48 protein-coding genes are annotated in these 56,779 nt (G+C 65.5%); 22 read left to right on the forward strand and 26 right to left on the reverse strand.

What is annotated here, in order from left to right:
* Positions 1-46: 46 nt before the first annotated feature.
* Positions 47-1,228: an integrase core domain-containing protein gene (locus AC0L3K_RS26605; RefSeq protein ID WP_473367171.1), complete on the reverse strand. Its 1,182-nt coding sequence runs from the start codon at positions 1,226-1,228 to the stop codon at positions 47-49.
* A gap of 148 nt (positions 1,229-1,376) precedes the next feature.
* Positions 1,377-2,906 (reverse strand): glycosyltransferase family 39 protein, encoded by a 1,530-nt coding sequence (locus AC0L3K_RS26610; RefSeq protein ID WP_473367201.1) that lies wholly within the window; start codon positions 2,904-2,906, stop codon positions 1,377-1,379.
* 334 nt (positions 2,907-3,240) lie between these two features.
* Between AC0L3K_RS26610 and AC0L3K_RS26615 the strand changes: the two genes are divergently transcribed.
* From AC0L3K_RS26615 to AC0L3K_RS26630, 4 genes are all read left to right on the forward strand, one after another.
* Positions 3,241-4,974, forward strand: a complete 1,734-nt coding sequence (locus AC0L3K_RS26615) for an adenylate/guanylate cyclase domain-containing protein (RefSeq protein WP_473367172.1) — start codon at positions 3,241-3,243, stop codon at positions 4,972-4,974.
* A 328-nt stretch (positions 4,975-5,302) separates the two neighbouring features.
* On the forward strand, positions 5,303-6,502 hold the full coding sequence (gene sorA, locus AC0L3K_RS26620) for a SorA family sulfite dehydrogenase catalytic subunit (protein WP_219683040.1): 1,200 nt from the start codon (positions 5,303-5,305) through the stop codon (positions 6,500-6,502).
* A gap of 11 nt (positions 6,503-6,513) precedes the next feature.
* Entirely contained in the window at positions 6,514-6,822 is a 309-nt protein-coding gene (gene sorB / locus AC0L3K_RS26625; RefSeq protein ID WP_007596518.1) for a SorB family sulfite dehydrogenase c-type cytochrome subunit, read from the forward strand.
* A 208-nt stretch (positions 6,823-7,030) separates the two neighbouring features.
* Entirely contained in the window at positions 7,031-7,231 is a 201-nt protein-coding gene (locus tag AC0L3K_RS26630; protein WP_007596519.1) for a cold-shock protein, read from the forward strand.
* A 170-nt stretch (positions 7,232-7,401) separates the two neighbouring features.
* Here the strand turns inward: AC0L3K_RS26630 and AC0L3K_RS26635 are convergent, their stop codons facing one another.
* Entirely contained in the window at positions 7,402-7,863 is a 462-nt protein-coding gene (locus AC0L3K_RS26635; RefSeq protein ID WP_007596520.1) for an Lrp/AsnC ligand binding domain-containing protein, read from the reverse strand.
* Between the two features lie 114 nt (positions 7,864-7,977).
* Between AC0L3K_RS26635 and putA the strand changes: the two genes are divergently transcribed.
* The 3 genes from putA to AC0L3K_RS26650 all read left to right on the forward strand — a co-directional run bounded on the left by putA (position 7,978) and on the right by AC0L3K_RS26650 (position 13,096).
* Positions 7,978-10,977 (forward strand): bifunctional proline dehydrogenase/L-glutamate gamma-semialdehyde dehydrogenase PutA, encoded by a 3,000-nt coding sequence (putA, locus tag AC0L3K_RS26640; protein WP_473367173.1) that lies wholly within the window; start codon positions 7,978-7,980, stop codon positions 10,975-10,977.
* Positions 10,978-11,091: 114 nt separating this feature from the next.
* Positions 11,092-12,297 carry a CaiB/BaiF CoA transferase family protein gene (locus AC0L3K_RS26645; RefSeq protein ID WP_473367174.1) on the forward strand — a complete coding sequence of 402 codons (1,206 nt, stop codon included), beginning with the start codon at positions 11,092-11,094 and terminating at the stop codon, positions 12,295-12,297.
* Between the two features lie 151 nt (positions 12,298-12,448).
* Entirely contained in the window at positions 12,449-13,096 is a 648-nt protein-coding gene (locus AC0L3K_RS26650) for a glutathione S-transferase family protein (RefSeq protein ID WP_473367175.1), read from the forward strand.
* A gap of 9 nt (positions 13,097-13,105) precedes the next feature.
* On the opposite strand, the gene AC0L3K_RS26655 is transcribed toward AC0L3K_RS26650, so the two are convergent.
* The 3 genes from AC0L3K_RS26655 to AC0L3K_RS26665 all read right to left on the reverse strand — a co-directional run bounded on the left by AC0L3K_RS26655 (position 13,106) and on the right by AC0L3K_RS26665 (position 15,915).
* A complete protein-coding gene (locus tag AC0L3K_RS26655) occupies positions 13,106-13,270 on the reverse strand; it encodes a hypothetical protein (RefSeq protein WP_219683035.1) in 165 nt (54 codons plus the stop codon).
* Positions 13,271-13,295: 25 nt separating this feature from the next.
* Positions 13,296-14,843 carry a hypothetical protein gene (locus tag AC0L3K_RS26660; RefSeq protein ID WP_473367176.1) on the reverse strand — a complete coding sequence of 516 codons (1,548 nt, stop codon included), beginning with the start codon at positions 14,841-14,843 and terminating at the stop codon, positions 13,296-13,298.
* A gap of 94 nt (positions 14,844-14,937) precedes the next feature.
* The gene (locus tag AC0L3K_RS26665) at positions 14,938-15,915 is read right to left on the reverse strand and encodes a hypothetical protein (protein WP_473367202.1); all 978 of its coding nucleotides are present in this window, start codon (positions 15,913-15,915) and stop codon (positions 14,938-14,940) included.
* 288 nt (positions 15,916-16,203) lie between these two features.
* Here AC0L3K_RS26665 and AC0L3K_RS26670 point away from each other — a divergent pair, with 288 nt between their 5' ends.
* Together AC0L3K_RS26670 and AC0L3K_RS26675 are read left to right on the forward strand one after the other, a co-directional pair.
* Positions 16,204-16,575, forward strand: coding sequence for a Crp/Fnr family transcriptional regulator (locus AC0L3K_RS26670; protein ID WP_027520234.1), 372 nt, complete (start codon positions 16,204-16,206; stop codon positions 16,573-16,575).
* Positions 16,572-17,384 (forward strand): MBL fold metallo-hydrolase, encoded by an 813-nt coding sequence (locus AC0L3K_RS26675; protein ID WP_007596531.1) that lies wholly within the window; start codon positions 16,572-16,574, stop codon positions 17,382-17,384. The genes AC0L3K_RS26670 and AC0L3K_RS26675 overlap by 4 nt, the downstream gene beginning before the upstream one ends.
* A gap of 155 nt (positions 17,385-17,539) precedes the next feature.
* Here AC0L3K_RS26675 and AC0L3K_RS26680 read toward each other — a convergent pair whose 3' ends face one another.
* The 3 genes from AC0L3K_RS26680 to AC0L3K_RS26690 all read right to left on the reverse strand — a co-directional run bounded on the left by AC0L3K_RS26680 (position 17,540) and on the right by AC0L3K_RS26690 (position 19,675).
* On the reverse strand, positions 17,540-18,037 hold the full coding sequence (locus AC0L3K_RS26680) for a TPM domain-containing protein (protein WP_473367177.1): 498 nt from the start codon (positions 18,035-18,037) through the stop codon (positions 17,540-17,542).
* 3 nt (positions 18,038-18,040) lie between these two features.
* Positions 18,041-18,934 carry a TPM domain-containing protein gene (locus tag AC0L3K_RS26685; protein ID WP_473367178.1) on the reverse strand — a complete coding sequence of 298 codons (894 nt, stop codon included), beginning with the start codon at positions 18,932-18,934 and terminating at the stop codon, positions 18,041-18,043.
* Between the two features lie 132 nt (positions 18,935-19,066).
* Positions 19,067-19,675, reverse strand: coding sequence for a LemA family protein (locus tag AC0L3K_RS26690; protein WP_007596535.1), 609 nt, complete (start codon positions 19,673-19,675; stop codon positions 19,067-19,069).
* Positions 19,676-19,858: 183 nt separating this feature from the next.
* Here AC0L3K_RS26690 and AC0L3K_RS26695 point away from each other — a divergent pair, with 183 nt between their 5' ends.
* The 3 genes from AC0L3K_RS26695 to AC0L3K_RS26705 are packed head-to-tail and all read left to right on the forward strand — an operon-like array spanning position 19,859 to position 23,079.
* Entirely contained in the window at positions 19,859-20,713 is an 855-nt protein-coding gene (locus tag AC0L3K_RS26695) for an enoyl-CoA hydratase (protein ID WP_473367179.1), read from the forward strand.
* A 5-nt stretch (positions 20,714-20,718) separates the two neighbouring features.
* On the forward strand, positions 20,719-21,867 hold the full coding sequence (locus AC0L3K_RS26700) for an acyl-CoA dehydrogenase family protein (protein ID WP_473367180.1): 1,149 nt from the start codon (positions 20,719-20,721) through the stop codon (positions 21,865-21,867).
* 15 nt (positions 21,868-21,882) lie between these two features.
* Positions 21,883-23,079, forward strand: a complete 1,197-nt coding sequence (locus AC0L3K_RS26705) for an acyl-CoA dehydrogenase family protein (RefSeq protein WP_473367181.1) — start codon at positions 21,883-21,885, stop codon at positions 23,077-23,079.
* 205 nt (positions 23,080-23,284) lie between these two features.
* Here the strand turns inward: AC0L3K_RS26705 and AC0L3K_RS26710 are convergent, their stop codons facing one another.
* From AC0L3K_RS26710 to AC0L3K_RS26720, 3 genes are all read right to left on the reverse strand, one after another.
* Positions 23,285-25,609 (reverse strand): xanthine dehydrogenase family protein molybdopterin-binding subunit, encoded by a 2,325-nt coding sequence (locus tag AC0L3K_RS26710; RefSeq protein ID WP_473367182.1) that lies wholly within the window; start codon positions 25,607-25,609, stop codon positions 23,285-23,287.
* 231 nt (positions 25,610-25,840) lie between these two features.
* Complete coding sequence (locus AC0L3K_RS26715; protein WP_473367183.1) at positions 25,841-26,716, reverse strand: dihydrodipicolinate synthase family protein; 876 nt, start codon at positions 26,714-26,716, stop codon at positions 25,841-25,843.
* A gap of 64 nt (positions 26,717-26,780) precedes the next feature.
* Complete coding sequence (locus AC0L3K_RS26720) at positions 26,781-27,746, reverse strand: VOC family protein (RefSeq protein WP_473367184.1); 966 nt, start codon at positions 27,744-27,746, stop codon at positions 26,781-26,783.
* Between the two features lie 199 nt (positions 27,747-27,945).
* Here AC0L3K_RS26720 and AC0L3K_RS26725 point away from each other — a divergent pair, with 199 nt between their 5' ends.
* Positions 27,946-28,812 carry a S1C family serine protease gene (locus AC0L3K_RS26725; RefSeq protein ID WP_007596547.1) on the forward strand — a complete coding sequence of 289 codons (867 nt, stop codon included), beginning with the start codon at positions 27,946-27,948 and terminating at the stop codon, positions 28,810-28,812.
* Positions 28,809-29,180, forward strand: a complete 372-nt coding sequence (locus tag AC0L3K_RS26730; protein WP_007596549.1) for a response regulator transcription factor — start codon at positions 28,809-28,811, stop codon at positions 29,178-29,180. Before AC0L3K_RS26725 ends, AC0L3K_RS26730 begins: the two co-directional genes overlap by 4 nt.
* On the opposite strand, the gene AC0L3K_RS26735 is transcribed toward AC0L3K_RS26730, so the two are convergent.
* The 4 genes from AC0L3K_RS26735 to AC0L3K_RS26750 form a co-directional block, all read right to left on the reverse strand.
* The gene (locus tag AC0L3K_RS26735) at positions 29,177-30,250 is read right to left on the reverse strand and encodes a sensor histidine kinase (protein WP_473367185.1); all 1,074 of its coding nucleotides are present in this window, start codon (positions 30,248-30,250) and stop codon (positions 29,177-29,179) included. The genes AC0L3K_RS26730 and AC0L3K_RS26735 overlap by 4 nt on opposite strands.
* Positions 30,237-30,929 (reverse strand): response regulator transcription factor, encoded by a 693-nt coding sequence (locus AC0L3K_RS26740; protein ID WP_007596553.1) that lies wholly within the window; start codon positions 30,927-30,929, stop codon positions 30,237-30,239. The genes AC0L3K_RS26735 and AC0L3K_RS26740 overlap by 14 nt, the downstream gene beginning before the upstream one ends.
* Positions 30,930-31,026: 97 nt before the next feature.
* Positions 31,027-31,530, reverse strand: coding sequence for a hypothetical protein (locus AC0L3K_RS26745; protein ID WP_007596555.1), 504 nt, complete (start codon positions 31,528-31,530; stop codon positions 31,027-31,029).
* Positions 31,531-31,830: 300 nt separating this feature from the next.
* On the reverse strand, positions 31,831-34,167 hold the full coding sequence (locus tag AC0L3K_RS26750) for a Tex family protein (protein WP_354169407.1): 2,337 nt from the start codon (positions 34,165-34,167) through the stop codon (positions 31,831-31,833).
* Between the two features lie 399 nt (positions 34,168-34,566).
* On the opposite strand from AC0L3K_RS26750, the gene atzD reads away from it, so the two are divergent.
* Entirely contained in the window at positions 34,567-35,679 is a 1,113-nt protein-coding gene (gene atzD, locus AC0L3K_RS26755) for a cyanuric acid amidohydrolase (RefSeq protein ID WP_473367186.1), read from the forward strand.
* Positions 35,680-35,804: 125 nt separating this feature from the next.
* Entirely contained in the window at positions 35,805-37,274 is a 1,470-nt protein-coding gene (locus AC0L3K_RS26760; RefSeq protein ID WP_473367187.1) for an amidase, read from the forward strand.
* A 38-nt stretch (positions 37,275-37,312) separates the two neighbouring features.
* On the opposite strand, the gene AC0L3K_RS26765 is transcribed toward AC0L3K_RS26760, so the two are convergent.
* The gene (locus AC0L3K_RS26765) at positions 37,313-37,633 is read right to left on the reverse strand and encodes a hypothetical protein (protein WP_354169402.1); all 321 of its coding nucleotides are present in this window, start codon (positions 37,631-37,633) and stop codon (positions 37,313-37,315) included.
* A gap of 150 nt (positions 37,634-37,783) precedes the next feature.
* Between AC0L3K_RS26765 and AC0L3K_RS26770 the strand changes: the two genes are divergently transcribed.
* Together AC0L3K_RS26770 and AC0L3K_RS26775 are read left to right on the forward strand one after the other, a co-directional pair.
* On the forward strand, positions 37,784-38,692 hold the full coding sequence (locus AC0L3K_RS26770) for a PaaI family thioesterase (RefSeq protein ID WP_473367188.1): 909 nt from the start codon (positions 37,784-37,786) through the stop codon (positions 38,690-38,692).
* A 68-nt stretch (positions 38,693-38,760) separates the two neighbouring features.
* Entirely contained in the window at positions 38,761-39,126 is a 366-nt protein-coding gene (locus AC0L3K_RS26775; protein ID WP_354169398.1) for a hypothetical protein, read from the forward strand.
* Here AC0L3K_RS26775 and poxB read toward each other — a convergent pair.
* The 3 genes from poxB to AC0L3K_RS26790 form a co-directional block, all read right to left on the reverse strand.
* Positions 39,123-40,859, reverse strand: coding sequence for a ubiquinone-dependent pyruvate dehydrogenase (gene poxB / locus AC0L3K_RS26780; protein WP_007596566.1), 1,737 nt, complete (start codon positions 40,857-40,859; stop codon positions 39,123-39,125). The genes AC0L3K_RS26775 and poxB overlap by 4 nt on opposite strands.
* A gap of 80 nt (positions 40,860-40,939) precedes the next feature.
* A complete protein-coding gene (locus AC0L3K_RS26785) occupies positions 40,940-41,572 on the reverse strand; it encodes a 2-dehydro-3-deoxy-6-phosphogalactonate aldolase (protein WP_354202721.1) in 633 nt (210 codons plus the stop codon).
* Positions 41,573-41,585: 13 nt separating this feature from the next.
* A complete protein-coding gene (locus AC0L3K_RS26790; RefSeq protein ID WP_219683016.1) occupies positions 41,586-42,500 on the reverse strand; it encodes a 2-dehydro-3-deoxygalactonokinase in 915 nt (304 codons plus the stop codon).
* 239 nt (positions 42,501-42,739) lie between these two features.
* Here AC0L3K_RS26790 and AC0L3K_RS26795 point away from each other — a divergent pair, with 239 nt between their 5' ends.
* Both AC0L3K_RS26795 and AC0L3K_RS26800 read left to right on the forward strand, forming a co-directional pair.
* A complete protein-coding gene (locus AC0L3K_RS26795) occupies positions 42,740-43,837 on the forward strand; it encodes an LLM class flavin-dependent oxidoreductase (RefSeq protein WP_007596571.1) in 1,098 nt (365 codons plus the stop codon).
* Positions 43,838-43,894: 57 nt separating this feature from the next.
* Positions 43,895-44,464, forward strand: a complete 570-nt coding sequence (locus AC0L3K_RS26800) for a flavin reductase family protein (protein ID WP_473367189.1) — start codon at positions 43,895-43,897, stop codon at positions 44,462-44,464.
* Positions 44,465-44,675: 211 nt separating this feature from the next.
* Here AC0L3K_RS26800 and AC0L3K_RS26805 read toward each other — a convergent pair whose 3' ends face one another.
* The 4 genes from AC0L3K_RS26805 to AC0L3K_RS26820 form a co-directional block, all read right to left on the reverse strand.
* Positions 44,676-46,541, reverse strand: coding sequence for a sigma-54-dependent Fis family transcriptional regulator (locus AC0L3K_RS26805; protein WP_473367190.1), 1,866 nt, complete (start codon positions 46,539-46,541; stop codon positions 44,676-44,678).
* 108 nt (positions 46,542-46,649) lie between these two features.
* Positions 46,650-49,955: a carboxyl transferase domain-containing protein gene (locus AC0L3K_RS26810; RefSeq protein WP_473367191.1), complete on the reverse strand. Its 3,306-nt coding sequence runs from the start codon at positions 49,953-49,955 to the stop codon at positions 46,650-46,652.
* Between the two features lie 127 nt (positions 49,956-50,082).
* Complete coding sequence (locus AC0L3K_RS26815) at positions 50,083-50,766, reverse strand: aspartate/glutamate racemase family protein (RefSeq protein ID WP_473367192.1); 684 nt, start codon at positions 50,764-50,766, stop codon at positions 50,083-50,085.
* Positions 50,767-50,777: 11 nt separating this feature from the next.
* Positions 50,778-52,460, reverse strand: coding sequence for a methyl-accepting chemotaxis protein (locus AC0L3K_RS26820; RefSeq protein WP_473367193.1), 1,683 nt, complete (start codon positions 52,458-52,460; stop codon positions 50,778-50,780).
* 296 nt (positions 52,461-52,756) lie between these two features.
* Here AC0L3K_RS26820 and AC0L3K_RS26825 point away from each other — a divergent pair, with 296 nt between their 5' ends.
* Positions 52,757-53,257, forward strand: coding sequence for a hypothetical protein (locus tag AC0L3K_RS26825; protein ID WP_354169378.1), 501 nt, complete (start codon positions 52,757-52,759; stop codon positions 53,255-53,257).
* Positions 53,258-53,269: 12 nt separating this feature from the next.
* Entirely contained in the window at positions 53,270-53,743 is a 474-nt protein-coding gene (locus tag AC0L3K_RS26830) for a hypothetical protein (RefSeq protein ID WP_473367194.1), read from the forward strand.
* Positions 53,744-53,804: 61 nt separating this feature from the next.
* On the opposite strand, the gene AC0L3K_RS26835 is transcribed toward AC0L3K_RS26830, so the two are convergent.
* Positions 53,805-54,734, reverse strand: coding sequence for a CobW family GTP-binding protein (locus tag AC0L3K_RS26835; RefSeq protein WP_473367195.1), 930 nt, complete (start codon positions 54,732-54,734; stop codon positions 53,805-53,807).
* 3 nt (positions 54,735-54,737) lie between these two features.
* Positions 54,738-56,228, reverse strand: coding sequence for an amidohydrolase family protein (locus AC0L3K_RS26840; protein ID WP_473367196.1), 1,491 nt, complete (start codon positions 56,226-56,228; stop codon positions 54,738-54,740).
* Between the last annotated feature and the right edge of the window lie 551 nt (positions 56,229-56,779).

Below are 56,779 nucleotides of genomic sequence, written 5' to 3' on the forward strand. Positions count from 1 at the left end.
TCCGGCCGCGTTTGTGGCCCCGCCGGGCCCCCCCCCCCCTCCCCCCCTAAACCAGCGGCCGGTTTTTTGGGTGGTGTTTGGGGGGGGGGGGGGGGGCGGCGCGCCCCCCGCCCCGCAGCTTGCGTGTTTTCTGGTCGATGATGCCGATCGGCACGTCGAAGAAGCGCACTTGCCAGGATCCGTCCTCGGTCTCCTCGACGGCAACGGCTTCGCCAACGAGAGCGCTGCAAATGTGGATGAGCTCGCCTCGCCATTTGATCTCGCCATTGGAGCGAACCTGGCGCACCGCGGCTTCGGCCGGGTAGTCGGGCTCTGGAAGCCGCCTTGGCATCGCACGAGGCGAGGGCTGATAGACGCTGGCGGGTGGGAGCTGGCCAAGCGACTCATGGGGCCGTTCTTCGTTGTAGTCGCGCACGAATGCCGCAAAGCGACGGGCCTGCGCGATCTGGTTTGGCGGCGGTGGCTGCATGGCTTCCAGAAGCGTGAGGTGGAAACGCTCGTGCCGGCCGTTCTGTTGCGGATGGCCGGGGTCAATCCGTTCATGGCGAATGCCAAGCTTGATCCACCATATCGACAGCGCGGTCAGACCGGTGATCCCGGTCGAGGCGAACGGCGAGCCGTTGTCGGAGCGGATGATCTCCGGCAAGCCGTACTCGCGAAACGCCCGTTCCAGCGGCGCTTGGCACTCGGCATATTGCGTACTGCCCGTCGCCGCCAGGCTGATCAAATAGCGGCTGAAGCCATCGGTCGCCGTGAACGGTTCGACGCGAGAGCCGTCGCCCAACCGGATCCAGCCCTTGTGATCGAGCGCCCAGACATGGTTGGCATGCTGAGGAACGGTCAGTTGCCTCATGCGCGGCGGCGCACGTCGCCGAACCCTGCGGTCGCCGACCAGTCCCGCCCGTTTGAGAATCTCCCCGGCCGTCGAGGCCGATGGCCAATCCACATCCCCTTGACGAGCCTCAAGCTTGCTCACGATCTTGCGCGGCCCCCAGCTCGGCCGCTCAAGCCGCAGCCCCACAATCGCATCCACGATGTGCCGTGGCGTCGCGCGCCCATGCACCCGCGCGGCATGGGAGCGATCCCCAAGCCCTCCAGGTCCTTCCAGCCGGTAGCGCTCCAACCATTTGTAACCGGTCTTGCGACTAATCTCGTAACGCTCGCAAAGCTCCGTCATCGTCCACAAGCCGGTTCGCTGTTCCGAAATGAAGTTAACCCGTTGGTCCATTGCGCAGCTCTCTCTCCAAGGCATCGGCTGATCCTCCCAGCCGACAGAGAACTGTCACCCATCCATCTGGTCTACTGTGTTACCTATCTATCCGGTCTGGACACGCGCCACCTTCTCCCGCAAGGGGAGAAGGAAGAAGGCCGCTTCGCTAGGCGAGCGTACGCCGCTCGAATTCTCCCGCCAGCACGCGCCACTGGAAGAGCGGCGAGTCCTTTGGTGGTGAAAGCTCCGGAGTCCAGCCTGAAAGTTTCTCCACCACGTAATTGTCCATCACGAGACCGCGCCAGCGGCGTTCGACTTGACCGAGTTGCTCGCGCTTGGCTGGAATCGAATCCCACAGCGGCGAGCGGTTGTCCGGCTCGCGCCCGACATAGATGCCGGCGTGGTCTCTGATCCGGTCCAGGCCGGGATCGCGAAAATCCTGGAAGCGGCCGCGTTCGTTGATCTCGATCACGGGCACGCGGCCCCTGAACAGCCAGCGCATCATGGCGTAGGTGCGGTAGTCCGTGGTGGCGATCCAAGTCGCGCCGGTCTCGTCCAATGCGGCCTGGGCGCGCGCGGCGACCTGCTCGTAGCCCGATTCGGCACCGACGGGATCGATCTTGCCGAGCAAATTCCAGGGCGCGGCGACGTAATAGAGGAACACGATGACGACAAAGGCGATGCCGGAGACCACCGCCGTGTTGACCCAGAACAGCGCCGACCTGATCATCCGCGCCGATCTTCCTTCGCGCGACAGCATGGTGAGATTAATAGCGGCAGCGGCGAAACCGACCGGCCACATGAACATCGGCCAGGTGTCACCGACGCGGAGGGTCAGGGATTTCGAGAGGAAATAGAGAAACGGCACCAGGACCGCGGTCGACAGCAAAATCGCGACCGGCTCGCGCGTGCGATAGCCGCGCCACGCCGTCATCACCACCCCCGTCAGCACCACCGGCAGCATGACGAAGCCGACCAATCCGAATTGCAGGCCGATGTAGTCGCCGAAGGTGCGGAGCGAGATGCCGTAGCTGGTGGTGGCGCGCACGCCCTGGAAGCGGATCGCGGCCCAGTCGTGCTGCACGTTCCAGATCAGGACGGGCGAGAATACGGCGACTGCGATCAGGACCGCGAGATACGGATAGGGGCTGCGCAGCCAGCGCCAGCGCCAATCCGGCACCAGCAGAAAGGCGGCAACGGCCGGCGCGAACATGATCACGGTAAATTTCGACAGCATCGCCAGGCCGGCGAACAGGCCGGCCGCGAGCCACCAGCGGCCATCGCCGCCCTGCGCAAGCCGCACCAGGGACCACATCATCGCCACCGCAAACGGGATCATGGCGACGTCGGGCGCGACCTTGGCCATCAGCAGGCCGTAATAGAGCGCAGCCTCCAGCATCAGCACCGCGAGCACGACGGCGCGCATGTCCTGGGTGAGGCGGCGGACGATATCGGCGAGCAGGAGCTGCGTCACCAGCATGGCGACGATGCCGCCGAAGCGCACACCGAGCGTGGTGTCGCCGAAGATCGCGGTGCCGAACCGGATCAGCCAGGCGATGCCGGGGGGATGATCCAGGAAGCTGAGCGCCGTCTCGTGCGACCAGGTCCAGTAATAGGCCTCGTCCGTGCGCAGCTCGATGGCCGAGGCGTAGACGATGCGCAGCAGCGTCATCGCCGCGATGATCGCCGCGGCCATGACGAGCGGCCGGCGCGCCGCGCCGGCGGGGGGCTTCGTGATGTCAGGAGCTGTCGTCACGGCGGCGCTTTTCGCCAACCTGGGAGGGGGAGTCAATGTTGGGGGTGGATCGGCCTGTTGCGCTGTCGCGATCCCAGCCCCGACGCGGAAACCGTAGGGTGGGCAAAGCGCAACGTGCCCACCATAAGTGCCGATTGGTGGGCACGGCGCCAAGGCGCCTTTGCCCACCCTACGATTTCGTCACCCTACCGCGGATGTGATCCCGCAAGCTGTCCACCCCCGGAATTAAACGCGGCGCTGGCTGTTCTCCTTCATGAACTGATACAACAGAATCATGGCCGCAACCGCATCCTCACGATTTTCCGAGCTTTCCCGCGCCGTCAGCTTGCGCCAGGTGCGGCTGGTTTGCGGCGTGATCCTGTTCGCCTATGTCATCAGCCATTTCCTCAACCATGCGCTCGGCAACATCTCGGTCGATGCCATGGAGATCGGGGTCTACTACCACACGCTGTTCTGGCAGTTCCTGCCGGTTGCGATCACGTTCTACACGGCGGCGCTCACGCATATGGGGCTCGGCATCTACGCGTTGTATCAGCGCCGGCAGTTCCGCTGGCGGACGGTCGAGCCGCTGCAGCTCGTGCTGGGCTTGAGCATCCCCGCGCTGGTCATGGCGCATGTGATCGGGGTGCGGCTCGGCCAGACGCTTTACGGACACCAAAAACTCTATCCGCAGGAACTCTATCTGTTCTTCGTCGCGTCGAACCGTATCTGGACCATGACGGTCCTGCTTCTCATCGCCTGGGTGCACGGCTGCATCGGCATCTATTTCTGGCTTCGCCTCAAACCGTTCTTCACGCGCGCGGCCCCCTATCTGCTCGCGGCTGCTGTGCTGATCCCGACGCTGTCGCTGCTGGGTGTCTACCAAGGTGGCCGCAGCGTCGAGGTCGAGGCCGACGACGGGGAATGGCAGACGCACAATCTCACGCGCAGCCAGGTCGGCACGACGGCCGAGGCAGCGACGCTCGACCGCATCACCGGTGGCCTCACCGCCGGTTATCTCGGACTGCTCGCTTTGGCGCTGCTGGCGCGCGGCGTGCGCGCCCTGCGCGAACGGCGCGGCGGCATGATCGCGCTGTCCTACGGCAACGGCAAGACAGTGCGGGTGCCAAAAGGCCTCTCCGTGCTGGAAGCGAGCCTGCGCCACAATGTGCCGCATGCCAGCGTCTGCGGCGGCCGCGCCCGCTGCTCGACCTGCCGCATCCGCATCATCGGCGATCATGGCGCCCTGCCCGAGCCGTCGCAGCGCGAGGCGTTCGTGCTCACCCGTGTCGGCACCAGTGACCCCTCGATCAGACTCGCCTGCCAGCTGCGGCCGACGTCGGATCTCTCCTTCTTCCAGCTCTTCACCGCGCATACCCTGTCGGCGAACACACAGGCCTCGACGCCCGCCAGAATCGGCCAGGAGCGCTATCTCGTCAGTCTGTTCGTGGACATGCGCGGCTCGACGCAGCTGGCCGAGAAGCGGCTGCCGTTCGACACCGTGTTCATCGTCAACCGCTTTCTCGGCGCCGTCTCGCAGGCCGTGATCGAGAATGGCGGCCAGCCGAACCAATTCGTGGGCGACGGCATGCTGGCACTGTTCGGACTGAGCGCCGATCCGCAAGAGGCTTGCCGGCAGGCGCTGAAGGCCGCCGCCGGCATCGCCAGGCAAATCGACGAGCTCAACGAGCTCCTGAGCCATGATCTGCGCCAGCCGATCCGCTTCGGCATCGGCATCCACGGCGGCGAAGTCATCATCGGCGACATCGGCTATCGCGATCACATCGTCTTCACAGCGCTGGGCGATGCCGTCAACGTCGCAGCCCGCCTCCAGGACATGACCAAGACGCTGGCCTGCGAAGCGATCGTCTCAGAGGAAGTCCGCCGCACCGCCGGCCTTGCCGACGATGCGCTGCCGCAGCAGGAGGTCGCGATCCGCGGCCGCGACGAACCCATGGCCGTGCGCGTCGTCGCGGACGCCAGGGAGCTGTCGGCGCTCGTTGACCACGGCGAACGCGTCGCGGCGTGAGGCAGCCACGAAGGCGGTGCTCTCCCTCTCCCGCTTGCGGGAGAGGGTTGGGGAGAGGGTGTCTCCGCAATCGAGAATCCCCCAGAGGAGAGAACCCTCACCCGCGCCTTCGGCGCGACCTCTCCCGCAAGCGGGCGAGGTGCACCGAGCCTGCGTCGAGATCGAGTTATCCAACGAAAAACATCGCGGCGTAACACCGGCTTGCTGCAACGCAACGGCATGGGCCTGCTGCGAAAGCACGAATTGACTTCAACTGAGTCGTTGCGACACATGAGCGCGAGATTGCGGTGATGACCGCGATCAACGAAAAGCTCCGGGAGGAGACCACATGTTCGATCGACGCGACCTGCTCAAAGGAGCGGGCCTTGCCGCTGTTGCGACTGCACTGAACCCGGCCAAGGCGCTGGCACTCGACACTGTCACCCTGCCCTTCGCCAATGGCGAACGGCCCTTGGTGAAATATCCGCAGAAGCGGCCGATGATCGGCCTGACCAGCCGCCCGCCGCAGCTCGAGACGCCGTTCGCGGTCTTCAACGACGGCCCGATCACGCCGAATAACGCATTCTTCGTGCGCTATCACCTTTCCGACCTGCCCTACAATCTCGACCCCGACAAGTTCACGCTCGAGGTCAAGGGCAAGGTCGACAAGCCGCTCAAGCTGTCGCTGAAGGACATCCGGAAGATGAAGGCGACCGAGATCGTCGCCGTCAACCAGTGCTCCGGCAACAGCCGCGGCTTCCTGGATCCGCGCGTCGCCGGCGGCCAGCTCGCCAACGGGGCGATGGGCAATGCGCGATGGCGCGGCGTGCCGCTGAAGGCCGTGCTGGCGATGGCGGGCGTGCAGAGCGGCGCCAAGCAGGTCACCTTCAACGGCATGGACGGTCCGGTCAGCGACAAGACGCCCGATTTCGTCAAGGCGCTCGATATCGATCACGCCAACGACGGCGAGGTGATGCTGGCCTATGGCATGAACGGCGAGGACCTGCCGTTCCTCAACGGCTTTCCGCTGCGCCTGATCGTGCCCGGCTATTTCGGCACCTACTGGGTCAAGCACGTCAACGAGATCACCGTCGTCGACAATGTCTATGACGGCTTCTGGATGAAGTCGGCCTATCGCATTCCGGACACCCCGAACAATGCGGTCGAGCCGGGCACCGCGCCGAAGGCGACGATCCCGATCAACCGCTTCACGATCCGTTCCTTCATCACCAGCGTCCCCGACGGCGCCAAGCTGAAAGCAGGCGGCACGACGCTGCGCGGCATCGCCTTCGACGGCGGCAAGGGTATCAAGGAGGTCGCGGTCTCCACCGACGGTGGCAAGACCTGGACCAACGCCAAGCTCGGCAAGGACCTTGGCAAATACTCGTTCCGTGAATGGACGCTGCCGGTGAAGCTCGCGGCGGGCTCTCACGAGCTCAAGGTGCGCGCCACCGGCAATGGCGGCGAAACCCAGCCGGATACGCCGCGCTGGAATCCGGCGGGTTACTTGCGCAACGTCGTCGAAACCGTCCGCGTCACCGTGGCTTGAGGGGAATGATCATGCAGCGCACCGTTTTCCTCGCCATCACGCTCGCCCTCGCCGCCGTGGTGGGTTCGGCACTTGCGGCACCGGTCAATTACAAGACCCCCGATGAGGTCGCGGCGTTCAAGCCCGGCCCCAATCTCGAAGTCGTGCAGGGCAATTGCAGCGCCTGCCACTCCGCCGACTACATCAACACGCAGCCGCCGATGAAGGACAAGAAAGCTTTCTGGCAGGCCGAGGTGACCAAGATGATCAAGGTCTATGGCGCCCCGATCGACGATGCCGATGTCGGCAAGATCGTCGATTATCTGGCCGCGACTTATTGACGGATGGCGCGCGGCGCGCGGACCAAGTGACCGCGAAACGGGCAAATCCGGCAAAAACGCTGCGAAGTTGAGCGGAATTCGGCGAAATGCCGATGTGGTTTGAGCTACCAAGCCAGCCACATTCCGCGTATCGTATTAGGACCGAACCGGCCGGTTGGCGGGGACTGGCGGTTCGAGATCTCGGAGGAAGACCCGCGGAGAAGTCGTGATGGCTAAAGGTACGGTCAAGTGGTTCAACCCGACGAAGGGTTATGGATTTATCCAGCCTGCGTCGGGCGGCAAGGATGTGTTCGTGCATATCTCGGCAGTGCAGAAAGCCGGTCTGTCGTCCCTGAACGAAGGACAGACGGTGGAATATGAAGAGATCGCAAACCGAGGCAAAAGCTCCGCAGAGAACCTCAAAGTATAAGCCCGCCGGCCTTTGCTAACTCCCGGATCGATCCGGGAGCCGGGCCAAGAAATTTCAGAAGACGGTCAGTGCATTCGACGACAGGCGTTGCGATTGCACACGGAGAACTATTTGTCCCGCGAAGACCGCCCGTTCGACGCCACAGCAATGACAATCGCGACGGCACTTCGTTAGTCCACCGGCAACGGTGCGTCGCGCTTGATCTCTTCCATCACCGCATAGGTTCGCGTTTCGCGCACGCCGGGCATCGACAGCAAGGTCTCGCCGAGGAAGCGCCGATACGCGGTCATGTCTGCCAGCCGCGCCTTCACAAGATAGTCGAAGCCGCCGGCAACCATGTGACACTCCAGCACCTCGGGCGCGAGCTTCACCGCGCGGGCAAAACGCTCGAAATTGTCGGGCGTGGTCTTATCGAGCAGCACTTCGACGAACACCAGGAGCCCGAGGCCGAGCCGGTGCGGGTTGAGCCGCGCGCCATAGCCCTCGATAAAGCCCTCTCGCTGCAAACGCTTCAGCCGTTCGCCGATCGAGGTGGGCGATAGCCCGATGCGTTCCGCGAGCTCGACATTGGCGATTCGCCCGTCCTGCTGCAAAATCGAGAGGATTTTCCGGTCGGTTCGATCTAATTCCATACTTTATGAGGCCAAATGGCTATGAGGCTTAATTTCCTAAGCCAAATCAGCTAAATTGTCTATCGAGCTAAGGTATTGCGGGCATTATCCTGGATTGAAGCCACAGGACACGCCATGCCGAACATTCCGCCTCTCTTCTCCGCCGCCTACGCGCCCGATGATGCCGATATCGCCGCGCGCCTTTTGCCGTCTGCGCATCTCGGCCCGCCGCAGGAGGCGAGGATCGATCGCACCGCGACACGGCTGATCGAAGCCATCCGCAAGCGCGACGACCGGCTCGGTGGAGTCGAGGACATGCTGCGGGAGTTCGCGCTCTCGACCAAGGAGGGGCTTGCTTTGATGGTGCTGGCCGAGGCGCTGCTGCGCGTGCCGGACGCGCGCACTGCCGACCAGTTCATCGAGGACAAGCTCGGCGAGGGCGACTTCATCCACCACGAGACCAAGTCCACGGCCTTCCTGGTCAATGCCTCGGCCTGGGCCTTGGGCCTCTCGGCGCGGGTGATCCAGCCCGGCGAGACGCCCGACGGCACCATCGGCCGACTGGTGAAGCGGCTGGGCGCACCGGCCGTGCGCACCGCCACGCGCCAGGCGATGCGGCTGATGGGCAATCATTTCGTGCTGGGGGAGACGATCGAGCAGGCCCTGGAGCGGGCCCGGCCGCGCTCCGGCGAGAGGGCGCGCTATTCCTTCGACATGCTCGGCGAAGGCGCCCGCACGGCCACTGACGCCAAGCGCTATTTCGAGGCCTATGCGAGCGCGATTCTGACCATCGGCAAGGCGGCGGGTCGCCATCCCCTGCCCGATCGGCCCGGCATCTCCGTCAAGCTCTCGGCGCTGCATCCGCGCTTCGAGGCGATCAGCCGCGACCGCGTGATGGCCGAGCTGGTGCCGCAACTGCTGGACCTCGCACAGCGAGCCAAGGCCCATCACCTCAATTTCACCGTCGATGCCGAGGAAGCCGATCGTCTGGAGTTGTCCCTCGACGTGATCGCGGCAACGCTCGCCGATCCCTCGCTTGCCGGTTGGGACGGATTTGGCCTCGCGATCCAGGCCTATCAGAAGCGCGCCGGCGACGTGATCGACTATGTCGATGCGCTCGCCTGCGCGCATGACCGCAAGCTGATGGTGCGGCTGGTCAAGGGCGCCTATTGGGACACCGAGATCAAGCGCGCACAGGAGCGCGGGCTCGCCGGCTATCCCGTGTTCACCCGCAAGGCGATGACGGATCTGAACTACGTTGCCTGCGCTCAAAAGCTCTTGAGTCTGCGGCCACGCATCTTCCCGCAATTCGCCACCCACAACGCGCTGAGCGTCGCGACGGTGCTGGAGCTTGCCGGCGCCAACGGCGGCTTCGAATTCCAACGCCTGCATGGCATGGGCGAGGCACTCTACGAGCAGCTCGCCAAGGACCGCCCCGAGATCGCCTACCGCACCTACGCCCCGGTCGGCAGCCATCGCGACCTGCTCGCTTATCTGGTGCGGCGACTGTTGGAGAACGGTGCCAACTCCTCCTTCGTGGCGCAGGCGGCTGACTACCGCGTGCCTGTTACGGCGCTGTTGCAACGTCCGGCGGATGCCATCGTCCGGCCGCAGCAGGCGGCCCATCCGAAAATTCCGCTGCCACGCGATCTGTTCGCGCCGGAGCGGCGGAATTCGCGCGGCGTCGAATTCGGCGCGCGCGCCGCGCTCGACCGGTTGCTGACGGATGTCAAAGCCGAGACGATCGACCTCAAGCCGATCGCGAACGCAACGCCGGATCACGCCAATGCGGCAGTGGCTGCAGCGCGCGCCGGCTTTGCCGCCTGGAGCCGGACACCCGCAGCCACGCGCGCGGCGGCGCTGGAGCAGGCCGCGCATCTTCTGGAGAACCGCGCGCCCCATTTCATCGCGCTGCTGCAACGCGAGGGCGGCAAGACGCTCGACGATGCGCTGTCGGAGCTGCGCGAGGCCGCCGATTTCTGCCGCTATTACGCCGCGCAGGGCCGCAAGCTGTTCGGCAACGATGTGGCGATGCCGGGGCCGACCGGCGAGAGCAACGCGCTGGCCATGCGCGGCCGTGGCGTCTTCGTGGCGATCTCGCCATGGAATTTTCCGTTGGCGATCTTCCTCGGCCAGGTCACGGCGACGCTGATGGCCGGCAACAGCGTGGTGGCCAAGCCCGCAGAGCAGACCCCGCGCATTGCGGTCGAGGCGGTGCGGCTGCTGCACGAGGCCGGCATCCCCGCAAGCGCGCTGCATCTCGTCGCCGGCGACGGCCGCGTCGGCGCCGCGCTGACGGCGCACCCCGGTATCGCCGGAATCGTCTTCACCGGCTCGACCGAGGTCGCGCGCAGCATCAATCGGGCGCTGGCGGCCAAGGACGGGCCGATCGTGCCGCTGATCGCGGAGACCGGCGGCATCAACACCATGATCGCGGATGCGACTGCGTTGCCCGAGCAGGTCGCAGACGATGTCGTCACCTCGGCGTTTCGTTCCGCCGGCCAGCGCTGCTCGGCGCTGCGGCTGCTGTTCGTGCAGGAGGACGTCGCCGACCGCATGATCGAGATGATCGCGGGCGCGGCGCGCGAGTTGAAGATCGGTGACGCGAGCGACGTCGCGACCCATATCGGTCCGGTGATCGATTGCGAGGCCAAGCAGCGCCTCGATGCACATATCGCACGGATGAAGAGAGAGGCACGGCTGCACTTTGCCGGCACCGCGCCGGAGGGCTGCTTCGTGGCGCCGCATATTTTCGAGCTTGGCGATGCCGGCCAGCTGACCTCGGAGGTGTTCGGCCCGATCCTCCACGTTGCGCGCTATCGTGCGGAACATCTCGAACGCGTCCTGCAAGCCATCGAGCGCACCGGCTACGGTCTGACGCTCGGCATCCATTCCCGCATCGACGACACCATCGAGGCGATCGTCGACCGCGTCCAGATCGGCAACATCTACGTCAATCGCAACATGATCGGCGCTGTCGTCGGCGTGCAGCCGTTCGGCGGCAACGGCCTGTCCGGAACCGGCCCGAAAGCCGGCGGCCCGCACTACCTCGCGCGCTTTGCGACCGAGCAGACCGTGACGATCAACACCGCAGCAGCCGGCGGCAACGCTGCCCTGCTCGCAGGGGATGAGTGAGCCGCGGCGAGGAGCGTTGCATCCCGCCGAAACATCGGTCTAATGCTGCCCCTGACGTGGCCCTCGCCAATTCCAGCGCGCGGGAAACAACACGAGCGAGGGAGCAACGCGGCGATGGAAAATGGCATTTTTGCAGGGCTCAAGGTGCTGGATTGCGCGAGTTTCATCGCAGCACCAGCCGCCGCGACCGTGCTGTCGGATTTCGGCGCCGATGTGGTCAAGATCGAACCGCCCGGCGCAGGCGATCCCTACCGCAACCTGCCCAACATTCCGGGATATCCGACCAGTGAGCACAATTTCGCCTGGCTGCTGGAGGCCCGCAACAAGAAGAGCATCGCGCTCGACCTCGCCAAGCCGGAAGCGCAGGCCGTGCTCTACAAGCTGGTGGAAGAGGCCGATGTCTTCATCACCAACATGCCGCCGCCGGTGCGCACCAAACTCGGCATCACCTACGACCACCTCGCCCATCTCAACGACCGGCTGATCTACGCCTCCTTCACCGGCTATGGCGAAAAAGGCGAAGAGGCCAACAAGCCCGGCTTCGACAGCAACGCCTATTGGGCGCGCTCCGGCCTGATGGACCTCGTCCGCGCCGACACCGACACGACGCCGGCCCGCTCGGTCGCCGGCATGGGCGACCATCCTTGCGCGATGGCATTCTACGGCGCCATCGTCACCGCGCTGTACCAGCGCGAGAAGACCGGCAAGGGCTCGCATGTCGCCTCCAATTTGATGGCGAACGGCGTGTGGGCTGCGAGCGTGCTGGCGCAGGCAAAGCTCTGCGGCGCCAAGTTTGCCGAGCGGCGGCCGCGCGAACGCGCGTTGAACGCGGTCGCCAACCACTACCAGTGCAAGGACGGCCGCTGGCTGATCCTGTCGCTGCTGAGCGAGGAGAAGCAGTTTCCGACGCTGGCCAGGTGTCTTGGCCGCGAAGACCTCATCACCGATCCGCGTTTCGCTACCAAACCCGACCGCCACGCCCGCTCCGTCGAGCTGATCAAGATCTTCGACGAGACCTTTGCAACCAGGGATCTCGCCGAATGGCGCAAGATCCTCGACGGCAACGGACTGGTGTTCGGCATCGTCGGCATTTTGGACGACATCCCGAACGACAAGCAGATGCTCGACAACGAGGTGCTGGTGCCGTTCGAGAACGACACCATGCTCACCATCTCAAGCCCGATCTGGATCGACGGCGCCAAGAAAGTGCAGCCGCGCAAGCCGCCCGGCGTCGGCGAGCACAGTGACGAGATTTTGCGTGGCGCGGGATACGACGAGGCGGCGATCAAGCGGCTGCGGTCGCAGGGGGCGGTGGGGTAAGGCGATACGCTGCCATAACCCCGTCATTGCGAGCGCAGCAAAGCAATCCAGAATCCCGCCGCGGATGCATTGCTGGATTGCTTCGCTACGCTCGCAATGACGACGTCGGGAGATCGCGGTATAACAATTGGCAAAGCAATCGCGAGGTCCCATGCCCAGCTACCGCCTGCACTACTTCCCCGAATCCGGCAACAGCTACAAGCTGGCGCTGATGCTGACGCTTTGCGGCGAGGGGTTCGAGCCGGTCTGGACCGACTTTGGCGGCGGCGTCACGCGCACGCCGGAATGGCGCAAGAGCGTGAACGAGATGGGCGAAATTCCTGTGCTCGAGATCGACGGTGTGAAGATGACGCAGACCGCGCCTCTCCTGCTCAAGCTTGCCGAGCAGTACGGGCGTTTCGGTGCCGAGACCGAGGGGGAAAAGTTCGAGCTGCTGCGCTGGCTGTTCTGGGACAACCAGAAGCTCACCGGCTACATGGCGACCTACCGCTTCATGCGCGCCTTCACGCAAAGCAACGATCCGCAAGTGCTGAAACATTTCCGCCGGCGGCTCGAGGATTTTCTCGGCATTCTCGACGGCCATCTGCAGCACAATCAATTTGCGATCGGCATCAGGCCGACCGTCGCCGATATCTCGATGATGGCCTATCTGCACTATCCGAGCGACGAGCACGGCTTCGATTTCGCGGAAAGCTATCCCGCCATCCAGGCCTGGCTTGGCCGCATGGCCGCACTGCCCGGGTGGAAGCCGGCCTACGAGCTGCTGCCCGGCAAGCGCATGACGAACTACGCGAAGTGAGGGCGCCGACTACTTCAGCGCGAGCCAGCCGAGCGTGAACAGGATTCCGCCGATGATGACGACGACCGCGACCGCCCAGGTGCTGACGCGGATGCTGCCGGTAACCTGCTTGGCCTCTTCATTCTGCGCGATCTCGCGATTGCGCTCCTTGTTGGCTTCGCTCGTATTCGTCATGGGCTCATCCAAATCGCTTGTGGGCTTAACGCGTCTTGATGAAGCACATGCCGATGCGGCGCGAGGCCGCGGCAGCCTGACAGGTCAGCCCTTTAGCACAGCTCCATGACGTAAAACTCTTGTCGGCCGATCCCGATCCTGCATTTTCCAGGGAACAATGCGCGCCCCAGCCGTCCTGATATTCGGTCCCCGCCAGCTCAGTGCTGCCGCGGGTCTGCGGCCGGCTGGCAAATCCGCGTGAGAAATCAGGACGTTTGCCCGCGGCCATCGCGGTCAGGATGTCGCGGCGGCGGATCTGGTCGCCAAGAAAATGCGGCGAGGCCGGCACGATGGTGGCATTGGAGGGCTTGTCCGCAAGCCAATCGACGCCCGGGAAGTGAAAGCCGCCGATGCCGCGGGTCTGGTGGCAGCCGGCACAGGTGACGTCGTTGAGGCGGCGCTGGAAGCCCGCGACCGAGCGGACGTTCTGCATGTCGCCGCGCGCGGCCGCTTGCTTCAACGCACCGACCACGTCGCTGTCGGAGAAGACCGGCTCGCCTTGCCCCTCTCCGTTGCCCTCCCCCTGCATCATCCCGAACTCCGGCTGCAACGGAGACGCATCGAGGCCGGCGGGCGTCGGCACCACCGCAGCCTTGGCCAGGAACTTTTCCGGGATCAGCACCGTGCCGCGATCGAAGTCGCGAAGATGATCGGGCGCGAGCAGCCAATCCCTGAAGTCGCGCCGGAGCGCGTCGTCCGTGAGGATGCGGTCACGGTCGATCTGGTTCTCCAGCGTCGATTCCTCGAACATCTTCGAGACGGCGTCGTACTTGAACACCTTGAGCAGATAGTCGGAGCGGAAATCGTGCAGCGCCGATTTCGCCGCAACCGATATCTGAACATTGGTCTCGATGCGATCGAGCATCGCATCGTAAGGGAAGAAGTCGCTGCCGATCAGCCCCTGCCAGTCGCCATTGCCGAGCCAGCGTCGCGCGACCTCGGCGCAGGTGATCGGCTTGCCGTTCCCGTCCATCTGGCGCGCGTCGCGCGCCTTCATCACCAGATTGAGCGTCATCGGCAGCCGCGTGGCTGTCCTGCCGCCATCCGGTTTTGTCTCGAAACGCGCGAGACGATAGATCAGCCTGATCTCGCCGCAGGAGTCCTCCGAGACATAGGCCCGGTCCATGCGGTTGACGATGCCGGCCAGCACGAAACGGGTGTCGCGGGATTTCAGATTGGACCGATCGAACAATTGCACGTCAAAGCCCTCGCCGACGCCGATGGTCTCGGTCGGATATGCCGCCTTCTGCCGCGCGACGTAGCGGTCGATCTCCGCTTCGATCGCGGGAGGAATCTCCTTGAGCTGCGACAACCACGAAAACATCAGATCGGTCGTCAGCGGAAAGTTCGCGTTCCGCTCCGGCCACAACAGGCGCGAGATCGTGAGTGCGTCGTGCTGGTCGAGCTCGCGCAGGAGATCGGGATCGGTGATCGCCGTGCCGCGTGCCAGCTGCGCGTTCTCCGCGGCCAACAACGATACGATGCCGCCGAAAAATACGGCGGCGGCAACGAGAATTCGCAAGGCGCGGCTCATGCCTCAGGTAACACCGCGCAGGGACGGCTATTCAAGCAAAAAGGCGCTTCACATCGTGGTGAAGCGCCTCTTCGAAAGTCGGATGATGAGCCGCTCAGCGCGCGACGATCAGCCCTTTGCTGGTGACGACCACCCAGCGGCCGTCCTGACGGCGGATCGCATCGACACGGCCAACGCCGGGGATGGGGTCGCCGGCATAGACCTCGTAGAGGCCATTGCGACCCTCGACCAGTGCGCCGCCGTTGGAGACGTCGCGCAGCACCCAGCCTTCGACCGTCGGCAGCCGGCCGATTTCGGTCTTGGGTGCGGCGGGAACTGGCGCAGCTGCCGCGGTCGCAACCTGCGCCGGTGCGATCGAGCCGGTGGTCTCACGGGCCGGCACGGCGGCTGCGGCCTGGACGGGCGCCGCGGGCGGGGTGGCACGGAGCTTGTCGACGGTCTCGGACAGCTTCGCGATTTTGGCCATCGGCTCGGCCTGCGCCTTCTCGAGCTTGTCGAGGCGGTCGTTGGTGCGGTTGAACTGGCCGAGGCCGGTCTTGGACGTGTGCTCGACGTTGGCCTTGAGCGCGACGACATCGGCATCGATCCGGGCGACCGAGGATTCCAGCGCGCTGGTGTCGGCAACCTGTGCCGGCGCGGGGCTTGCGAAGTGCATCATCCCTGCGGTCGCGAGCGCGCCGCTGATGGCGCCGACACTGGCCGCAATCGCCACCACCGCGGCCATCGCCGACAGGCGGCGCTTGCCGCCGGTCTCGCGCGGCTCGTCCGCCTTCACATGCGGCGCGAACTCCTCGCGGTCCCAGGACCGCTCCGCGGGTGCCATGACGATGAGCTTGCCGGGCTTTGGCTCGGACTTGGTTTCAGGCTTGGTCTCGGCTTTGGCTTCGAACTTCGGCGTCTCGATCCTCGATGCCTCGATTTTTGGGGGCTCGACCTTGGCCAGGTCGGGTTTGGGCGGCGTCTCGTGGTCGGGGGCAATCGAGGGGGCCTCGATCCCAGCAGCCTCGATAGCCTGCGGCACGGCCGCTGCGGCTTCGACGACGTCAGTATCCTGGGCGGCCTGCTCGGGCATTGGTTCGCTCACGGCTCAAATACTCCAGTCTCGGTTGACCTTTTGGTAACTTTCATTGCTTGCGAATTCCTTACCTGCGGACCCGCTTACCAAAATTTTAGGAATTCATCCGGGGCCGAATTGGGCCGGGAAAGTGGAACCGGTGTGGCGCTGTGCAACAAATTGTCAGCCGATGCTGCCCTGCGGTAGGCCACGCTCTCGCCGAACAGGCTGTTGCCCGCCCCTGTTACCCCGCTAACATGACTGCCTGTCAGCCAGAACGGCTGCAGAAGGCCCTTGGGGGGTGTCATGACGATCGAGAAGTGCATCAACGAGTTTGGCGTCGATGACATCATCTTCGAGGAGGGCTCGACCGGCCGCGAGCTGTACGTTGTCCTCGACGGGGAGGTCGAGATCGCCAAATTCAGCGGCGCCAGCAAGACCAGCATCATCAAACTCGGCAAGGGCGAATTCTTCGGCGAGATGGCCGTGATCGACGGCTCCGCACGTTCGGCGACCGCGATCGCGGCGGCGCCGAACACCAAGGTGATGAGGGTCAACCACGCCCGCTTCGTCTATCTCGTCAGCCAGCAGCCGGCGTTTGCGCTGATGGTAATGGACGCGCTGTCGAAGCGCCTGCGCGCCGCCAACGCGGTCAGCTACCGGGCGGCCCAATCATGAGCGACGGCAAGCCGACGGCCTTTCCGGTCCTGATGAAGAACGACACCTGCTCGCTGATCCAGGCGGCGGACGACGTCTACCAGATCCGTTTCTCCAATCGCGCCGCCAACGTCTATCTCGTGCGCGGCTCGGCGCGAACCATCCTGATCGATACCGGGCTATCCTCGAACTATGCGGCGATGGTCGAATGCCTGAACTTCGTCGGCTGCCCGCCGGAGAAGATCGACATGGTGGTGCTCAGCCACGAGCATCTCGACCACATCGGCGCAGCCTGGCACTTCAACGAGCGCCGCACCTTCGTCGCCGCCCATCGCCTCGCCGCCAACAAGATCATGCTGCGCGACGACTTCTCGATGCTGCGAAAGATGTTCAACGAGCCGAACGTGCCTGTTAATATCGACATCTGGCTCGAGGAAGGCAATCTGATCGACCTCGGCAATTTCCGTCTCAACGTGATGCACACGCCCGGCCACACCTCGGCCTGCATCACGCTGTTCGATCAGGACAAGGGGCTGTTGTTCGCCGCCGATACGCTCATGCCCGGCGGCGTGATGGGCGGCGTGTTCGGCTCCGGCAGCATCGCCGACTACATCGAGTCGCTGGAGCGGCTGAAGGGATTGAACGCGAGGATCCTGCTTTCAGGCCACGGCCGGCTATCGGACGCGCCACAGGAAGACGTGCGTATCGCCATTGCGCGGTCGCACGGCTTGCTGGAGGACACCGCACAATTGTTCGAAGCGCTGGATGCGCGCTCGAACTTCGAGCCGATCATGCAGTCGGTGCGGGATCTGAACAAGCTGGACGATTAAGGGACGTGCGGCTGCGTGTGCCTCTTTGCGAAAGAAGCACGGCGCTTCAACATCGTCATTGCGAGCACAGCGAAGCAATCCAGAGTCCCACCGCGGAGACAATCTGGATTGCTTCGCTGCGCTCGCAATGACGGAGTGTGGGCTATCAGCCGGGACTACATCACCACCGGCGCATCCGGCAGCTCGTTCGCATGCGGGCCCTGCGGCGGGAAATGCCTTGCCAGCTCGCGGGACACCGCCTCGATGCCGTCGATCACGCCGCGTTCGAATTGCCCCGAGGCGAACTCGGCTTCCATCGCGCGGCAGATGCTCTCCCAGCCCTCGGCGCCAACCTTCGCATCGATACCGCGGTCGGCGATGATCTCGACATCGCGGTCGGCGAGCAGCAGATAGATCAGGACGCCGTTGTTGTGCGCGGTGTCCCAGATGCGCAGTTGCGAGAACACGTCGAGCGCGCGCTCGCGCGCCGGCTGGTTGCGAAACAGCGGACCGCCGTCGAGCGCGCCTTCGACCACGAACCGGACCTGACCGGAATGGCTGGCTTCGCCGCGCTTGATCGCCTGCTCGATGCGGTCGAGCGCGCCCTTAGGAAACACCTGCTTGGCACGCCAATGATGCTGGAGCAGATGCCGGGTGATGCGCTTGATGCTCATGACCTACCAGCTCCCCGAGGCGCCGCCGCCGCCAAAACTGCCGCCACCGCCACTGAAGCCGCCACTCGACGACGACCCGCTGCTCCAGCCGCCGGATGACGGGCCGCTCGACCACGAGCCGCGACGCGACGACCCCGTGCCCGATCCCGCCCCAAACAGATCGGCGATAAACGTCAGGACAGCGCCGAGCACACCGACGCCCAGTCCAACGACCGCGGAGCCGATCACGAACCAGGCGAGGACACCAACGATCGCTCCCGTTATTCCCGAACCGAACAGCCGCCCGAATATGGAGCGCAGGATGCCGCCGATCACCAGCGGGCCGAACAGCAGGAAGTAAAAAAGCGGCTCGACGTCGTTCCAATCGCCGAAATTCACGCTGCGCGAGGGCGTCGGCAGCGGCTCGCCGTCGATGACGCGGATCATGCGATCGACGCCTGCCGTGATGCCGCCGGCGAAATCACCGCTCCTGAATTTCGGCGTGATGGCTTCATCGATGATGCGCCGCGACGTGACGTCGGTGAGCGCGCCCTCGAGGCCGTAACCGACCTCGATGCGCAAATGCCGGTCGTTCTTGGCCACGACGAGGATGGCGCCGTCATCGACCTTCTTGCGCCCGATCTTCCAGGCCTCCGCAACGCGGATCGCGAATTGCTCGATCGTCTCCGGATCCGTCGTCGGTACGATCAGGACTGCGACCTGGCTGCCCTTGCGCGTCTCGAAGTCCTGCAGCTTTTGCGACAACGCGGCGATGTCACCGCTGGAGAGCGTGCCGGTCTGATCGACCACGCGGCCGGTGAGTTGGGGTATCGCGACATCGGCCGAGGCGGGAAGCGCAAAGGTGAGGAGGAATGAGAATGCGACAGCGACTATCGCTCGCCACACATGGGCTGTCATCGCCCGGCTTGACCGGGCGATCCAGTATTCCAGAGACGCCAGCGGGATACGGTGAAGCCGCGGCGTACTGGATTCCCCGCCTTCGCGGGGAATGACAGTGGTGGGTGGGGTATGCATCGGAGTCGAAGGCACTTACTTCGACGGCGCGGGCGCCGGATTGAAATCGACCTTCGGCGCGGTCGAGATTTCCTTCTCGTTCCCGACCGTGAAGTTCGGCTTCTCCTTGTAGCCGAACATCATCGCGGTGACGTTGCTCGGGAACGACCGGATGGTGACGTTATAGTCCTGGACCGCCTTGATGTAGCGGTTGCGCGCCACGGTGATGCGGTTCTCGGTGCCTTCGAGCTGCGACATCAAATCCTTGAACAGCGCATCCGACTTGAGCTGCGGGTAGTTCTCGGTGACCACGAGCAGCCGCGACAGCGCGCCGGAGAGCTCGCCCTGGGCGGCCTGGAATTTCTGGAATGCGGCGGGATCGTTCAGCACCTCGGGCGTCGCCTGGATGCTGCCGACCTTGGCGCGGGCATTGGTGACGCCGAGCAGCACGTCCTTCTCCTGCTGCGCAAAACCCTTCACCGAGTTGACGAGATTGGGCACGAGATCGGCGCGGCGCTGATACTGGTTCACGACCTCGGACCAGTTGGCCTTGATCTGCTCGTCCTCGCTCTGGATCGCGTTGTAGCCGCAATTGGTGAGGCTCAACGAGGCCAGCGCCGCCAGTACGGTCAGGATCTTGCGCATCAAATTTCTCCCGGTGGAATCGGGTGCAAGCTACCAGATTGCGCGCGCGAGATGCCAGACATCTTGCGTCCGGGCCGAGGCCGCGAAATGCAGCCGATGTACGCAAGCCTCTTGCTTAATCCCGGCTGTAATAGTCAACTTGAGGGAACAATAATACCGGGTCGGGAACGCCAGGGGAACGCGATGAGTTCGTTCGAGACCATCCTCGTGGAGAGGCCGGAGCCGGCGATTGCCCGGATCGTGATGAACCGGCCCGACGCGCGCAACGCGCAGAACCTGCAAATGACCTACGATCTCAACGCCGCTTTCGATGAGGCGGTGCAGGAGGATTCGGTCAAGGTGATCATTCTCGCCGGCAACGGTCCGCACTTCTCCTCGGGCCATGATTTGCGGCCCGGCAGCAAGAATGAAGCCGGCGTGGATTTTCCGCCGATCGGGAATTGGGGCGGTTTCGCCGAAGCAAACGCTCATGGCCGCTTCGCGCGCGAGCAGGAAATCTATCTCCAGATCACGCGGCGCTGGCGCAACCTCGCCAAGCCGACCATTGCCGAGGTGCACGGCAAGTGCATCGCCGGCGGCCTGATGCTGGCCTGGGCCTGCGATCTCATCGTCGCCAGCGACGATGCGCAGTTCTGCGATCCCGTGGTCACCATGGGCGTTTGCGGCGTCGAATGGTTCGTGCACCCTTGGGAGCTCGGCCCGCGCAAGGCCAAGGAATTCCTGTTCACCGCAGACAGCTGGAGCGCGCAGGAGGCGCATCAACTCGGCATGGTCAACCGAGTCGTGCCGCGCGCAGAGCTTTCATCCGTCGTGCTCGCGCTGGCGCGCAAAATCGCGTCAAAACCGTCCTTTGCGCTGAAGCTGACCAAGGAAGCCGTGAACCGCTCGGTTGACGTGATGGGCCAGCCGGCCGCGATCGACCAGGCCTTTGCGCTGCATCAGCTCTGCCACGCGCATAATCTTCAGGAATTCGGCATGGTGGTCGATCCATCCGGCCTGCACCCCTCCGTGCGCAAGCCGCCGGCAGCCGCGGAGTAGACAGGATGGATCTCAATCTCACCGACGAGCAACGGCTGCTGCGCGAAAGCGCGGAGCGCTTCGTGGCCGAAAGCTACGATGCCGATCACCGCCGCAAGATGGCGAACGACCCGCTCGGCTTCAGCCCGGCGATGTGGACGCAATTCGCCGAACTCGGCTGGCTGGCATTACCGATCGCGGAGGAATTTGGCGGGCTTGGCGGCGGCGCGGTCGAGATCGGCATTTTGATGGACGCCTTCGGCCGCGGGCTGGTGTCGGAGCCGTATATCGCAACGGTCGTGCTTGGCGCTGCGTTGATCGAGCGATGCGGCGGCACGACGCAGAAGCAGGCCATCCTGCCGAAGATCGCGGATGGATCGTTGAAACTCGCGTTCGCGCATTCCGAGCGCGCGGCGCGGTTCGATCTTGCCAATGTTGCAACCACCGCCCACAAGACGGCGCAAGGCTGGCGCCTTGCCGGCAGCAAGATTGCCGTGCTCGACGGTCATGCCGCCGACGAGATCATCGTCTCCGCGCATATCCATGATCATCAGGGACCGTCGGGCCGCATCGGCCTTTTCCTGGTGCCGGCGACGACGCCGAGCCTCGCCATCAGCGACTACGAGCGCCTCGGCGGCGGGCGGGCCTGCAACATCGAGCTATCGGACGTGCAACTGCCGGAGGATGCCCTGCTCGGCAACGGGCATGACGCACTGGCGGCCATCGAATGGGCTGTTGACCGCGCCATGGCTGCGCTTGGCGCCGAGGCCGTCGGCATCATGCAGGTGCTGCTGGACACCACGCTGGAGTACACAAAAATCCGAAAGCAATTCGGCCGGCCTCTCTCGGCCAACCAGGTGATCCGCCACCGCCTCGCCGACATGGCGGTGCAGGTGGACGAAGCGCGCTCGATAGCGTTGCGCGCCGCGCTGAAGGTCGACGCCGATCCGGTCGAGCGCACGCGGGCCGCGTCGGGCGCGAAGGCGAAGATCGGCAAATCCGCGCGCTTCGTCGGCGAGCAGTCGATCCAGCTTCACGGCGGCATGGGCGTCACCGAGGAGCTCGAGGTCGGCGCTTATTTCAAGCGGCTGGTCGCGTTCGACACGCTGTTCGGCGGCAGCGCCCACCATTATGGCCGCCACGCCCGGCTTGGCCGCACCACCGTGCCAGCCTGACACAAGGAGCGCATCATGGACCTGTCGTTCAATGCCGAGGAGCGCGCCTTCCAGGGCGAGGTGCGCGGCTTCATTGCGAAAAATCTCACCGAGGAGATGAAGCGCGCGACCGCGCTGACGCCGTCGGTGTTCTCCGACCCCGATATCGGCATGGCTTGGCAGCGCACGCTGCACAAGCAAGGCTGGGGCGCGCCGGGCTGGCCGATCGAGCATGGCGGTCCGGATTGGACGCCGGCGCAGCGCTGGATTTTCGAGACCGAAAGTGCGCGGGCCGGGGTGCCCAATGTCAACGTGATGGGCGTGAAGATGGTCGGCCCCGTCATCATCGGTTTCGGCTCGGCGGAGCAGAAGAACTTCTACCTGCCGCGCATTCTCTCCGGCGAAGACTATTGGTGCCAGGGCTATTCCGAGCCGGGCTCCGGCTCCGATCTCTCTTCGCTGAAGACCCGCGCGGTGCGCGACGGCGACGACTACGTCATCAACGGCACCAAGATCTGGACCACGCATGCCCACCACGCCAACCGCATGTTCGCGCTGGTGCGCACCAGCGACGGCCCGCGGCAGCAGGACGGCATCAGCTTCATCCTGATCGACATGAAGACACCGGGCATCACAACGCGCCCGATCCTCACCATCGGCGGCGACCACGAGGTCAACCAGGTGTTCTTCGACGACGTGCGCGTTCCCGTGGCGAACCGCGTCGGCGAGGAAGGCAAGGGCTGGACCTACGGAAAATATCTGCTCGAGTTCGAGCGCGGCTCCGGCATCGCCTCGGCAAAATTGCGCGAGGGGCTGAAGGCGATCGCGGAGCTTGCCGAGTCCGACCTGACGGGGCGCGCCATCGACAGCCCTGACATCGCAACGCGTATCTCCGAGGTCGAGGTCGACATCGACGCGCTGGAGATGACCGAGCTGCGCGTGCTGTCGGCGTTGCAGACCGGACAGAATCCCGGTGCGGTGTCGTCGATCCTGAAGCTGCGCAACAGCGAGATCCGCCAGGCCGTGACCCGGCTCGGCGCCGACGTGATCGGCCATGACGCCCTCGCGGTCGAGCCGATGCGCCCGCTCTACAGGCTCAACCATGAGCCGCCGATGCCGGAGGAGATGCTGACGGTGGTACCGGAATATCTCAACGGCCGCGCCTACACGATCTTCGGCGGCACCTCGGAGATCCAGCGCGATATTATTGCGAAGATGATGCTGGGGCTTTAGCGCGAACTTTTTCCTCACCCTCGGTGTCGTCCCGGCGAAGGCCGGGACCCATACGCTGTGACGAAGTTGGCGTGCGTAGCTCGTAACCACCAGCGGTCGCCAAATTAGACTCGGTGGCTATGGGTCCCGGCCCCCCGTGCGCAATGGCGCACTAGGCCGGGACGACGAGTTGGATTTGTGGCGACAGCCAGCACGACAATGGCCGCTAACCGCCCACCTTCGCATCCCGGATCGCCTGCCAGATCTTCTGCGGCGTCAGCGGCGTATTCAGCTGGGTGATGCCGAGTTCGGCGAGCGCATCCATCACACCGTTGGTGACGCAGGGCGGGCCGCCGATGGCGCCGGATTCGCCGCAGCCCTTGGCGCCGAGCGGATTGGTGCGGCAGGGCGCGGAATCGTCCAGCGTCACCACGATCGGCGGAACGTCGTCGGCGCGCGGGATGCAATAGTCCTGGTAGCTCGCAGTGAGCAGCTGGCCGTCGGAATCATAGGACACGCCCTCATACAGCGCCTGACCGATACCCTGTGCGACACCGCCATGGATCTGCCCCGTCACCAGCATCGGGTTCACGGCGACACCGACGTCGTCGACGGTGGTGTAGCGCACGACCTTGGACACGCCGGTCTCGGGGTCGATCTCGACCTCGCAGATATGGGTGCCGTTCGGCCAGCTCGGACCGTCGACCTCGCCTTCGGAATCGACGCTGAGTTTCGCGCCGCCTTCTTTCTCGGCAATGTCGAACAGGCTGATGCGGCGGTCGGTGCCGACCACGGTGAGCATGCCGCCCTGGTATTCGATGTCCTCGATCGAGGTCTCCAGCACGTTCGCCGCCTTCTCGCGCGCCTTCTGGATCAGATCGTTGGAGGAGACCGCGACCGCCGTGCCGCCGACGAACAGCGAACGCGAGCCGACGCTGCCGAAGCCCGTCGCCAGATCAGTATCGCCCTGGACCACGTCGATCTTGTCCATGGCAATGCCGAGCGTGTCGGAGATCATCTGGGTGTAGGTGGTCTGCAAGCCCTGCCCCATCGCCATGGTGCCGGAATGCAGGATGACGCGGCCTTCCGACGTCGCGTGCAGGCTGACCTTTTCGGTGTGGGCACGGCCGCCGGTCCATTCGATATAGGAGGTGAGCCCGCGGCCATAGAGCAGGCCCTTCTTCTTCGCGGCCTTCTTGCGCGCGGCAAAGCCGTCCCAGTCCGCAAGCTTCACGGCGCGATCGAGCATGTGCGCGAAGGCGCCGGAGTCGTAAACCTGCCCCGCAGCATTGGTGTAGGGCAGTTGCGCCGGCTTGATGTAGTTGGCTTTCCGGATCGCGCGCGGGTCCATGCCGATTTTCCGCGCGGCCACGTCGAACAGGCGTTCGACGATGAACACGGCCTCGGGCCGGCCCGCACCACGATAGGCACCGACCGGCGCGGTGTGGGTCATCACCGACTTCACCTCGAAATGCACCAGCGGCAAATCGTAGACGCCGGTCTGCACGAACGGGCCGAGCACCAGCGGAATGATGTTGGCCGCGCCCGAGGAATACGCGCCGGTACAGCCGATCGAGCTGACGCGATAGGCCAGCACCTTGCCTTTCTCGTCGAGTGCGAAGGAAGCGGTCGAGGTCAGATCGCGGCCATGGGTGCCGCCGACGAACTCGTCGGTGCGATCGCCGCGCCAGCGGATTTTTTTGTTCAGCTTGGTTGCGGCGTAAGCAACGATGCCGTCCTCGGGATAGAGGTTGGTCTTCTGGCCAAAGCCGCCGCCGATATCGCCGACCAGGACGCGCACGCTGTCCTTCGGCCGCTTCAGCACGGCCTCGGCCAGCACGTCGCGGGTCGAGGCGGGCGTCTGCGACTGCACATGCAGCAGAAGGCGGCCGGACGTCTTGTCGATCTCGGCAATGGTCGAGCGCGGCTCCATGGCCGACGGCACCAGGCGCTGGCTGACGAGATCGAGCTCGACGGTATGCGCCGCCTTGGCAAAAGCCTCGTCCACCTTGGCGGCATCGCCGTAGCTCATCGCGCCGACGATGTTGTCGGGCGCCTCCGGCCACACCAATGGCGCACCGGGCTTGACCGCCTCGAGGGGATCGACCACGGCCGGCTGCACGTCATATTCGACCACGATCGCTTCGGCCGCGCTCTGCGCGTCGGCACGCGAGGAGGCCACCACGGCGGCCACGGCCTCGCCCGCATAGCGCACGATTTCGTGCGCCAGCAGGCGGCGTGGCGGCACCGTCATCGGCTTGCCGTCGGGGCGCTTGAAGATACTCAAGGTCGGGATGATTCCGATGTCGTCCTTGACGAGGTCGGCGCCGGTGTAGACCGCGGTCACGCCAGGCATCGCCGTGGCGGCGGCCGTGTCGATCGAGACGATCTTCGCGTGGGCATGCGGCGAGCGCAACAGGTACAACCACAGCGCGCCATCTTCCGGCTTGTCGTCGATGAACTGTCCCTTCCCGGTGAGCAGTCGCTGGTCTTCCAAACGCTTGACGGGCTGCCCCGCTCCGAAACGCAAATTGCCGGGAAGAATGTTCATTCCGTGGGGTCCTCAGGGTCTTTTCGAAACTGCGGGCCGCCTTTTAGCGGATCGATCAAGGGCATACCAGCCGCGCTTTTAGGCGGTATATCCGCGATTTCGTCATGCCCGGGCTTGTCCCGGGCATCCACGTACTTTTCGTGTGGAAGCGCGTGGATAGCCGGGACATAGGCGAGCGAAAGCGACGCCGTCCTTCGGACGGCTATGCCCGGCCATGACGAGAGGGGATGGCTACGCCAACTCCCGCAAGGCCGCTTCCACGACCTTGCGCGCATCGGCGGTGAGAGCGGTCTGCGGCGGGACGGGATCGCCGACGTCATAGCCCTGGATGGCCAGACCGGCCTTGATGCAGGCCGCCAGATTGAAGCGGGCAAAAGCCTCGTTGATGCGCCACAGCCTGCGCTGGAGCGCCATCGCCTCGTCCCAGCGGCCGGCCTTGCAGAGGTCGTAGAGCGCGACGCTCTGGCGCGGGATGATGCAGGCAGGGCCCGCCATCCAGCCGAGCCCGCCGATCAGCATCACCGCGGCCGGGATGTGGGCGGAGGCCGAGAACACCCGCAAGGCATCGCCGCAGCGGTTCATGATCGAGAGCAGCCGGCCGGTGTTGGTCGAAGCGTCCTTGATGTAGCCGATGCGCGGATGTTCGGCGAGGCGCGCGATGGTGTCGAGGGTGAGATCGGAGCGCTGGAATTGCGGATTGGTGTAGATGACGACGGGGATGTCCACGGCATCGGCAATGGCGCGAAAATAGGATTCGATTTGGGCATCGGCGAGCGGGAAATACGCTTCCAGGATCGCCAGAATGCCGTCGGCGCCGAGCTGCTGATACGCCTTCGCCTGCGCCACGGCGTCAGCCGTCGAGGTGGAGGCCACGCCCGCGACAACGGGCACACGTCCCCTCGCCGCCTCGATCGTGGTCTGCACGACCGCGGTGCGTTGGGCGGCATTGAGATAGGCGAACTCGCCGGTCGAGCCGAGCGGGGTCAAACCGTGGACGCCGGCGCTTATCAGATCGTCACAGAGCTTTGCGAGCACGTTCGTGCGCACCGCGCCATCGGCAGCGATGGGCGAGACGAGATAAGGGAAGACGCCGCGAAAATCGGACATGTCAGGTGTGAATCCCGGAAATTGGACAGCGCCTGACCGGTATTACCAACGCTCGCGCCGGCGATCAAACCCTGATCAGCCGCACCCGCGTGCCCCAGGGATCGATCGCCTCCACGCCATTCGCCAGCGCCGTGACTTTCGCGCCGCCCTTGCGCAGGCGTTCGTCTTGGGCGGCAAGCAGGTCCGGCTTCTCCGTCACCAGCGAAAACCAGGCGAGCCCCGTTGCCTGATCGTCGCGTTGGCCGGCACCCTGGCTCTGCCAGACGTTCATGCCGAGGTGATGATGATAGTGCCCCGACGACAGGAACGCGGCACCGTTGCGGCTGCGGGTCGGGTCCAGGCCGATGGCGCCGTGATAGAAGCGCTCGGCCTGCACGAGATCGCCGACGCGCAGATGCATGTGGCCGATGCGCAGACCGTCGGGCGCCTTGGCATAATCAGGCACGCGCGTATTGGTCAGCGACAGCAGGTCGGGAATGTTGAGCTCGTCCGCCGCCATCTTCACGCTGCCCTCGCTCCACTGCCATTGCGAGGGATCGCGGTCGGCATAGACCTCGATGCCGTTGCCTTCGGGATCGTCGAGATAGACGGACTCGCTGACGAGATGATCGGCAAAGCCCGACAGCGGCACGCGATGCGAAGCGGCTGCTACCAGCCAGCGCGCCAGGTCCTTGCGGGTCGGCATCAGGAAGGCGGTGTGGTAAAGGCCGGCGGCGTTGCGCGGCTCGATCTCGGCATCAGGACGGGACTCCAGCGCCAGCAGCGCGATGCCGGCCGTGCCGAGCTTGGCGGCGCTCGCCGAGCGTTCCATCACGGTAAGGCCGATCACGTCGCGGTAGTAGTCGGCGACCTTGTCGAGATTCTTCACCCGGAGCGTCACCATGCCGACCCGCATCGGGGTGCGGCTGGCATAGGTCGGCCCACCGCCCTGTGGTGCGCCCTCGGCGCGCGCCGCGCCCGCCGCCGCCATTGCAAGCGAGGTGGCGCCGGCGAGTTGAAGCAGGGTGCGGCGGGTGAGGTCGATGGTCATCGGTCAGGGCTCGCTGAAAGGTTTAGGGCCGTGCGGCGCAATTTCTCGATTGCTACACGTTGCCGTGAGCGGCTCCCAATCACATGTTCGTCGGCCGTGGTCTTACGGACCAGCTTTCCCTGCTCATTTCCTGGCCATCCGGCCAGTTTCACAATCGGCCGCGACATCCCAGATTGGGCGCAGCTTACAGGAGCCCCCCATGACCGACTCAACTCCCCTGACCTCCCTATCGTCGGCGCTCGCTGACGTCGTGGCGCGCACCGCGCCCTCCGTCGTCGCCGTGCATTCGCATCGCTCCCGCGCCACCGGCTTCGTCTGGAAACCCGGCCTGATCGTCACCGCCGACGAGGCGCTGGCCGACGAGGGCGACGTCGAGATCGGCCTCCCCGACGGCAGCACCGCGGCCGCCACGATCGCAGGCCGCGACCATACGACGGATGTCGCACTGCTGCGCGTCGATAGCGCGATTGCCCCGGTCAAGCTGGCCACAATTGTGCCGCCCCTCGGCGCGTTGTCGGTTGTTGTCGCCACCAACCGCGATGCGCCGAGCGCCGCGCTCGGCATGGTGTCGCTGTCCGGCAAGAGCTGGCGCTCCTTGCGCGGCGGCGACATCGACGCGCGGATCGAGCTCGACGTCCGCTTGCGCTCTAGCCAGCAGGGCGGCCTCGCGCTCGATGCATCGGGCGAAGCCTTCGGCATGGCCGTGCTCGGCCCGAGGCGTGTGCTGGTGATCCCGACAGCGACGATCGAGCGGGTCGCGGCCCAGTTAGAGGCGCGCGGCCGCATCGCACGCGGATATCTCGGCCTCGGGCTGCAGCCGGTCCGGCTCGACGACGGCGTCGGCGCGATGGTGATGAATGTCGACAAGGCCGGCCCTTCGGCGGCAGCCGGCATCCGCCAGGGCGACGTCATCGTCGCCGTCAACGACCAGAAGCTGTCCGGCGTGCGTGCACTGTCGCGGACGCTGGGTCCGGCGAGCGTGGGCGCGGTGGTCGATATCGCGGCGCGCCGCGGCGGCGAACCGGTCAGCTTCAAGGTCACGATCGGCGAGAGGCCGGCGGCGTGAGCGAGGATATCGCCCCCGAGATCGTTCTGGCCTTGGAGATCGACGATCCCGCCCTCGCCGATCGCCTGGCGGCTCTGCTCGGCCATATCGCCGGGCTTCGCCTCGCCGAACCCGGCGAGAAGGCGGCCGCGACGATTGTCACCCGCGATCCGCGCATCATGCCTGAGGACATCGCGCTGACACAGCGCGAGCTCGATGTGCTGGCGTTGATGGCGGAAGGTGGCTCCAACAAGATGATCGCGCGTCAGCTCGGCATTTCCGTCCACACGGTCAAATTCCATGTCGGCTCGCTGCTCGACAAGCTCGACGCCACCGGCCGAACCGATGCGGTGGCACATGCGGCACGCCGCGGCGTGATCGAACTCTAGAGCGGGTGCGGCGGGAAGCTGAGCTGAACCGTCAGGCCCGGCGCGTTGTCGCGCAGGGCAATCTCGGCGCCATGGAGGCGGGCGACCGCGGCGACCAGGCTTAAGCCGAGGCCGTTACCGGGGGTGTAGCGACTCTGTTCGAGCCGGTAGAAGCGCTTGAACACATGATCGCGCTCATCAGTGGGAATGCCGGGACCATCGTCGGCGATCGCGATCGTCGCACCGCCGTCGGTGCGGCGGCAGGTGACGATCACCTGCCCGCCTTCGCAGCCGTGCTTGATCGCGTTGTCGACGAGATTGGCGATGGCGTCGAACAGGAGGTCGCGATCGCCTGTGATCGCCACCTCGCGATCGCCGCCGAGGCTGAGCCGCGTCGCAACCTGTTCGGCGGCGGCATCGTAGAGCTCGACGACCTCGCCGGCGATTTCGGCGAGATCAAGCGTGCGAAACGCACTACGGCGGGCGCGGGTCTCGATCTCCGAGATGCGGGTGATCGAGGCAAACATGCCGAGCACCGCGTCGAGATCGGCGATGGTGTCACCGATCAGCGCCGCGTCGGCCTCGCCATTGCGCGGGGCATGATAGGCTTTCTCCAGCCGGCCCCGCATACGCGTCAGCGGCGTGCGCAAATCATGGGCGACGTTGTCGCTGACCTGCTTGACCTCGCCCATCAGTGTCTCGATGCGGTCGAGCATCTGGTTGAGGTTTTCGGCGACGCGGTCCCACTCGTCGTGACTGCCGCGCAAGGGAATGCGCTGGTCGAGGCCCGACATCATGATGGCGCGGCTGGTGGCGTTGATCTCCTCGATTCGCCCGACCGTGCGGCGCGTCACCAGCACCGCGGCGAGCCCGGCGAGCACCAGCATCTGCACGGCGACCGCGGCCATCGCGAGCTCGATCATCGCGGTGAAGCTGCTGTGGTCGCCGGCATCGCCGATACGGCTCTGCACATAGGCGATCGTGCCGAAATAGACATAGGCCATGATCGCCGCGACGATCAGCCCGAACGTTGCGATCGCGATGAGCGCAAGGCGGAAGGTCGAGGAGCGGAGCGTTTTAGCCAGGAGCACGGAGACAATATCCGATGCCGCGGATGGTGTGGATCAGCGGATAGGCCTGGGCATCATCGACCTTGCGACGGACGCGCCCGACATAGACGTCGATGATGTTGGTGGAGGGATCGAAATGCAGATCCCAGACATGCTGGAGCAGCATCGCACGCGAGACGACGCGGCCCTCGTTGCGGACGAGATATTCGAGCAGTTGGAATTCCCGCGGCAACAGCGGAATCTTCCGGCCGCGGCGGCTCGCGCTACGTGCGATCAGGTCGATGGCGAGATCGCCGACCCGCAGGATCGTCTCCTTGGCAACGGTGTCGCTGCGCCGGCCGAGCGCCTCCAGCCGCGCCAGCAATTCGGTGAAGGAGAACGGCTTGACCAGATAGTCGTCGCCGCCGGCCCGCAAGCCGCGCACGCGGTCGTCGACTTCGCCAAGTGCGGAGATGATCAGGAACGGCGCGGCGATGCCGTCGTCGCGCAACTGGCGCATCACGCTGATGCCGTCGATGTCGGGCAGCATGCGGTCGATGGTGATCACGGCATAGTCGCGCGCGGCGCCGTGGCTGAGGGCCTCGCGCCCGGTGGCGGCGAGATCGACGTCGTAGCCGGAAATCGTCAGCTCCTCGACGAGCTGGCCTGCGGTTTCGGCATCGTCCTCGACGACCAGAATGCGGCGGTGACCTCCGGACATGACAAACTCCGCGCGACGATCGCCACCAGACTATCCCGTTCCGGGGCTGAGCGGAACCGTCCGATGACGATCGCGACAATGGTGCGGTACGGCGATGCTAGTACCAAGAGTCTCCGCACACATTGACCCATTGCCACCCATAGGGCGTCCAGCTCCTGCGCCAGCAGCCGTCATTGTAGCCGGCATAGATGAAAGGTGCTCCGAAGAAGAAGCGATGGTGGTGCCGGAAGAAGGCGTGGCGGCCGATGAAGGGCCTGCCGTGCCAGCCGGAGCCAGCGAAGCGCGGCCCGATCGCCGCATGCGCGAAGCGGGCGCCGCCGAAGCCCGGTCCGCCGACATGGGCGAAACGGGCGCCACCCATGCCGCCAACGTGCATGCCGCCGAAGCCACCGGCGTGCATGCCACCCCCAAAGCCTCCCGCGTGCATGCCGCCGCCACCGAAATGCCCGCCGCCACCAAAGCCGCCATGACCTCCGCCGCCAAAACCACCACCGCCGTGGCCGCCGCCTCCACCGCCGCCACGGGCGAGCACCGGTGAAGCGAGCGCCATCACCGCTGCGATCGTCACCGCGGTGAGGCCTTTGAAAAGCCTGTTGTCCATCGAAGCATCCTCCGTACTGCGCGGCGATATTTCTGCCGCGCGAGAAGGATCAGATGAGAGGAAGAGACCGGCACCTTCAACTTACAAACGCGCCAGATTCTGACGCGGAAGTTAGGGAGACGGACCCGCGCTCTCTCCTCGTCATTGCGAGGAGCCCTTGCGACGAAGCAATCCAGAGTCCCGCCGCGGAAAGATCCTGGATTGCTTCGCTGCGCTCGCAATGACGACGCGGATAGAACTCTCGATATATCGAGCAGCGATCCGACACCTCCCAGCAGAAGAGCGGGGAGAGGTTAGAAGCTACGCCCGCTTGCCGCCGTTTTTCTCGGCCGCGCGGCGCAGCGCTTCCGCGAGGGCGCCGCCGCCGGCAGATTCCTGCTGGCGCGGGGCCGACGAGGTCATACGGGACGGATTGCGCGAGCTGTTGTCCCGCTGCATGCCGGGCGCGTCCTTCTTGGCGCCGACCTCGTCATCGAGCCGCAACGTCAGCGAGATGCGCTTGCGGGCGACCTCGAAGTCCAGCACCTTGACCTTGACGATGTCGCCGGGCTTCACCACCTCGCGCGGATCCTTGATGTAGGTCCTGGACATCGCCGAGATGTGCACGAGACCGTCCTGGTGCACGCCGATGTCGACGAAGGCGCCGAACGCGGCGACGTTGGTCACGGTACCCTCGAGGATCATGCCCTTCTTGAGGTGCTTGATCTCCTCGACGCCGTCCATGAACACCGCGGCCTTGAACGCCGGCCGCGGGTCGCGGCCGGGCTTCTCGAGCTCGCGCAGGATGTCGGTGACGGTCGGCAGACCAAACGTCTCGTCTACGAAGTCCTTCGGCTTCAGCGTGCGAACGATGTCGCTGCTGCCGATGAGCGCCTTGATGTCGCTCTTGGTGGCGCTGAGAATCCGGCGCACCACCGGATAGGCTTCCGGATGCACGCCGGAGGCGTCGAGCGGGTCCTCGCCGCCGAGGATGCGCAGGAAGCCCGCGCACTGCTCGAACGCCTTGGGGCCGAGCCGCGGCACGTCCTTCAGCGCCTTGCGCGACTTGAACGGACCGTTGGCGTCGCGGTGCGCCACGATGCTTGAGGCGAGGCCGGAGCCGACGCCCGACACGCGCGCGAGCAGCGGAGCGGACGCGGTATTGACGTCGACGCCAACCGCGTTCACGCAGTCTTCGACCACGGCGTCGAGTGATTTGGCGAGCTTGGCCTGACCGAGGTCGTGCTGGTACTGGCCGACGCCGATCGCCTTAGGTTCGATCTTGACGAGCTCGGCGAGCGGATCCTGGAGCCGCCGCGCGATCGACACCGCACCGCGCAGGGTGACATCGAGGCCCGGCAACTCCTCCGAGGCGAAAGCCGAGGCCGAATAGACCGACGCGCCAGCTTCCGACACCACGATCTTGGTCATCTTCAAGTCGGGCAGGCCCTTGACGAGGTCGGCCGCGAGCTTGTCGGTCTCGCGCGAGGCGGTGCCGTTGCCGATCGCGATCAGCTCGACGCGATGTTTCAGCGCGAGTTTGCCGAGGATCGCAAGCGCCTCGTTCCACTGCCGCTGCGGCTCGTGCGGATAGATCACGGCGGTATCCACCACCTTGCCAGTCGCGTCGGTGACGGCGACCTTGACGCCGGTGCGGAAGCCGGGATCGAGACCCATGGTGACGCGGGTGCCGGCGGGCGCGGCCAGCAGGAGGTCGCGCAGGTTGGAGGCGAACACGCGCACCGCCTCGGTCTCGGCCGCATTCCACAGCCGCATGCGCAGGTCGATGTTGAGATGCACCTGGATCTTGGTGCGCCAGGCCCAGCGCACGGTGTCGATCATCCAGCGGTCGCCGGCGCGCTTGAGGTCGGCGATGCCGAACCGCTTCATGATCTTCAGCTCATAGACGCTCGGCACGCCCGGCGGCGATGCTTCGGCCTCGGCCTGGATCTGGAGATCGAGGATCTCTTCCTTCTCGCCGCGGAACATCGCGAGGATGCGGTGCGAGGGCAGCTTCGTCAGCGGCTCGGAGAACTCGAAATAATCGGCAAACTTTTCGCCCTCGGTCTTCTTGCCGTCGCGCACCTTGGAGGCCATGCGCGCATTGGTCCACACCTCTTCGCGAAGCGCGCCGATCAGGTCGGCGTCTTCGTCGAAACGCTCGACGAGGATGGCGCGGGCGCCGTCGAGCGCCGCAGCGGCATCGGCAACACCCTTCTCGGCATTGACGAAGGCCTCAGCGACGACCTTCGGATCGTTGGTGGGGTCGGCCATGAGCTGATTGGCGAGCGGCTCGAGGCCGGCTTCCTTGGCGATCTCCGCCTTGGTGCGGCGCTTCGGCTTGAACGGCAGATAGATGTCTTCGAGGCGCGCCTTGCTGTCGGCGGCGAGAATGGAGGCTTCCAGCGCGGCATCGAGCTTGCCCTGCTCGCGGACCGATTCGAGGATGGCTTTGCGGCGGTCCTCGAGCTCGCGCAGGTAACCCAGGCGCTCCTCCAGCGTGCGCAATTGCGCGTCGTCGAGCGCACCGGTCGCTTCCTTGCGGTAGCGGGCGATGAAGGGAACCGTAGCACCGCCGTCGAGCAGCGCCACTGTCGCCTCGACCTGCTCCGCCCGAACCCCAAGCTCCTGCGCAATTTTCTGGTTGATATTTGCCACGCGAGAACCCCTCTATCCAAGCACGCATCGCGGAGGCGAACCACCGGCTGCGGGACGCCGCTTATGGACCAATCGGGGTTGATTCATCAAGGTGCAGCGAGCGGCCGTCGACAAGGGATTTTTTCTCGAAGCGATGCGATCTCGCCACAATCGTGGGGACGGCCAAGACGACGCACATACTCCGCCGTCGTCCTGGCGAAAGCCAGGACCCATACCGCGGAATCCATCAATCATGGTCGGTATCAATACCGAACGACGAGCCCTCGCCAAACTTCTCCGTGGGGTCATGGGTCCTGGCTTTCGCCAGGACGACGATGGATTGCCTCGACACCTTGACAGGCGCCCCGGTTCAGCGGCTGTTTTGTCGGCCGGGCTCCTGAACCCCATGTGAGGACTATCATGCGGACGACATCGGTCGGCGTCTTCAAGGTCGCCACCAAAGGCCCCGGCGACGTCTCCGGATTGATGAGCATGATCGGCTCCGGCGCGATCGATCCGGCATCCATCCTGGCCATCCTCGGCAAGACCGAAGGCAATGGCGGCGTCAACGACTTTACCCGGGAATATGCCGTTGCCGCGCTGTGCACGGGGCTGGCGCCACGGCTCGGCCTGTCGCCGCAGGAGGTCGAACAGCGCATCGCTTTCGTGATGTCCGGCGGCACCGAGGGCGTGCTTAGCCCGCACATCACGGTGTTCACGCGCCAGGACGTCCAGCAGCGCCCGCCGGGCATCTCGGGCAAGCGCCTGAGCATCGGCATGGCGCACACGCGGGATTTTCTCCCTGAAGAGCTCGGCCGCTCCGCTCAGATCACGGAGACAGCCAAGGCCGTGAAGGCCGCGATGGCGGATGCCGGGATCGCCGATCCCGCCGACGTCCATTTCGTGCAGATCAAATGCCCGCTGCTCACCAGCGAGCGCGTCGAAGCGGCGAATGCGCGCGGCCACAAGACGGCGACGACCAGCGCCTACAGTTCGATGGCCTATTCGCGCGGCGCCTCCGCGCTCGGGGTTGCAGTCGCGCTCGGCGAGATCGCAACCGACCTACGAGACGACGACGTGCTGCGGCGCTACGATCTGTTTTCGAACGTCGCCTCGACCTCGTCCGGAATCGAGCTGATGCACAACGTCGTCATCGTGCTCGGCAATTCGATGTCCTCGACGAGCGAATTCGAGATCGGGCATGCCGTGATGAGCGATGCGATCGACGCTGCCGCCGTGCTCGCGGCGCTGGAGAGCGTTGGGCTCCGTGCCGCGCCGCAGACGACGACCGGCCGCGAGCTCGTCAACATCTTCGCCAAGGCCGAGGCCTCGCCTGATGGCAGCGTGCGCGGCTTCCGCCACACCATGCTGGAAGATACCGATATCAGCTCGACACGCCACGCCCGGGCTGCCGTCGGCGGCCTGATTGCCGGCCTCGCCGGCACCGGGGCGGTCTATGTCTCTGGCGGCGCCGAGCACCAGGGCCCCGCCGGCGGCGGGCCGGTCGCGGTGATCGCAAAGCTCTCGGATTGATGCGTGCGCATGCAATGGAGGATTACCTCTCCATCCCGCGCAACCCTGCCCTTCGCGCCGCCTCAGTTGATTAAAATGTTCCCGTGCGAAACTAAGGTGGCGCCGCACGAAGAGGTTTGGATCGCATGACTTTCCCGATGAGCTGGAACGAATGGGCGCAGCACGATGGCGTGGGGCTGGCCGCGCGCGTCCGCAAGGGCGAGCTCACGGCAAAGGAGTTGGCGCGTCAGGCCGCTGCGGGCGTTGCCAAGGTCAATCCGGCACTGTCGGGCGTGGTCGAGCTGTTCGATGACGTGATCGCCGATCCGGCCAAGGACGGCGCCAATCTCGCCGGCCCGTTCGCCGGTCTGCCGTTCCTGATGAAGGATCTGGGGCCGACCATGAAGGGCCGGCTCCAGGAAATGGGCTCGCTGCTGATGCGCGGCAATCGCGCCAGCGCCGACACGTTCCTGACCGGCAAATTCCGCCAGGCCGGGCTGAACCTGATCGGACGCACCACGACGCCGGAATTCGGCGTATGCAGCTCGGCCGACAATCCCGCCGTCTATGTCACGCGCAATCCCTGGGATACCGACTACACCACCTGCGGCTCGTCGGCCGGCAGCGCCGCAATGGTGGCGGCCGGCGTGGTGCCGATCGCACATGCGACCGACGGCGGCGGCTCGATCCGCATTCCCGCCGGGGTCAACGGCAATATCGGCCTGAAAGTCTCGCGCGGCGTGTTCTCGCTCGCACCGCACATGTCCGATCTCACCGGCCTCGTCTCGATCCAGGGCTGCCAGTCGCGCTCGGTGCGCGACACCGCCGCCTTCGTCGATCATGCCAGGGGAGCGGCGCCGGGCGAGTTCATGCCGTTCTGGACCACGGCGCAACCATACTCCGAGATGATCAAACGCGATCCGTCAAAACTTCGCATCGCGCTGTCGCACAGCTGGGGCGACTACACCGCGACGCCAGAGATCGCGGCCGAGCTGGCAAAGGCCGGCCGCTTCCTCGAAGGCCTCGGCCATCACGTCGACTACGGCCTGCCCGAGCTCGACTTCCCCGCCGCGTTCGAGGCGCAGACCACCTGCTATATCTCGAATTTTGCCGTGGTAATCTCCAACATGCTCGCCGCGCGCGGGCTGGAGCGGCCCCCGGAAGACCTCATCGAGCCCATGAACATCCGGATCTGGGAAGCCGGCCGGCATACGAGCTTCGCCGAGCGGGCGAAGATGCAAGGCGTGTTCAACACGACCTCACGCGCCTTCGGCGCCTTCTTCGAGCAGTGGGACGTGATCCTGACGCCGATCACCGCGCTGCCGACGCCGAAGGTCGGCACCCGGGAATATCTCACCATCTCCGACAATCCTGACGTGCTCGACTGGTTCGGCAATCTCTGGCGCTTCTTCGCCTTCACGCCGCTCGCCAATCTCTGCGGCATGCCGGCGATCTCGATGCCGATGGCCACGCAGGACCACGGCCTGCCGCTCGGCATCCAGGCGATTGCGAAACAGGCCAATGACGGCCTGCTGCTGCAACTCGCCGCCCAGATCGAGCGCGCGCTCGACGGCAAGTGGAACGATGGCAGGAAGCCGAAGGTGCATGTGAGCTGAGCGAGTTGATCGCATTAACTTGCGATCCGCCGCTTGCCTCAGTTCTTCACCGTCGGAATTTCCTCCGGCCGGGGCTGCTGCTGACCCTGCTGGTACATCGCCAATGCCTTGTCGAGCGCTTCGCGCAGGGCCAGCGCGGCGGCCACGCTGCAGCGCAGATGCGCGGTCTGGACCACGTCGACCCTGACGGCGGCGCCGACCGGCATCAGAAGGTTCGCAGCAAGCTCGATCTGGATAGCGCCGTTGTGGTGGCCGAAGCAGGACGCACCGTCGAAATAGATGATCGGCGCCCGCTCCGAGCTCGAGGTCGAAATGATGACGGGCCCCTGGCTGGTGGCGGGCATTTCGGGATCGGCCATGGGCACTCCTTGCGGCTGGTCGAACGAACGAGGCGCCCACCATCGTTGCTTCGGCCGGCCCTGTCGAGGCCAAACCGGCCTCGGAACTCCTGCCGCGGGACGCCCATCCGGGGTTTTGCACCGCGCCCGCCGCTGGTTTAGAACGTCCTCATGTCCAGCTCACCGACCACACTTTCGTTCGAGGACCTCGCCGAGGCGATCAAGGGCCGCCGCTCCGATTACGGCCAGATCAGCGGACTCCAGCTCGACCGCTTCGCACCTCGCGAGGCCTGGTCCAGCCTGCCCTACCGGCCCGTCTTCGTCGGCGACACGGAGACCGGCGTCCTGCATGGCGGCGTCGTCACCGCGATGCTGGACGAGAGCTGCGGCATGGCGGTGCAACTCGCGCTCGACGGCACAAGCGCGATCGCGACGCTTGATTTGCGCATCGACTATCAGAAGCCGGCAACGCCCGGGCTCGACATCAAGGCGCATTCGGTCTGCTACCGCACCACGCGGTCGATAGCCTTCGTGCGATCGACCGCCTATCAGGAGTCCGAGGACGATCCGGTCGCGACCGCGACCGCCTGTTTCATGATCGGCGCCAACCGCACCAACATGCTCGTGGACCGCAGGATGGATTTGCCCAGCATCCCGTCGCTGGAGGCGCCGGACGATCCGGACGGTCCGTTCGCCAACAGCCCGTTCGCGCGCTGCCTCGGCATTCGCGTCAACGGCGACGACACCCTGACGATGCCGTTCTCGCCAAAGATCATCGGCAACCCGATCCTGCCCGCGATCCATGGCGGCATGACCGGCGCCTTCCTCGAGACCACCGCGATCTTCGGAGTGGCGCGCGAGCTCGGCGCCGCCGCACTGCCCAAGCCGATCGGACTGACCGTCAACTATCTGCGCTCCGGCCGCGCGCTCGACACCTTCGCCAACGTCTCGATCGTGAAGCAGGGCCGGCGCATCGTCGCCTTCGAGGCGCGAGCCTGGCAGGACGATGCGAACAAGCCGATCGCCACCGCCTTCGGCCATTTCATGCTGCGGCCGACGCCCGGAAACGACGAGGAATAGGCGCATTTTCCCTTGACGGCCAAGGTCCGGGCCACAACGATAGTGCGTTTTCTGCGAGAGGTATTGGGTTGCGGCATCCGCTCGACATCATCGCCATGTTCGCCGCGCTCTGGCTGCTGGCAGCGATGGTGCTCGACGCGCTGACGCCGAAGGAGCTGACGACGGTGATGATCGGCATCGCCATTGGACCGGCCGTCGTCATCACCGCCGTGTTCTACTATCTGCGCTGCCCGCGCACCGATTTCGCGGTGATGTTCGCCGCCTTGTGGCTGATCTCCGACATCGCCATCGCGTTCATCTCGCCGGCGCAGCTGCCGCATTTCCTGATCGCGCTCGGCTTCGTGCCGGCGCTCCTGATCGGCATCGTCCTGCACTGGCAACGCTTCCAGCGCCGCCATGAGCGGCTGCCCCTGCCGTCGGTCAAGCGCGGTTAACGCGGCAGCAAATTGGTCTTGGCGAGATCGACGACCTCGTCGCCGCGGCCGTTCATCACGGCGCGCAAGACCCAGAGGCTGAAACCCTTGATCTGTTCGGGCGTGATGGTCGGCGGCATCGACAGCTCCTGCTTGGCGGTGACGACATCGAGCAGCGCCGGCCCGTTGTGGGCCAGCATGTCCTTCACCGCCCCCGGGAGCTCGCCGGGATCCTCGACGCGCCTTGCGAAGATACCCATCGCGCGCGCCATCGCTGCGAAGTCCGGATTCTCCAGATCGACATTGGTGTCGACGAAGCCGGCCGCCTTCATCTCCAGTGCCACGAAGCCGAGCACGCCGTTGTTGAAGATGACCACCTTCACCGGCAGCTTCATCTGCGTCAGCGTGATCAGATCGCCCATCAGCATGGTGAAGCCGCCATCGCCCGAGAGCGAGATCACCTGGCGGCCGGGCTGCGCGGCCTGCGCGCCGATCGCCTGCGGCATAGCATTGGCCATCGAGCCGTGCACGAACGAGCCGATCAGCCGGCGGCGGCCGTTCATCTCGAGATAGCGCGCGGCCCACACCGTCGGCGTGCCGACATCGGCGGTGAACACTGCATCATCGCTCGCATGGTCGCTGATGACCTTTGCGAGATATTGCGGATGGATCGGCTTTGCTCCGGGCGTGCCCTTCGCAAGCGAATCCAGGCCCTCGCGTGCCTTCTTGTAATGCACGATGGCATCGTCGAGATGCCTGCGCTGCGTCTTGGCCTCGAGCAGCGGCAGCAGCGCCTCGATGGTGAGCTTGACGTCGCCGACAAGGCCGAGATCGATCTTGCAGCGCCGCCCGAGATTTTCTGGACGGATGTCGATCTGCGCGATCTTCGCATCGGTCGGGAAGAACTGCTTGTAGGGAAAATCAGTGCCGAGCATCACGAGCGCGTCGCAGGCGTGCATGGCGGCATAGCCGGAGGAGAAGCCGATGAAGCCGGTCATGCCGACGTCGTAGGGATTGTCGTATTCGACATGTTCTTTGCCGCCCAGCGCATGCACGATCGGGCTCTTCAAGGCTTCCGCAAGCTGCATCAGCGGCGCATGCGCGCCAGCGCAGCCGCGGCCGCAGAACAGGGTGATGCGTTCGGCGCCGTTCAAGAGGTCCGCGAGCGCCTTCAGCTCATCGGCCTGCGGCACGACCTTCGGCGCCGACAGCGCAAGGCCACGCGCCGTCGACAGCGCGCGCTTCGGTGGGCTGCGGAAGGCGACGTCGCCCGGCATGGCGACGACGGCAACGCCGCGCATGCCGACAGCCGCACGGATGGCGTTTTCCAGCACGTAGGGCAGCTGACTCGGATCGGAGACCAGCTCGCAATAATGGCTGCACTCGCGGAACAGGTTTTGCGGATGGGTCTCCTGGAAATAGCCGCTGCCGATCTCGGCGGTCGGGATCTGTGCGGCGATCGCCAGCACGGGAACGCGACTGCGATGGGCATCGAACAGGCCGTTGATCAGATGCAGATTGCCGGGACCGCACGAGCCCGCGCACACCGCAAGACTGCCCGTCATCTCCGCTTCGCCGGCCGCGGCAAAGGCCGCAACCTCTTCATGCCGGACATGGATCCACTCGATCGTTCCGCGCCGCCGCAGCGCTTCGGTCAGCGCATTCAGGCTGTCGCCGACGATGCCGTAGATGCGCTTGACGCCGGCCTGTTCGAGCGTTGCCACGAACAGATCGGCCACGTTGTTGATCGCCATGTCGGTCTCCTGATCCCGCTGGTCCAGCAAGATAGGATAACGCGCGACCGTGACGGGATCACGGCTTGTTTATTGCGATCTCACTCTTTCGCAATCGCCCGATCATAGGCGGCAATCGTCACCTTTGCGCGAGCGGCAACGTCCGATGCCGTCATGCCGGGCTTGTAGAGGCTGGAGCCGAGCCCGAACGCGGTGACGCCGCCCTTGATGTACTCCGCAAAATTCTGCTCGGAGACGCCGCCGACGGCGGCGATCATCACGCCGGCAGGCAGCACGGCGCGGATCGCGGCAATACCGGACGCGCCGAGCACGCTGGCGGGAAAGAATTTAAGGCCTGACGCGCCGGAGCGCGCGGCAAGCAGTGCCTCGGTGGGCGAAAACACGCCCGGCAATGTCACCATCGCGTACTGATGTGCACGCGTGAGCACTTGTGTGTCGACATTCGGCGACACCATCAGCTTGCCGCCGACATCGTTGAGACGGTCGACATCCGAAGTGGTCAGCACCGTGCCGGCGCCGATCAGCACGCCGGCCGGCGCCTGTTTCACGGCCGTTGCGATGGAGCGGAACGGGTCCGGCGAGTTCAGCGGAATCTCGATTGCGGTCATGCCGGCTTCGATCAGCACGCCGACGATAGCCTGCGTTTCCTCGGGCTTCACGCCGCGCAGGATCGCGACCAGTGGTCGCTTCATCGCTGGGAATGGAACGCTCATCTCAACAGTCCTCTCATTGCGTCCAGATCGCGGCAGCCGCCATCGACAGACCGCGGCGGACCGCTTCATCGGCATCGACCTGGTTCACGGCGACCGACAGCGCGTCGAAAGCCAGCCTATACAGCATCGCGAGCCGCCCCGAGGCAATCAGCGTGATGCCAGCTTTCGACATCGCGCCGGAAAGCCCCGCCGCCAGCTCGACGCCGATCAACGTGCCCGACAGCGTTTCGCGCGCCGCGGCCGGTGTGCCCCCGAACAGGAGCTGACGCGAGCGCGCGCCGAACAGAAAATTAGCCGCGAAGGCCGGTGCTTCGTACGCGGCCTTCACCGCCGCCTTGAAGCTCGCGACATCCTCGGCGTCTTCGGCGCCGGCGACCGCAAGCGACAAAATCGTCTCGCGCGACACGACGCTGAAGAGCTCGCCGGTCATGAAGGTGGAGAAATGCGCGACCGTGCCGTCCTTCACGCGCACCCATTTCGAATGCGTGCCGGGCATGCAGACTAGCGCTTCGCCGGCGGCATCGAGCCCGAGCGCGCCGAGCAGCTGCGTTTCCTCGCCGCGCATCACGTCCGGCGCTTTTGCATCGCGCTGCGCGATACCCGGCAGGATGCGAATGTCGCGCGCTTCGCCGGGCACGCGCGCGGCCTGCTTCAGAACAGCGGAGAGTGGTGCCGGCGTGTCGACATAACCGGCCTCGACCCAGCCGGTACGCGCGCCGGCCATGCCGCAGACGAGGACGGGCAGATGATCGGGAGCCTCGACTGCCGCGAGATGCGATTGCAGCACGGCGGGAAAGCCGGCCTTCGCGGCGGCCAGCATGCCCTCATCGCTGCGGCGCTCGGCCAGCACCTCGCCGGCGCGGTCGATCAGCCAGAGTCGGAAGCTGCTGGTGCCCCAGTCTACCGCGACATAGGCAGGTTCAGTCATCTCGATTCGTATCCTCGTCTCACCGCCGAGACGCCGTCTCGCGACAGTGAGACGAGGCCCCGTAAATCTGTCCCGGGATATCGGCTATTGCCGCCGCAAACCAGCCTTTTCTCGCAGGTCTGAGGCGCCGTTCGCGCTGGCCCACCACTCGCGAAGAGCTGGCACACCGCTTGCTAAAGCGTTTCTGCTCACATCCGTGAACCGCGCAACAAGACGCGTCAATTGTGGAGAGGAAACCCATGGAGATCGGTTATTTCACGATGCCTTCGCACCCGCCGGAGTGCGGCCTGAAGGAAGGGAACGACTGGGACCTGCAGGTCATGCGCTGGCTCGACGAGCTCGGCTATCAGGAGGCCTGGGTCGGCGAGCACCACACCGCGCCCTGGGAACCCAATCCCACGCCAGACCTTCTGATCGCACAGGCGCTGATGCAGACCAAGAATATTCGCATCGGACCAGGCGGCTTCCTGCTGCCCTATCACCACCCCGCCGAGCTCGCCAACCGCGTCGCCATGCTCGATCATCTCTCCGGGGGGCGGCTCAATTTCGGCGTCGCGGCTAGCGGCCTGCCGAGCGACTGGGCCATGTTCAACGTCGACGGCATGAGCGGACAGAACCGCGACATGACGCGCGAGGCGCTGGAGATCATTCTGAAGATGTGGAGCGATCCCGCGCCCTGGACCTACAAGGGCAAATTCTGGACGGTGACCAAGCCGGACACGATGTTCGACTTCCTGAAACCCCACATCAAGCCGTTGCAGACGCCGCATCCGCCGATCGGTGTCGCCGGTCTTTCGAAGAACTCGGACACGTTGAAGCTCGCCGGCGAGCGCGGCTTCATCCCGATGAGCCTCAACCTCAACCCGGCCTATGTCGGCAGTCATTGGGATTCGGTCGTAGCCGGTGCCGCCAAGACCGGACGCAAGCCGGACCGCGCGGATTGGCGGCTGGTGCGCGAGGTGTTCGTCGCTGATACCGACGAGGAAGCGTGGAGGCTCTCGACCGGCGACATGATGGGCCGGATGATGGGCGAGTACTTCCTGCCGCTGCTCGGGCATTTCGGCTTCAAGGACTATTTGAAGCACGCGCCCGACGTGCCCGATAGCGACGTCACCGTCGAATATTGCGCCAAGCGGAACTGGATCGTCGGCTCGCCCGCGACCGTCGCCGAGAAAATCGAGAAGATCTACGAGGAGGTCGGCGGCTTCGGCGTGCTGCTGGTGTTCGGCTTCGACTACAAGCACAAGGCTGAAGCCTGGCATCACTCGCTGTCGCTGCTGAGGAACGAGGTGATGCCGCGCCTGAAGCATCTCGGCTCCGCGCAGAAGGCGGCTTGACCCGACGCGGGTGCGGCGCGATCGTGCCGCATCCGCATCCATTTCGGAGATTTCCGCGTGAGCGTGGACGCCAGTGCTTTCGACGCCAAGGATTTCAAGGAGGCGATGCGCCAGTGCGCCGGCGCCGTCGCGCTGGTGACGGTCGGCGCCGAGCACGGCAAGCGCACGGGGTTGACTGTGACCTCGGCCAGCTCACTGTCGGACTCGCCGCCATCCCTGATCGTCTGCGTCAACCGCAACGCCAGCGCGCATGCGCGCATCCGCGAGGAAGGCGCCTTCGCGATCAACTTCCTGCACGAGGACCACGCGGCGCTGGCGCTGACCTTCAGCGGCCAGAAGGGCGTCAATGGCGACGACCGCTTTGCGTTCGGGGAATGGACGCGCGGGGTGACCGGCGCGCCGGTGCTGACGGATGCGGTCGCCGCGTTCGACTGCGTGCTGGCGCAGGAATTCGAGACCAAGACGCATTCGATCTTCGTCGGCGAGGTGCGCGGCGCATCGCATTCCGACGGCGCGGCGCCGCTCGTGTATCTGCGCAGCAGCTTCCACGCCCCGCGCGAAATCCGCGGCACCGTAACCGTCGGCGACCTCGACTCGCGACATCTGAGCTGGAGCGATTTTTCGTAAGGCAGCGGCGGCGTTGATGGTGCGCTCTTCCCTTCTCCCCTTGCGGGAGAAGGTGGCGCGAAACGCCGGATGAGGGGTATCTCTCCGCGAATCCAGAAGCCAGAGAATCAGGTGCGGAGAGAGACCCCTCACCCGGCTCGCCGCTGTCGCGGCGAGCCACCCTCTCCCGCAGGGGGAGAGGGGAAGAAAGCTCGCCGCATGCAGCTGAGTGCTACTGCGCTGTCTCTATCTTCAACTGCTTGATCTTGCGATAGAGCGTCGCGCGGCTGAGCTTCAGCGCGCGCGCCGCTTCGATCACACGACCACCATGCTCGCGCAACGCCTCCACGATCGTGGCGCGCTCCGCCGCCGCGAGATCCGGCTCCGCCCTTCCACCAAACGGCGGCAAATCGAGGTCGGCATCGGTGATGACACCGTCTTCCGCCGTGCAGCCGGCGAGCCGCAGCACGTGCCGGAGCTGGCGCATGTTGCCGGGATAGGGATAGGCCGAGAGCTGCGCCCAGGCCTCGTCCGAGAGGGAACAGTTCGGCGCTTCCTCGCGCGCAATCTGGCGGATGACGTCGTCGCGGTCGGCGCGCTCGCGCAAGGCCGGCAGCCGCACCTCCATGCCGCGGAGACGAAAATAGAGGTCGGTGCGGAAGGCGCCCTCCTCGGCCATGCGGCCGAGATCGCGATGCGTGGCGCTGATCAGGCGAATGTCGACCGGCACGGGCTTCAGCGCGCCGAGCGGCCAGACTTCGCGGTTCTCCAGCACCCGTAGCAGCCGCGTCTGCAGCGCAATCGGCATGTCGCCGATCTCGTCGAGGAACAGCGTGCCGCCGTCGGCCTGCACGATCAGGCCTTTCGAGCCGTCGCGGCGCGCGCCGGTGAAGGCGCCGGCCTCGTAACCGAACAGCTCGGCATCGATCAGGCTGTCCGGCATCGCAGCGCAGTTCAGCGCGACATAGTTGTGGCGCGCGCGATTGCCGGCCGCGTGGATGGCACGGGCGAACACATCCTTGCCGACGCCGGTCTCGCCATGCAGCAGCACCGGCAGATTGTGATCGCCGATGCGTCTGAGCCGCTTTACACTCTTGATCAGTCCTGGATCGCGGCCAGCGAGGCGCTGCAGCGCATCGAAGGGGTCCACAGGAACGTCACGACGCTGCGTGGACGCCCGTGGCCGCAGCGGCGGCGCGACATGGCCATGCCCCAACGGACTGCCATCGCCCCGGCGCAGCTCGACGAGATCGTCCGCGTCGCGCGCGGCGGGATGGTCGAATTTGACATAGCGCGACAGATCGATGCCGGAGGCGATCAAGCCGTCGGTGAGACCCAGCAGTGCGCGCGCCGAACGGCAGGCGCCGACGATGCGGCGATCGTCATCATAGGCGAGCAGGCCGCTGCCGCCATCGCCCGGCACGGTCGCGATCCAGGCGTTGCGGAAATGACCGCGGAAGATCGCGCCCTCCATGCGCCGCGTTGCCTCCATCGTCACGGCCAGCGCGAGCTGATGCGCGGTGCGTTCGAGGTCCTCGCGGCAGGAGGTGATGTTCACGGCGCCTGCGAGCCGTCCGGCCTGGTCGAACAGCGGCGTCACGGCGCAGGAAAACATGTGCCACTGCGCGCGAAAGTGCTCGTCGCGATGTACCAGGATCGGCTTCTGCTCGGCGAGCGCGGTGCCGAGCCCATTGGTGCCTTCAAAGGCCTCGGAGAAATTCGAGCCGGTGTAGATCTTCCAGTCCATGAACAGTCGTGCGTCGGCCTCGCGGGGCAGGCGGCTGAACAGCATGGTTGCGTTCACGTCCGCCAGGTTGACGCAATAACCGGCATCGCGGAGTACCCGGGCGAGATCGTCGAGCTCCGGTGTTGCAAGCCGGATCGTCTCTTCCATCGGCTCGGCGACATGCCGGATCTCGGCTTCGGTCAGCGTCTGCGGCGGGCCTTGGCGGGCGGGATCGAGCTTGTGGCTGACCAGGCAGCGCCGCCAGGAATTGGCAATGCGCGAAGAGGCATCGACGTCGGCCAAGCGGTCTGCAACCTGATTGGCGACGGACAAGACACGGGCGACATGGTTCGAGGCCGAAAGGCTGGCCATCGCGGACGTCTCCACCCTGTATTATTGTGCAAAGTCTGGCACCGCAGGCGGGGATGTCAATCGGGAACCGGAACGCGGCGAAGCGCAATCATAATTGCTGCACCGCCCTCACCACGTATCGATGCAGGGTCGCTTCTTCGCCGTCCGCGTCGGCGGCTTCGGCACCGACCGCAGGCCTGCCATGATCCACCGCCGCGTCTCGGCGGGATCGATGACGTTGTCGATCTCGAACACGGAGGCGATCGAGACCGCCTTGCCGTTGGCGTAGAGCTCGGCGACCTTGTTGCGATAATAGGTCTCACGCTCGACGGGGTCGGCGATCGCCTCCATTTCCTTGCGGAAGCCGAGGCGGACGTATCCCTCCAGGCCCATGCCACCGAACTCGCCGGTCGGCCAGGCCGCGGTGAAGAACGAGGCGTGGAAGCCGCCGCCGATCATCGACTGCGCCCCGAGCCCATAGCCCTTGCGCAGGACGATGCCGAACAGCGGCACTGTCAGGCTCGCGCCTGTCACGAACATGCGCGAGACGTGGCGCACGATCGCCGTCTTCTCGGCTTCCGGGCCGACCATGAAGCCGGGCGTGTCGCACAGCGAGACGATCGGCAGATCGAAGGCGTCGCAGAGCTGGAGGAAGCGCGCGGCCTTGTCGCCGGCATCGGCGTCGATCGCACCGCCGAGATGGCGCGGATTGTTGGCGATCAGGCCGAACGGCTTCCCCTCGATGCGGATCAACGCGGTGATCATGCCGACGCCGTAGTCGCGGCGCAGCTCCAGCACGCTGTCCTTGTCCGCGACGAGGTCGATCACGCTGCGGATGTCGTAGACGCGCAGGCGGTTCTCGGGGATCGCGCGGCGCAGCAGCCGCTGGTCGGCGGCCTGCCAGTCCGTCACCGCGCCCTGGAAATAGGACAGGTATTTTTGCGCAACGGATGTCGCCTCCTCTTCGTCCTCGACGAGGATGTCGATGACGCCGTTCGGCGACTGGAACGTAACAGGACCGACCTCGGCCGGGTGATAGACGCCGAGCCCGCCGCCCTCGATCATCGCGGGGCCACCCATGCCGATCGAGGCATTTTTGGCGGCGATGATGACATCGCAGCAGCCGAGCATCGCGGCATTGCCGGCGAAGCAATAGCCGGAGACCACGCCGATGACCGGCACAAGACCCGAGAGTCTGGCGAACTGCACGAAGGACGGACCATCGAGCCCGGTCATGCCGAGCCGGTCGGTATCGCCAGGCCGGCCGCCGCCGCCTTCGGCATAGAACACCAGGGGCACGCGCCAGTCTTCCGCGAGCGTCAGCATGCGGTCGATCTTCTTGTGGTTCATGTGGCCCTGCGTGCCCGCGAGCACGGTGTAGTCGTAGGCCACGACGATGCAGCGCCCGCCCTCGGGCCCGAACTTCTCGGCGTTGACAGTCGCGACGCCCATGACGAGGCCGTCGGCCGGCGTGTTCTTGACGAGATCGTCGAGCTTGCGCCGGCGCCGCTGCGCCGCGATCGCAAGGCTGCCATACTCCATGAACGAGCCGTCGTCGACGAGCTGCGCGACATTCTCGCGCGCGGTGCGCTGATTGGTGTTGCGGCGGCGCTCGACCGAAGCAGGGCGATTTTCGTCGAGCGTGTTGGCCTGGCGCGCGATCAGTTCGGCGAGATCGGGACGGATGTGGTCGAGATCGATATCGGTTTCCGTTGCCGACGCATCAGCCGCAACCTCGAGCGGCTGCAGATACATGATCGGCTCGCCATGCATCAACGTGACACCGTCGCCGGCGAGTAGCTTCATGACACGGCCGCCCTGCTCGGCCATGACCAGATGTTCCATTTTCATGGATTCAATCACGGCGAGCTGCTGGCCCGGACGCACGATCTCGCCTTCCTTCACCTGGATGGTGACGATGGTTCCCTGCAAGGGTGCTGCGACCATCACCGTGCCTTCGGGCACGATCTGTGCGGTATGCGCCTCGATGCCGGGACCGCCGCTTCGCTCCGTCGCCGCAAAATAGAGTGGTTTGGCCGCGCCATCGGCGGCTTCGACGAGCTTGCCGATGTTGCGATCGATGAAGTCTGTCGCGATGCGGTTAGCCCTGAAATCGGGATGCGCCAGCACGGCCTGGAGGAAAGCGATGTTGGTGACGACGCCGTCAATTCGAAACTCGCGCAAGGCGCGCGCGGCTTTGGAGACAACGTCGTGCCAGGCTTCACCCGGCGTATGCACGATGACCTTTGCCAGCAGCGAGTCGAAGGCGGCGCTGGTCTTGTAGCCGGCGTAACCGAAACTATCGACGCGGACACCGGGGCCTGACGGCGGCTCGAACACGGCGAGCACGCCGCCGGTCGGGTGCGTCGCCCCCAGCTCGTCCAGCGTCTCCATGTTGACACGCAACTGCATGGCATAGCCGCGCGGTTTCGGGATCGAGCCTTGCGCCAGGCCGAGCGACGCAAGCGAGGCACCGGCGGCGACCGCGAGCTGGGCGCGGACGAGATCGAGGCCGAGCACCTCTTCCGTTACGGTGTGCTCGACCTGGAGCCGCGGGTTGGCCTCGATGAAGGCAAAACTGTCGTCGGCAGTGCCGTCGACCAAGAACTCGAACGTGCCGAGATTGTCGTAAGACGCGGCCACGGCGAGTTGCTTCGCCGCCTCGCTGATACGGCCACGCAAGCCGTCGCTGAGCGACGGGCTCGGCGCCACCTCGATCAGCTTCTGGTGCCGGCGCTGAATGGTGCATTCGCGTTCCCAGAGGTGGGAGATCGCGCCGTGGCGATCGCCGATGATCTGCACCTCGATATGGCGCGCCTGCCGGATCAACCGCTCGGCATAGACGCCGTCGAAGCCGAACGCGGCCTTGGCCTCGGACTGGCAACGCGCATAGGCCTCCGCGAGATCGGCAGCGCGCTCGACCACGCGCATGCCGCGCCCGCCGCCGCCGGCCATCGCCTTGATCACGATCGCCGGCTTGCTGCCGAGCGAGGTGAAGAACGCCGTGATGTCCTCCAGCGAGGAGGGCCCGCTGGTGCCGGCGATGATTGGCACGCCGCAGCGCTTTGCCAGTTGCCGTGCCGCAACCTTGTCGCCGAACAGTTCGAGCGCCGCCGGCTTCGGCCCGACGAAGGCGATGCCTGCATCGACGCAGGCCTTCGCGAACGCAGCGTTCTCGCTGAGGAAGCCGTAGCCGGGGTGCACGGCGTCGCAGCCTGCGCTCCTCGCCGCCTTCACCACGGCCTCGATGTCGAGATAGGCCCGCGCGCCGCGGCCGGGGATTTCGACCGCCTCATCGGCAAGGCGCACATGCAGCGACAGCGCATCGTCCGCGGGATGGATCGCGACCGTCGCGAGGCCGGAATCGGCTGCGGCGCGCGCGATGCGGATGGCGATCTCGCCGCGATTGGCGATCAGGAGCTTCTTGAACGACATGCAGCGTCTCCATGCCCGCGTGCCCAAGCGCGGGTCGGCCGGTCCGATTGTTCTGCTTCGTCACTTTAACCGAGGCCGTCAAGGGCAAGAACGCCGGTCCCGACGACCGTTCCCGCCGGCCGGAATTTCAGTCGGTCGCGCGTGCCGTGATGAGGCGAATAATCCGCGCCACGGCAGACGGGATCGGCGCGATGACCGGCACGGTGAAGATCGCCTGAAGCTCGCGCGCGACTTCGCCCAGCGGCCCGCCGCCGATGATGACCGCCTCCGCGCCATCCTGCGCGATGCAGGCCTCGACCGCGCCCGCGAGCGCTGTTCGCAGCCGCGCCGGATGGCGCATCAGCTCCTGCGGATCGCCCTCCGCGAAGCGGACGCCGGTGTAATACGATCGCAGACCCAGCGCTTCCGGCAGAGCGTCGATCTTCGCTTCCAACAGCGGCGTCGTGGTCGCCACGCCGAAGCGGCGGCCGTTCTCGGCGGCTGCCACCATCGAGGACTCACCGATGCCGACCGCGGGCCGTTTCATCGCGGCCTTGATGCCGGCCAATCCGGGATCGCCGAACGCCGCGACGATGATACCGTCGCATGCATGCCGGTTCGACTGCGATATCTCCAGAACTTCGGCGGAAGCTGCATCCAGCGCATCCGGCGTCACGATCATTTGCGGCGCGCGCGTTGCGGTCGCGCCGTCGATGTCGAAGCCGTCGACGGCGGTCGACCTCGCGATGGCGACCATCATCTCAGTGGGCGCCACGGAACTGTTCGGATTGATCAGGAGAATGCGCGCGCGCCGATCAGAACTCTGATTCATCCCCTGCTATACTAGGCCGCCCGCACCCCCGCAACGAAAGCACTGACCTCGTCTTCCAGCGATTGCAGCTTCTGCGACAGCCGGCCACTCGATTGCAGCACGAGGCCGGCGGCCTGGCCGGTCTCCGCCGTCGCGTCGGTCACACCCGAGATGTTCTGCGAAACCTGGTCGGTGCCGGAGGCGGCCTCGCGTACGCTGTGGGCGATCGCCGCGGTCGCGGCGCCCTGCTCCTCGACGGCTGCGGCGATCGACGAGGAAATCTCGTTGACCTCCATGATGGTCTTGCGGATGCTGTCGATGTTGCCGACGACCTGGTTGGTCTCGGCCTGGATCGCGGTGATCTGCGCACCGATCTCGTCGGTCGCCTTTGCGGTCTGGCTCGCCAGCGACTTCACTTCGCTTGCCACCACCGCGAAGCCCTTACCGGCTTCGCCGGCGCGGGCCGCCTCGATGGTGGCGTTGAGCGCGAGCAGATTGGTCTGCGAGGCGATCTGGTTGATGAGGTCGATGACCTCGCCGATCTTGTGCGCGGCGGCGGCCAGCCCCTGCACGGTGTCGTTGGTGCGCTGGCCGTCGGCGGCGGCCTTGTCCGCCACGCTTGCAGCCTGCGCGACGCGCTGGCTGATCTCGGTGATCGAGGACGACAGCTGCGCGGCGGCGGAGGCCACCGTCTGCACGTTGCTCGAAGCCTGCTGACAGGCGGTGGCGACGAAGCTAGCACGGTCGGTCGCCTTGTCGGCGATCTCGGACATACCCTGCGCGGCCTGCTGCATCGCGCGCGCCTCGTTGAAGACGTCGCGGACGACGGCCTGAACGTTCGCCTCGAACTTACCGGCGAGGTCGGTCATCGTCTTGCGCTTCTCCTCGTCGGCCTTCTGCTTCGTCTCCTGCTGTTCGGCGTGCATCCGGCCGACCGCCGACGCATTGTCCTTGAACACGGCGAGCGCCTTGGCGAGCCCGCCGATCTCGTCGCGACGGTCGGTATGGGGCACGTCGAACGCGCTGTCGCCGGAGGCGAGGCGCTCGGTGAGCGCGGTGATCTTCGCCAGCGGCCGGGTCACGCTGCGGCCGATCACGAAGGAGGCGCCGAGCACGAGCACGAACACGGCCAGGCACACCAGGGCGAAGGTCATCGCATTCTGGCGGAAGACGGCGTCGACGTCGTCGAGGTAGATTCCGGTGCCGATGATCCAGCCCCAGGGCGCAAAGCCCTTCACATAGGAGATTTTCCCGACCGGCTGGTCGAAGCCGGGCTTCGGCCAGAGGTAGCTGTAGAAGCCCGCGCCCTGCTTTTTGACGACGTCAACGAAGCCGACGAACAGCGCGTTGCCGGATGGATCCTTCATCCCGGAGAGATCCTTGCCGTCGAGCTCGGGCTTGATCGGATGCATGACCATCTTGGGGGTCATGTCGTTGAGCCAGAAATACTCGACCTTGTCGTAGCGCAGGCTCTTGATCTCCGCGATCGCGCCGGCCTGGGCCTGCTCGCGTGGGAGTTTTCCTTCGCTCTCGAGCTTCTGGTAGTGCGCCAGGATGCCGTAGCCGACGTCGACCATGTGCTGCGTCTTGGCCTCACGGTCCGCGATCATCTGCGCGCGCAGGGTCGATAGCGCGATCGGCGCCAGCGCGATCATGCCAAGGAGGCTGATGCCGACAATCAGGACCAGCTTGAAACTGATGCGGGAGAAAAACATCGGAGCTCGCAAGAATTGGAAGGGCTGATATGCCAGTTTATCCCGCGCCCCTTAGCAAAGCTTTAAGCATTCGGGTTCCCCAAGTCTCCGCAAAACTCCGTAGGATCCTGCCGGCATGCCGCGGACGGCCTCGCAGGTTCGCGAGGCCGGCTGCGTCCGAGATGCGATCTCTTCAAAACTAGAAGGCCTCGATATCGCCCCTCCGAGCGTTGACTTGCGGGGGGCTCTGACCGAACGATCGGCGCAGATCGTCAGCGCCGGCCGGGGCGTCGGCGCAGCCAGAGGCCAGAGGTTCAATGCATCAATCGACATCGACAGGGTCCCTCGAGCTTCCGGCGCTGAGCGCGGCGGAGCGGCTCTTCATCTGGGGGTTTCGGGCCAAGGCGCGCAGCGGAAGCGCCGTCCCGACCGCGGCCGATATCCAGCAAGTCTACGACCACTTTCGCGTGGGCGACGCCGTGCCTTCGCTGGAATGCATCATCGAGATCTTTGCCTGCACGGCGCATACGGCCATCGCGGTGCACTGCCCGACCTGCCCGCGCATGTCCGACAGCGAGCACGGCATGTTGCGGGCGATCGCCGCCGCGCAGAAAGAGCGCGACGATATCGCGCGCGAGCAGTTCGAATGCTGGCTGCCGCCGGTCGGCGCCGATTGGGCTCTCGCGCCGGTGCGGGGGCTTGCAACGATCTTCCGCATGGCGGGTCTCATCCTGCCCGACCGGCACGTTCCGTCTTTCGACCATGACCGGACGATGGCGATGAAGAGCTGGCTGGTCGGAAGCCCCACCTTGCACTGACCGGGATCGCGCATGATGCATGATAGTTGCGGCTTTGTGCCCGTCACGGAAGCCGGCCAGGCGCGGCTCTGTCCGCTCCAGGCCGCGCTTGCGACGCGGCCTAATGTCGAGAGCTACGATGATTTTGGCCGCGTCACGCTCTCGCTGTTGCGGTTCATCGCTGCCGCCTATGCGACCGGCGCGTCCGATTGCTGGGAGGCGGCCTATCGCTTTGCCGACGAGGCGCCTGGCATCGCCGACAGCCCGCTGCTGGTCGCACGCGTTGCCGCGCTGGTCAGAATTCTGCGCAGCGGCCGGCCCTGCCAATTGTGCTTCATGCCGCCGTCGTGCCGGCGCCTGTCGAAGGACGAGGCAGAATTGATGCGGCTGCTGGCGGTGGCGCGCGGCAGCCAGGCGGGTGAGCTCGAATCCGCCGTCTGCGAGTTCGTCGGCAACGAGAACGGGATTGCGACGACGAGGGCCGTTAACGCCCTTGCGGTCTGCTGACACCTAGCGGTCCTTCCTGATCACCGTATTCTCCTCGCGCAATTCGCTTGAGGCGTTAGCTTCAACGATCCACAACGCACGTCTCCATGATCCCGTCGAGCTCCGCCTTTGAGAGCACGCCGAGCTCGGCGATGAAGACGATCCGCGCACGCGGCGCGCCCGACATCGGCACTTCGCCAGGGGCGAGCGTGGCGCGGCCGGCGGCGAATTGAAACACCGTCTGGCGCCCGGGTTGCTCGACGGTCTCGAACAGGCCTTTTGCCCGCGCGAGTTTTGGCGCAAGCCGGCCGATGGCCTGCTGCAAGCGGGCAAGCGAAAGTGGCTGGTTCGACGTCCAGCTCAGCGTTTCGAAGCGTTGCTCTGCCGGACGTTTCGGTCCGGGCTCGCGTAGCGCGGGGGCGCGATCGACGGTTGCGGGAAACAGCAGCGCGGACGGAATCTCGCCGTGCGGCGCATCGACCACCACGGCAGGAACGCGTTGCGCGCGGATGGCCTCGCGCATGCGGGAGCCCGCGCCCTCGTTCGCCAGATCCAGCTTGCTCAGCGCCACGATGTCGGCGACGCGCAATTGCGAACGATGCAGCGCGTCGTCCAGGGTGGCGGGCGGTGTCGCCGCGTCCATCACGCAGAGCACCGTTTCCAGCGGCGCCTCGCGCACGATCACGGGATCCATCAGGTTACGGACGATGTCGGCGGGATCGGCGACGCCGCTGGTCTCGATGACGATGTATTCCGGCTTCGGATCACGCCGCAGCAGCGTCGCGAGCGTGTGCAGCAGGTCGCCTTCGAGCGAGCAGCAGATGCAGCCATTGGCGAGGCTGACCACGCCGTCGCTCGCGCCCGCGATCAGCTCGGCATCGATGTTGATCGCGCCGAAATCGTTGACCACAGCGGCGATTCGCCGCCCCTCCGCATGCGCCAGCAGATGGTTGACGACAGTGGTCTTGCCGGCCCCCAGAAAGCCCGTCACCAGGAGAATGGGGACCGGCATGTCTCAGCCCCCGACGACGGGGCGGCGCACGGGACGGCCGGGCCGCGCCGCCACGTCCAGCACGCCGTCTGTGATTAACGGCTGGCCGCTGACGATCAGGTGTCGCACGCCCTCGGAGGGGCGGTTCATCGCCGTGAAGGTCGCGCGATCCGAGAGCTTCTCGTAGTCGAACACGACGATGTCCCCATCGGCGTCCTTCGTGAGTCTTCCCTTGGCGCGCATCGCGGGCGTGCTTTGCGACAGGATCTCCGCCGGAATCAGCGCGCATTTGCGCACGCCTTCGAACAGCGACACGGTCTTGCGCTCGCGCACCCATTCGCGGATGAATTTTGTGAAGCAGCCGGCCGAGCGCGGATGCGAGGTGGCGTCATCCGGCAGCGGCCAGGCATCGCCGGTGTAAGTCTTGCCGTCCGACGTCGTCCACGGCATCGCATCGGAAGCGATCGCGCCGCCGGGATAGAGCACCGACATGTCGAGCAGGTCGCGGTGATGCGCGTTGTTCTCGGTGTCGAGGATGTGCCAGAGCACCAGCGATGACGGCTCGTCGGCCTGCGCCTTCAACAGCTCCTCGCGATCGCTGAAGCGATGGCCGTCGGTGACGCGCTGCACGGAATCGTAGCCGGTGCCATTGCGCTCGACGAATTCGGGGTCACTGAAGAAGGCCGCCGCCAGCACGGTCGAGCCGGTGCCATAGGGATAAGCCTCGACCGTAATGGGCAGGCCCTGCGCCTGCGCTTTCGCGATCAGCACGCGGCAACGCTCGACGTCGGTCTTGCTCGACGAGTTGAAATGACAGATGTGCATATGCGCGCCGGTGGCGCCGGCATAGCCGATCAGGCGGATATAGGCTTCCGCAGCGCTTTCAGGGTCGACCCGCGACATGTAGGCAACGTGGGTGAAGGTCGGCACGTCTTGGCTCGCCGCGAGCTGGCACACCGCGGTCAGCTCCTGCACGCCTGCGCCCGGCGCATAGGCGTTCAAAATGCCGATGCCGATGCCGCCTTCGTTCAGGCCGCGCGAAAGACGCTCGAGGATGCCGGCGACTTCCGCATCGCTCGCGACGTTGTCCATCCAGCGGCGATCGCGCATGGCGTTGCCGAACGCCTCCAGCGAGCTCTCCGCATTGGAGCCCGTCATTGCACCGATGCGCGCAAAAGCCCAGTTGGTGGCGGCGCCGTAGTTCAGCACGCGCCCCTTCCGCGCCTGGCGCTCATACCAGGAGCCGACCGGCAGCACACCCGCTTCGAGATCGAGCGTCGTCGTGACGCCGTCGAATGCCTGCATGCGATCGGCGGGGAGCGACTGGCCATGCGCATGAAGGTCGATGAAGCCGGGCGCGACCACGAGGCCGGTCGCGTCGATCACCCGCTCCGCGCTGCCGAGCGAGGCGCCGACCGCGGCGATCCTGCCGTCCACCACCGCCACATCGCCAACCGCGTCCATTCCGCTGGCGGGATCCACCACCCGACCGCCAGAGATCACCAAGCCGCTCATATTGTCGCTCCCTCACGCTGATTTCGCATCAAGGCAGATTCCGGGAGGGACGACCACCTCCACCGATGCCGACGCATCATGCTCGCAAGGAAGGCTCGAAAGGGGGGGTGCAATTTGCATGCGGGGCGCGGACACGCGCTCGCAGTCTCGCGGCAGGTTTGCCCGAGCTATGCTTCTCGCTTCACGCCCTCCAAGAAAGGGCGCAGGGAAGACCGGGCGCCGGCTGGCACCCATAAAAACCCCCATGCGAACTGATTGCACACGCAATGCACAGGGGAGACACAGGGCAGCCGAGACCAGGCCTTCCCTGCGCGATGGTTTGACGGCCTATGCCGCGCTCTCCCCGGAGACGAGTTCCTTCTTGCCTCCGTCACCTCCGCGAAATGCACGGCACCGCGCCGGTTGACGCGCTGACGCCTTCGCAAAGGCTTGACCGTAGCAACGACGGCCAGGACCACACGGTTTCGCCGTACGCGAGCTGACCCTGCTTCGCCAAGAGGCTTCGCAGGGCTTCGGCGCCGTCCGTCGATGCGGTTCGTGACATGCTCACG

It is taken from the genome of Bradyrhizobium sp. MI1.10 (assembly GCF_055811035.1).

Bases quoted from the DNA above. Each gene is read 5' to 3' on its own strand.
- AC0L3K_RS26605 (WP_473367171.1), bottom strand. From the start codon at position 1,228: ATGGACCAACGGGTTAACTTCATTTCGGAACAGCGAACCGGCTTGTGG.
- AC0L3K_RS26610 (WP_473367201.1), bottom strand. From the start codon at position 2,906: ATGGCCGCGGCGATCATCGCGGCGATGACGCTGCTGCGCATCGTCTAC.
- AC0L3K_RS26615 (WP_473367172.1), top strand. From the start codon at position 3,241: ATGGCCGCAACCGCATCCTCACGATTTTCCGAGCTTTCCCGCGCCGTC.
- sorA (WP_219683040.1), top strand. From the start codon at position 5,303: ATGTTCGATCGACGCGACCTGCTCAAAGGAGCGGGCCTTGCCGCTGTT.
- sorB (WP_007596518.1), top strand. From the start codon at position 6,514: ATGCAGCGCACCGTTTTCCTCGCCATCACGCTCGCCCTCGCCGCCGTG.
- AC0L3K_RS26630 (WP_007596519.1), top strand. From the start codon at position 7,031: ATGGCTAAAGGTACGGTCAAGTGGTTCAACCCGACGAAGGGTTATGGA.
- AC0L3K_RS26635 (WP_007596520.1), bottom strand. From the start codon at position 7,863: ATGGAATTAGATCGAACCGACCGGAAAATCCTCTCGATTTTGCAGCAG.
- putA (WP_473367173.1), top strand. From the start codon at position 7,978: ATGCCGAACATTCCGCCTCTCTTCTCCGCCGCCTACGCGCCCGATGAT.
- AC0L3K_RS26645 (WP_473367174.1), top strand. From the start codon at position 11,092: ATGGAAAATGGCATTTTTGCAGGGCTCAAGGTGCTGGATTGCGCGAGT.
- AC0L3K_RS26650 (WP_473367175.1), top strand. From the start codon at position 12,449: ATGCCCAGCTACCGCCTGCACTACTTCCCCGAATCCGGCAACAGCTAC.
- AC0L3K_RS26655 (WP_219683035.1), bottom strand. From the start codon at position 13,270: ATGACGAATACGAGCGAAGCCAACAAGGAGCGCAATCGCGAGATCGCG.
- AC0L3K_RS26660 (WP_473367176.1), bottom strand. From the start codon at position 14,843: ATGAGCCGCGCCTTGCGAATTCTCGTTGCCGCCGCCGTATTTTTCGGC.
- AC0L3K_RS26665 (WP_473367202.1), bottom strand. From the start codon at position 15,915: ATGCCCGAGCAGGCCGCCCAGGATACTGACGTCGTCGAAGCCGCAGCG.
- AC0L3K_RS26670 (WP_027520234.1), top strand. From the start codon at position 16,204: ATGACGATCGAGAAGTGCATCAACGAGTTTGGCGTCGATGACATCATC.
- AC0L3K_RS26675 (WP_007596531.1), top strand. From the start codon at position 16,572: ATGAGCGACGGCAAGCCGACGGCCTTTCCGGTCCTGATGAAGAACGAC.
- AC0L3K_RS26680 (WP_473367177.1), bottom strand. From the start codon at position 18,037: ATGAGCATCAAGCGCATCACCCGGCATCTGCTCCAGCATCATTGGCGT.
- AC0L3K_RS26685 (WP_473367178.1), bottom strand. From the start codon at position 18,934: ATGACAGCCCATGTGTGGCGAGCGATAGTCGCTGTCGCATTCTCATTC.
- AC0L3K_RS26690 (WP_007596535.1), bottom strand. From the start codon at position 19,675: ATGCGCAAGATCCTGACCGTACTGGCGGCGCTGGCCTCGTTGAGCCTC.
- AC0L3K_RS26695 (WP_473367179.1), top strand. From the start codon at position 19,859: ATGAGTTCGTTCGAGACCATCCTCGTGGAGAGGCCGGAGCCGGCGATT.
- AC0L3K_RS26700 (WP_473367180.1), top strand. From the start codon at position 20,719: ATGGATCTCAATCTCACCGACGAGCAACGGCTGCTGCGCGAAAGCGCG.
- AC0L3K_RS26705 (WP_473367181.1), top strand. From the start codon at position 21,883: ATGGACCTGTCGTTCAATGCCGAGGAGCGCGCCTTCCAGGGCGAGGTG.
- AC0L3K_RS26710 (WP_473367182.1), bottom strand. From the start codon at position 25,609: ATGAACATTCTTCCCGGCAATTTGCGTTTCGGAGCGGGGCAGCCCGTC.
- AC0L3K_RS26715 (WP_473367183.1), bottom strand. From the start codon at position 26,716: ATGTCCGATTTTCGCGGCGTCTTCCCTTATCTCGTCTCGCCCATCGCT.
- AC0L3K_RS26720 (WP_473367184.1), bottom strand. From the start codon at position 27,746: ATGACCATCGACCTCACCCGCCGCACCCTGCTTCAACTCGCCGGCGCC.
- AC0L3K_RS26725 (WP_007596547.1), top strand. From the start codon at position 27,946: ATGACCGACTCAACTCCCCTGACCTCCCTATCGTCGGCGCTCGCTGAC.
- AC0L3K_RS26740 (WP_007596553.1), bottom strand. From the start codon at position 30,929: ATGTCCGGAGGTCACCGCCGCATTCTGGTCGTCGAGGACGATGCCGAA.
- AC0L3K_RS26745 (WP_007596555.1), bottom strand. From the start codon at position 31,530: ATGGACAACAGGCTTTTCAAAGGCCTCACCGCGGTGACGATCGCAGCG.
- atzD (WP_473367186.1), top strand. From the start codon at position 34,567: ATGCGGACGACATCGGTCGGCGTCTTCAAGGTCGCCACCAAAGGCCCC.
- AC0L3K_RS26760 (WP_473367187.1), top strand. From the start codon at position 35,805: ATGACTTTCCCGATGAGCTGGAACGAATGGGCGCAGCACGATGGCGTG.
- AC0L3K_RS26765 (WP_354169402.1), bottom strand. From the start codon at position 37,633: ATGGCCGATCCCGAAATGCCCGCCACCAGCCAGGGGCCCGTCATCATT.
- AC0L3K_RS26770 (WP_473367188.1), top strand. From the start codon at position 37,784: ATGTCCAGCTCACCGACCACACTTTCGTTCGAGGACCTCGCCGAGGCG.
- poxB (WP_007596566.1), bottom strand. From the start codon at position 40,859: ATGGCGATCAACAACGTGGCCGATCTGTTCGTGGCAACGCTCGAACAG.
- AC0L3K_RS26785 (WP_354202721.1), bottom strand. From the start codon at position 41,572: ATGAGCGTTCCATTCCCAGCGATGAAGCGACCACTGGTCGCGATCCTG.
- AC0L3K_RS26790 (WP_219683016.1), bottom strand. From the start codon at position 42,500: ATGACTGAACCTGCCTATGTCGCGGTAGACTGGGGCACCAGCAGCTTC.
- AC0L3K_RS26795 (WP_007596571.1), top strand. From the start codon at position 42,740: ATGGAGATCGGTTATTTCACGATGCCTTCGCACCCGCCGGAGTGCGGC.
- AC0L3K_RS26805 (WP_473367190.1), bottom strand. From the start codon at position 46,541: ATGGCCAGCCTTTCGGCCTCGAACCATGTCGCCCGTGTCTTGTCCGTC.
- AC0L3K_RS26810 (WP_473367191.1), bottom strand. From the start codon at position 49,955: ATGTCGTTCAAGAAGCTCCTGATCGCCAATCGCGGCGAGATCGCCATC.
- AC0L3K_RS26815 (WP_473367192.1), bottom strand. From the start codon at position 50,766: ATGAATCAGAGTTCTGATCGGCGCGCGCGCATTCTCCTGATCAATCCG.
- AC0L3K_RS26820 (WP_473367193.1), bottom strand. From the start codon at position 52,460: ATGTTTTTCTCCCGCATCAGTTTCAAGCTGGTCCTGATTGTCGGCATC.
- AC0L3K_RS26825 (WP_354169378.1), top strand. From the start codon at position 52,757: ATGCATCAATCGACATCGACAGGGTCCCTCGAGCTTCCGGCGCTGAGC.
- AC0L3K_RS26830 (WP_473367194.1), top strand. From the start codon at position 53,270: ATGATGCATGATAGTTGCGGCTTTGTGCCCGTCACGGAAGCCGGCCAG.
- AC0L3K_RS26835 (WP_473367195.1), bottom strand. From the start codon at position 54,734: ATGCCGGTCCCCATTCTCCTGGTGACGGGCTTTCTGGGGGCCGGCAAG.
- AC0L3K_RS26840 (WP_473367196.1), bottom strand. From the start codon at position 56,228: ATGAGCGGCTTGGTGATCTCTGGCGGTCGGGTGGTGGATCCCGCCAGC.